General features: G+C 46.2%; 39 protein-coding genes and 1 pseudogene (2 of these 40 running past the window's edge). 36 read left to right on the forward strand and 4 right to left on the reverse strand.

Going from position 1 to position 57,671, the window contains the following annotated elements; all coding sequences use genetic code 11:
- A protein-coding gene (locus BN8899_RS00760) for an HRDC domain-containing protein (protein WP_065217907.1) crosses the window boundary here: on the forward strand, positions 1-1,586 show its 3' portion. The gene continues 535 nt to the left of window position 1, outside the view; the window shows 1,586 of its 2,121 coding nt (coding positions 536-2,121); its start codon lies off the left edge, out of view; its stop codon occupies positions 1,584-1,586.
- Between the two features lie 62 nt (positions 1,587-1,648).
- On the opposite strand, the gene BN8899_RS00765 is transcribed toward BN8899_RS00760, so the two are convergent.
- Positions 1,649-4,468 (reverse strand): M16 family metallopeptidase, encoded by a 2,820-nt coding sequence (locus BN8899_RS00765; RefSeq protein WP_065217908.1) that lies wholly within the window; start codon positions 4,466-4,468, stop codon positions 1,649-1,651.
- A gap of 265 nt (positions 4,469-4,733) precedes the next feature.
- On the opposite strand from BN8899_RS00765, the gene BN8899_RS00770 reads away from it, so the two are divergent.
- The 28 genes and pseudogenes from BN8899_RS00770 (at position 4,734) to BN8899_RS00905 (ending at position 43,384) form a co-directional block, all read left to right on the forward strand.
- Positions 4,734-5,957, forward strand: a complete 1,224-nt coding sequence (locus BN8899_RS00770; RefSeq protein WP_082986845.1) for a mechanosensitive ion channel family protein — start codon at positions 4,734-4,736, stop codon at positions 5,955-5,957.
- A 549-nt stretch (positions 5,958-6,506) separates the two neighbouring features.
- Positions 6,507-10,367: a UBA domain-containing protein gene (locus BN8899_RS00775; RefSeq protein ID WP_065217909.1), complete on the forward strand. Its 3,861-nt coding sequence runs from the start codon at positions 6,507-6,509 to the stop codon at positions 10,365-10,367.
- Positions 10,368-10,387: 20 nt separating this feature from the next.
- A complete protein-coding gene (locus BN8899_RS00780) occupies positions 10,388-15,094 on the forward strand; it encodes a DUF6443 domain-containing protein (RefSeq protein ID WP_231932225.1) in 4,707 nt (1,568 codons plus the stop codon).
- Position 15,095: 1 nt separating this feature from the next.
- Positions 15,096-15,614: a hypothetical protein gene (locus BN8899_RS00785; RefSeq protein ID WP_065217910.1), complete on the forward strand. Its 519-nt coding sequence runs from the start codon at positions 15,096-15,098 to the stop codon at positions 15,612-15,614.
- Positions 15,615-15,634: 20 nt separating this feature from the next.
- On the forward strand, positions 15,635-16,219 hold the full coding sequence (locus tag BN8899_RS21015; RefSeq protein ID WP_065217911.1) for a DUF6443 domain-containing protein: 585 nt from the start codon (positions 15,635-15,637) through the stop codon (positions 16,217-16,219).
- Positions 16,220-16,225: 6 nt separating this feature from the next.
- Positions 16,226-17,869 (forward strand): RHS repeat domain-containing protein, encoded by a 1,644-nt coding sequence (locus BN8899_RS00795; RefSeq protein ID WP_065217912.1) that lies wholly within the window; start codon positions 16,226-16,228, stop codon positions 17,867-17,869.
- On the forward strand, positions 17,817-18,761 hold the full coding sequence (locus BN8899_RS21020; RefSeq protein WP_065217913.1) for an RHS repeat domain-containing protein: 945 nt from the start codon (positions 17,817-17,819) through the stop codon (positions 18,759-18,761). The genes BN8899_RS00795 and BN8899_RS21020 overlap by 53 nt, the downstream gene beginning before the upstream one ends.
- Before the next feature lie 639 nt (positions 18,762-19,400).
- Positions 19,401-19,712: a hypothetical protein gene (locus BN8899_RS21025; RefSeq protein ID WP_065217915.1), complete on the forward strand. Its 312-nt coding sequence runs from the start codon at positions 19,401-19,403 to the stop codon at positions 19,710-19,712.
- Positions 19,681-20,634, forward strand: coding sequence for an RHS repeat-associated core domain-containing protein (locus tag BN8899_RS21030; protein WP_065217916.1), 954 nt, complete (start codon positions 19,681-19,683; stop codon positions 20,632-20,634). Before BN8899_RS21025 ends, BN8899_RS21030 begins: the two co-directional genes overlap by 32 nt.
- 6 nt (positions 20,635-20,640) lie before the next feature.
- The gene (locus tag BN8899_RS00820; RefSeq protein WP_065217917.1) at positions 20,641-20,931 is read left to right on the forward strand and encodes a hypothetical protein; all 291 of its coding nucleotides are present in this window, start codon (positions 20,641-20,643) and stop codon (positions 20,929-20,931) included.
- Positions 20,932-21,031: 100 nt separating this feature from the next.
- Positions 21,032-23,122: an RHS repeat domain-containing protein gene (locus BN8899_RS21035; RefSeq protein WP_065217918.1), complete on the forward strand. Its 2,091-nt coding sequence runs from the start codon at positions 21,032-21,034 to the stop codon at positions 23,120-23,122.
- Entirely contained in the window at positions 23,106-23,798 is a 693-nt protein-coding gene (locus tag BN8899_RS00830; RefSeq protein ID WP_065217919.1) for a hypothetical protein, read from the forward strand. The genes BN8899_RS21035 and BN8899_RS00830 overlap by 17 nt, the downstream gene beginning before the upstream one ends.
- 230 nt (positions 23,799-24,028) lie before the next feature.
- Positions 24,029-25,210: an RHS repeat-associated core domain-containing protein gene (locus BN8899_RS21040; protein ID WP_231932226.1), complete on the forward strand. Its 1,182-nt coding sequence runs from the start codon at positions 24,029-24,031 to the stop codon at positions 25,208-25,210.
- Complete coding sequence (locus BN8899_RS00840; RefSeq protein ID WP_231932227.1) at positions 25,167-25,649, forward strand: hypothetical protein; 483 nt, start codon at positions 25,167-25,169, stop codon at positions 25,647-25,649. The genes BN8899_RS21040 and BN8899_RS00840 overlap by 44 nt, the downstream gene beginning before the upstream one ends.
- A gap of 291 nt (positions 25,650-25,940) precedes the next feature.
- Positions 25,941-26,807, forward strand: a complete 867-nt coding sequence (locus BN8899_RS00845) for a M23 family metallopeptidase (protein ID WP_018338731.1) — start codon at positions 25,941-25,943, stop codon at positions 26,805-26,807.
- Between the two features lie 26 nt (positions 26,808-26,833).
- Complete coding sequence (locus BN8899_RS00850) at positions 26,834-27,985, forward strand: 1-deoxy-D-xylulose-5-phosphate reductoisomerase (RefSeq protein ID WP_065217921.1); 1,152 nt, start codon at positions 26,834-26,836, stop codon at positions 27,983-27,985.
- Positions 27,986-28,017: 32 nt separating this feature from the next.
- Positions 28,018-29,358, forward strand: a complete 1,341-nt coding sequence (gene rseP, locus BN8899_RS00855) for an RIP metalloprotease RseP (RefSeq protein ID WP_018338733.1) — start codon at positions 28,018-28,020, stop codon at positions 29,356-29,358.
- 7 nt (positions 29,359-29,365) lie between these two features.
- Positions 29,366-29,710, forward strand: a complete 345-nt coding sequence (locus tag BN8899_RS00860; protein ID WP_018338734.1) for a carboxymuconolactone decarboxylase family protein — start codon at positions 29,366-29,368, stop codon at positions 29,708-29,710.
- 50 nt (positions 29,711-29,760) lie between these two features.
- The gene (locus tag BN8899_RS00865) at positions 29,761-32,865 is read left to right on the forward strand and encodes an ATP-binding protein (RefSeq protein ID WP_065217922.1); all 3,105 of its coding nucleotides are present in this window, start codon (positions 29,761-29,763) and stop codon (positions 32,863-32,865) included.
- A 1-nt stretch (position 32,866) separates the two neighbouring features.
- On the forward strand, positions 32,867-33,889 hold the full coding sequence (locus tag BN8899_RS00870; RefSeq protein WP_018338736.1) for an endonuclease/exonuclease/phosphatase family protein: 1,023 nt from the start codon (positions 32,867-32,869) through the stop codon (positions 33,887-33,889).
- A 149-nt stretch (positions 33,890-34,038) separates the two neighbouring features.
- Positions 34,039-34,965: a magnesium transporter CorA family protein gene (locus BN8899_RS00875; protein WP_018338737.1), complete on the forward strand. Its 927-nt coding sequence runs from the start codon at positions 34,039-34,041 to the stop codon at positions 34,963-34,965.
- 145 nt (positions 34,966-35,110) lie between these two features.
- Positions 35,111-36,190, forward strand: coding sequence for an efflux RND transporter periplasmic adaptor subunit (locus BN8899_RS00880; protein ID WP_065217923.1), 1,080 nt, complete (start codon positions 35,111-35,113; stop codon positions 36,188-36,190).
- Between the two features lie 21 nt (positions 36,191-36,211).
- A complete protein-coding gene (locus BN8899_RS00885; protein ID WP_065217924.1) occupies positions 36,212-39,265 on the forward strand; it encodes an efflux RND transporter permease subunit in 3,054 nt (1,017 codons plus the stop codon).
- Positions 39,266-39,304: 39 nt separating this feature from the next.
- Positions 39,305-40,669, forward strand: coding sequence for a TolC family protein (locus BN8899_RS00890; RefSeq protein ID WP_065217925.1), 1,365 nt, complete (start codon positions 39,305-39,307; stop codon positions 40,667-40,669).
- Between the two features lie 120 nt (positions 40,670-40,789).
- Positions 40,790-41,911 carry an ATP-binding protein gene (locus BN8899_RS00895; protein WP_018338741.1) on the forward strand — a complete coding sequence of 374 codons (1,122 nt, stop codon included), beginning with the start codon at positions 40,790-40,792 and terminating at the stop codon, positions 41,909-41,911.
- 5 nt (positions 41,912-41,916) lie between these two features.
- A complete protein-coding gene (locus BN8899_RS00900) occupies positions 41,917-42,255 on the forward strand; it encodes a hypothetical protein (RefSeq protein ID WP_065217926.1) in 339 nt (112 codons plus the stop codon).
- Between the two features lie 95 nt (positions 42,256-42,350).
- Positions 42,351-42,455, forward strand: a pseudogene (locus BN8899_RS20575) (5-amino-6-(5-phosphoribosylamino)uracil reductase); the annotation flags it as partial.
- 113 nt (positions 42,456-42,568) lie between these two features.
- A complete protein-coding gene (locus BN8899_RS00905) occupies positions 42,569-43,384 on the forward strand; it encodes a carboxymuconolactone decarboxylase family protein (protein WP_082986847.1) in 816 nt (271 codons plus the stop codon).
- Positions 43,385-43,463: 79 nt separating this feature from the next.
- Here BN8899_RS00905 and BN8899_RS00910 read toward each other — a convergent pair whose 3' ends face one another.
- The 3 genes from BN8899_RS00910 to BN8899_RS21320 all read right to left on the reverse strand — a co-directional run bounded on the left by BN8899_RS00910 (position 43,464) and on the right by BN8899_RS21320 (position 48,071).
- Positions 43,464-46,787 (reverse strand): golvesin C-terminal-like domain-containing protein, encoded by a 3,324-nt coding sequence (locus BN8899_RS00910; RefSeq protein ID WP_065217927.1) that lies wholly within the window; start codon positions 46,785-46,787, stop codon positions 43,464-43,466.
- A 22-nt stretch (positions 46,788-46,809) separates the two neighbouring features.
- Positions 46,810-47,148, reverse strand: coding sequence for a peptidase associated/transthyretin-like domain-containing protein (locus BN8899_RS00915; protein ID WP_065217928.1), 339 nt, complete (start codon positions 47,146-47,148; stop codon positions 46,810-46,812).
- 200 nt (positions 47,149-47,348) lie between these two features.
- The gene (locus BN8899_RS21320) at positions 47,349-48,071 is read right to left on the reverse strand and encodes a CPBP family glutamic-type intramembrane protease (RefSeq protein WP_065217929.1); all 723 of its coding nucleotides are present in this window, start codon (positions 48,069-48,071) and stop codon (positions 47,349-47,351) included.
- A gap of 379 nt (positions 48,072-48,450) precedes the next feature.
- Between BN8899_RS21320 and BN8899_RS00925 the strand changes: the two genes are divergently transcribed.
- The 7 genes from BN8899_RS00925 to BN8899_RS00955 form a co-directional block, all read left to right on the forward strand.
- Entirely contained in the window at positions 48,451-49,092 is a 642-nt protein-coding gene (locus BN8899_RS00925) for a DUF6266 family protein (protein ID WP_065217930.1), read from the forward strand.
- A gap of 12 nt (positions 49,093-49,104) precedes the next feature.
- A complete protein-coding gene (locus tag BN8899_RS00930) occupies positions 49,105-49,734 on the forward strand; it encodes a DUF6266 family protein (protein WP_018338766.1) in 630 nt (209 codons plus the stop codon).
- Positions 49,735-49,767: 33 nt separating this feature from the next.
- Complete coding sequence (locus tag BN8899_RS00935) at positions 49,768-50,352, forward strand: RNA polymerase sigma-70 factor (protein ID WP_082986848.1); 585 nt, start codon at positions 49,768-49,770, stop codon at positions 50,350-50,352.
- 57 nt (positions 50,353-50,409) lie between these two features.
- On the forward strand, positions 50,410-51,582 hold the full coding sequence (locus tag BN8899_RS00940) for a FecR family protein (protein WP_065217931.1): 1,173 nt from the start codon (positions 50,410-50,412) through the stop codon (positions 51,580-51,582).
- A gap of 85 nt (positions 51,583-51,667) precedes the next feature.
- Complete coding sequence (locus BN8899_RS00945; protein WP_065217932.1) at positions 51,668-55,351, forward strand: SusC/RagA family TonB-linked outer membrane protein; 3,684 nt, start codon at positions 51,668-51,670, stop codon at positions 55,349-55,351.
- Positions 55,352-55,363: 12 nt separating this feature from the next.
- Positions 55,364-56,833 carry a RagB/SusD family nutrient uptake outer membrane protein gene (locus BN8899_RS00950; protein ID WP_082986849.1) on the forward strand — a complete coding sequence of 490 codons (1,470 nt, stop codon included), beginning with the start codon at positions 55,364-55,366 and terminating at the stop codon, positions 56,831-56,833.
- A gap of 11 nt (positions 56,834-56,844) precedes the next feature.
- Positions 56,845-57,671: the 5' portion of a single stranded DNA-binding domain-containing protein gene (locus BN8899_RS00955; RefSeq protein ID WP_065217934.1), read on the forward strand. Its footprint extends 85 nt past the window's final position; the window shows 827 of its 912 coding nt (coding positions 1-827); it begins with the start codon at positions 56,845-56,847; its stop codon lies off the right edge, out of view.

Below are 57,671 nucleotides of genomic sequence, written 5' to 3' on the forward strand. Positions count from 1 at the left end.
CGTTGGCGGCAACCCGTTACGTGCCAATCGAATTGAAACGGGTGTACCGTCAGCAGGATGGCGTGTTTTTAGATTTGTTGAACCGGGTGAGAGAGAATAGAGTGGACGCCTCGGTATTGGATATGTTGAATCAGCGATATATACCGGGATTCGCCCCGTCAGATGAGGAAGGCTATATCACGCTGACAACGCACAATCATCAGGCGCAGCGGATTAATGATTTGAAAATGGCGGCTTTGGACACGAAGGCATACACGTTTAAGGCGGAGATCAAGGATAATTTTCCGGCTTATTCATATCCCACGGATGATTTGCTCGTGTTGAAGAAAGGGGCGCAGGTCATGTTCGTGAAGAATGATTCATCCCCGGAAAAGCGTTATTACAACGGGAAAATCGGTAAGATTACCGCGATAAACAATAACACGATTGAAGTCGTGGGGAAGGAAGACGGGATGCGGATTCTGGTTAACCGGGAGGAATGGACGAATACGAAATACACGCTGGACGAGGAATCGAAAGAGATTGTCGAGATGGTGGAAGGACGATTCAGCCAATATCCATTGAAGACGGCGTGGGCGATTACGATACACAAAAGCCAGGGATTGACCTTCGAACGGGCAATTGTGGATGCCAATGCGGCTTTTGCCCACGGGCAGGTGTACGTGGCATTGAGTCGTTGTAAGACGTTCGAGGGATTAGTGTTGAGTTCCCCGGTATCTTCCCGATCCTTGATAAATGACGATGCGATCAATCATTTCGTGGACGAGGTGGAACAGCGGGAACCGGGGCCGGAGGAATTGCATCAGGCGAGGCAGTCTTATTTCCGGGAATTGTTGCTCGAGCAATTTGATTACGAGGCTATCCGTTGGCGCTTGCATTATTTATATCGCATATTAGATGAGCAATTACGCCGCCTGTATCCCGAGTGGGTGGAGCGTTACCGGTTAGCGGGAGCCCGTTGTGCAGAGGAATTGTTAATGGTGGCGGAGCGGTTTCAGAATCAATTGGAACGGTTGATGCCGGAGGAAGGAATTTACGAATCCGACCCGACGATTGCGGAACGGGTGCGAAAAGGTGCTGTTTATTTCCGGGAGCACACGAAGGCAATATTCACCGATTTTTTGGAAGAGGATATACCGGAGATTGATAATAAAGAAGTACGCAAATCCGTGGAACAAGCCATGGAGCGTTTCCGGGGAGAGGTGACGTTGAAGATGGAAACCTTGAAAACGATCGAGAATGGTTTCTCTGTAACCGCTTATTTACGGGCGAAAGCGAAAGCATTGATTGATGCCCCAAAAGTGAAAATCAAGGCAAAGAAAGCGGGTACGATAAAAGCGGAAGTATCTTCCGATATATTGCATCCCAAATTGTACACCATACTTCGTACTTGGCGGAACAAGGAAGCAGAGCGATTGAAACTCCCCGTGTACACGGTGCTGCAACAGAAAGCTCTGCTAGGTATCAGTAATCTGCTGCCGACAAATACGAAGGAGCTGTTAGCCGTGCCGGGAATCGGCAAGCGGATTGTGGAACGCTACGGAGCTGTCATTCTGGATATGGTAGATGAGTACAGGGGATTTTAAATTTTCATATTATAAAAAAAAGACCGCTTTTCAGCGGTCTTTTTTACAAACAAGTAATTATCTTATTTTTTCTCCGGAACGAACATCAAATCAACAACGTCAGCTCCCTTGAATAATTTCTTGGTGAATTTCTGTACATCCTTCGTGGTGATCTTGTCGATGATATTATCGAAGTTTTTCGGATCGGTAATATCGATACCGCGGAGGTAGTAAGTTTGAATAGCACTCATCCAATAGTTATTGTGAGGCTTAGCTTGTTCACGGTTTTTCTTTATGGTCGTGATTACTTTGTCGATCTCTTCCTGGGTGGGAGCTTCTTGCATTAACTTGTCGATTTCGGCATAGATTAATGATTTCAAGTGTTCAGCTTTGTCCGGGTCGCAATCGAAAATCATGCTCATGCTATAACTTTGGTACGGTTCTCTGGATGATCCGGCTTGAACGCTAACGCCATAAGTGCCGCCTTCTTTTTCACGGATATTTGTCAAATATCTTTGATCGAGTACGCCTTTCAAGATATTTTGGCAGATATTGTCGTGAGTATTGACTTTCATGTCTTTAGAGAAGCTCGTGATAACGGTAGCTTTCGGGTCTTGCAGCGGAAGTTCGATTACTTTCACCGTTTTGCCCTTCGGACCTCTCACCTTGTTGTCAACCCAATTTTCTTTGCGGTTGTAAGATTTTACGGAACCCAAGTATTTTTCAACCAGAGGTTTCACGGTTTCTGCATCGATGTTACCCACGATGAAGAAGGTGAAGTCGCTGATGTCTTTGATACGGTCGCGATAGATCTCTTCAATTTGCTCGATGCTTATTTGATCCAGGAATTCCTTACCAAATAAAAGGGTCCTCGGGCTGTAATTACTCATGATTCTGCTGATAGAATCCTGCATGATTTTCTTCGGGTTATTGTTCATGTTGGCAATAGCCGCGTAATTACGTTCCATGATGGAGTTGTGTACTTCCTTGTCAAAACGGGGTTTTTCGAAAGTCAAATAGATCAATTGCATCAAAGTTTCGAAATCTCCGGGAGTAGAACCTCCACCAACAGATTCGGACAATCCGCTGATACCGATACCCACGCTGGCTTGTTTACCCGTTAACAATTTCTTCAAGGTAATCGCGTCGTAGTCACCCAATCCATAGGCTCCCATGAAATCAGCCACAACTTGTGCGGAAGCTAATTTGTCCACGCCATACAAGGAAGTTCCTCCCTTGCTATAAGAAGCCACGGATACTTGGTCTTTCTCGAAATCGGCTTTGCGGAATACTACTTTCGCACCGTTCTCCAGTGTCCATTCTTCAGCTTCGAATTGCGGTAATTTTTTGGTAGCGATGATCTTTGAGCCTTTTAAATCTTCGTTGATCAACTCTGCTTCTGAGTCTTGATCCTTGTACGGTTCGAGCTGAGAGTTTTCCACGTTGTTCAAGGCAGCAATGGCTTCGGCTTCCGTGATGTGTTTTACACCTTCAGCCGGACCTTGTACAATGATTACCATGTTGTCTTTCTTGATGTATTGTTTAGCCAGTGCGGATACTTCCTCAACGGTAATCGTCGGGATAACGGCTTTGGCAAACTCGTAGTAATAATCAAAGTCAACGATAGGATCACCTTCCAAGAAGTTTTCTTTTATTTCATTGATGTAAGCTTCGGAAGTAGTTTTGTCTTTTTGCTTGTTAGCTGATTCCAAGCCTACCAACATATTTGTTTTTGCTCTTTCGAGTTCTCCTTTCGTGAAACCGAATCTCTTCACTCTTTCGTTTTCACGATAGATGGCTTCCAGAGCTTCTGCTTCTTCGTTCGGCTTTGCCGTGGCACCGAAGTAGTAAGCGGATACGCCTCTCACGATATCGCCGGCGAAACCTGCGCTTCCGTTGATGAAGGGAGGATTGCCTTTTTGAAGCAGTTCAGAGATACGTTGAGCCAACATCGTGTTGTAGAAGGATTGAATGAGTCCTTTTTTCAAGGCTTCGTTTTTCCCTTTTTCTTCTTTTGTGGTTGATGGGTATTTGATGTACACGGCGATAGAAGAGTTGGTTACTTCTTTGTCTGTAGCGCATACAAACTTGATACCCTCGTGGGGAAGAACTTCGAAAGATTCCCTCACGGCAGGATTCACGGGAGTCGGAATCTTGGAAAATAATTCTTTTACTTTTTTCTCCATTTGATCCGCGTCGAAATCACCTACAACGGCAATCGCTTGTAAATCGGGACGATACCATTTGTGATAGTAGTCACGGAGGGTCTGGTATTTGAAGTTCTTGATGATGTTCAAATCTCCGATTACATCTCTTTTGGCATATTTTGAACCGTTCAAAAGAACCGGCATGGTTACGGCTCTCATGCGGAAACCAGCATCTCTTCTGGTTCTCCACTCTTCGGAAATAACACCTCTTTCGCCGTCGATCTCCTCGTCAACCAGCAAAAGATAGTGTGACCAGTCGTGAAGCACGAGCAGGCAAGTATCCAGTAAGCCCGGGTTTGTCGTGGGAACGTCACTGATATTGTATACGGTTTCGTCCTGTGCCGTGTAAGCGTTCACGTTTCTACCGAATTCAACGCCATGTTTTTCCAACATATTGGTGATACCTTTTCTCCCGGGGAAGTGTTTGGTTCCGTTGAATGCCATATGTTCCAGGAAGTGTGCCAAACCGTTTTGGTCGTCATTTTCAAGGATAGCCCCCACGTTCTGGATGATGTAAAAACTTGCTCTCTCTTTGGGTTCTGCGTTGTGGCGGATGTAGTAAGTCAATCCGTTAGCTAATTTTCCCGTCCTGACATTCGGGTCTTTGGGAAGTGGTGCGTTCATGTCATATTGGGCGAACAGGCTCGTGCTGAGCAGCGCCAATAAAGCACACACGGTTAATAGTTTCTTTGTCATACGAATTATTTTAATGTTTTAATGTTTGTGGATGCAAATATAGTAAAGTGTAAGTAAATATATTCGACTCCTTAAAATCTTTAACGTTAATTTATGGCGGAATTGTGAAAATAGAGAAAAATAAGAGGTTACGAGAGTTGTTGGGGAGGTATCTATGTTAATATGATTTTAACTTATCAGGTGTTTTAGAAGCAGAAAAATATATAATTCTCATCTTTTCCTTGTCGAATCTCGTATAGGGCATATAAAAAAGGAGGAAAATAGGATGATGTTGAAAATGGATTTAAGCAAGTGGTTTTCTTGGCTCAATTTAGGAATAGAAAATCCCGAAACGGCATCTGTCGTGGAAGTGATGTTGCAGATTGTTGTGATTTGTCTGGTCGCTTTTATATTTGCTTTTCTGGTTCGGAAGGGTACAATCCGGTTGATTACCGGGTTGGTTCGCCGAACGAAGACCAAATGGGATGATATTTTCTTGGAGGAACATGTTTTTCAGAAGATTTTCAATTTGGTTCCCCCTGTGTTTATTGATTTCGCTTTTAAAATTGTTTACGGGAAATGGGAGCATATCGAACTTTTCCATCGTTTTATCGTGGCATGGATTCTCGTCGTGGCAGGGTATGTGATTGTTTCGGTGCTCGACGCTATTAACCGGATTTACGAGTCCTACCCGGTATCACGTGACAGACCTATCAAGGTGTTCGTGCAGGTGATTAAGATATTCGTGGTATCGGCAGTCGTTATCACGATCGTGAGTGTATTTATAGGGGAGTCGCCCCGGAACTTGCTCGTGGGATTGGGTGCGTTTGCAGCCGTGTTGATGTTGATTTTCAAGGATGCCATTTTGGGATTTGTTGCGGGGGTGCAGTTGCTGTCGAACCAGATGGTGCGTATCGGCGATTGGATCGTGATGCCGAGTAATAACGCTAATGGTACTGTGTTGGAAATCAATTTATACACGGTGAAGGTACAAAACTGGGACATGACGATCACGACCGTCCCGACGTATCAACTGGTGTCCAATTCCTTCACGAACTGGCGGGGTATGGAGGAATCGGCGGGGAGGCGTATCATGCGTTACATCAGCATTGATATGCTCTCGGTGCATTTCCTGTCGGACGAGGAAATTGATATGTTGAGGAAGTCCGAAGTGTTGAAAGAGTATATCGAGGATATCCTTCCCGTGTTGACAGAGCAGAACAAAGGGAAAGAGGACGTGTTGGATGAACGGCGGTTAACGAATTTGGGCGTGTTTCGCCAGTATGCTGTGCGGAAGTTACAGGCGAACCCGAACCTGAATATGGATATGACTTATATGGTGCGGCAGTTGCAACCCACCGCCACGGGTATTCCGTTGGAAATATATTGTTTCTCCCGTATTCAAGAATGGGTAGCATACGAGAAAGTTCAATCCGATATTTTTGACCATTTGCTTGCCGTGATGCCTTACTTCCATTTGCGGGTGTTCCAGTACCCGTCAAAATTGTAAACGAGAGGGAAGAATGTGAAAAGGAATATTTTACATGTTTGAAACGAGGTATATTTGTTGATGGTTTATATTTGTTATAGGAATTCATCATAACTAGGGTAGTTCGAAGCGAGAAATTATGAGGTCGAGGATGGTGTGGGCGGTAAATTTTTCTTTTTCAGTTTCAATATTCGTATATTTTTTTGTATATTTACATATTGATTTTAAAAACGTAAATTAATAGGTAGGTACTTTTTGAATTGTATATGTTTCGTTATGGTTCTGGTTACAAGTATACAAGCAATTCGGAAATTATCGAGAAGAGGACGGCATAATCAGGGGAATAAGTTTCTTGCGTTTTTTCCTTTGTCAGGTACGAGAAGGTGCCTGGTGGCAATGGGTATGCCAATAAAAAAATACAGCTTTTCCCGTTACTGGCGATAGCTCCTGTTGTAAAAGCAGGAGCGGTGCCGATAACTTATTTTTCTTCTAAACCGAGGGGAAAAAATTAACCTTACTACACGTGTCGAAGTTTAAAATTTGAAAGCTAATTACTAATAACAAAAGATTATGAAACGGACGATGTTATTGTTTTGTTGTATCCTTTTCATGGAAGGAACAGCGGGAGCACAGGACTTTGAACCGAGCAAGCAGGCACAAAGTTACCTGGATTCCAAGAATGTCACGGTGGATCACTCGACCGGAATTTTTCATTACAAGGTTCCATTATTCACTCTCGGGGTGGGTGATTTCCAGTTGCCTATCAGCCTTGATTACGCGGCTCGAGGGGTAAGGGAAGAGGACGAGAGCGGGCTCGTGGGCTATAACTGGTTGCTGAACACGGGAGGTGTTGTAACCCGAACGATACGGGGAGGGATTGCCGACGAGAGTTCGCCTTATGGGTATTTATGGGCAGACAGAGCTCGAGACGCGCTTCCTTTGTCCGATGATATTACCGGGGTGAACAAGCGGGAGCGTGACGGGGAATGTGATATTTTCACCGCAGTTTTTAACGGGCGATCGGTGAGTTTTATTATTAAAGTGGACGAGAATAACCGAGTGTACGCGGACCCTTTGGAGCGGACGAATGTCCGTATCGAGTGTGAATCGGAGTACGGGCGTGAAATTAACGGTTGGATTGTCACGGATGAAAGCGGGAATCGATATATTTACAGGCAAAAAGAATATTCTGTTGACATCATAAAGGAAGATGCCATCAGTTTTAACGGGGTCCGCAATAAAACTTACGTTTCGTCGTGGTACTTGAACCGGATAGAGCCATGCAATCAAAAGCCTATCGAGTTTACTTACCTGGCGGAAGTGCAACTTTACAAGGATTCGCAGGAAGATATTAACACGACAAGGTTTTATTCCTCTTATAAATCTCGGTATTCTTACGGGAGGAAAATGCGGGAACGGGTGTTCGATTTCTCGAAATACAAAGCCGAATTTGATCAAGATATTAGTATGGCTAAAAGTTACTTGAATAGTTTTTCTCTTGAAATGCAATTGAATAACGAGATGTACAAGTACTTGGGAAGCGGGCAATGGGTACGCAACCCGTTTTTTGAATCCGGGCAAGCGGCCATTAACGCTAATTTCAGAATCATGGGACAAGTGGCGAACTTCACTAGCATAACGAATGCCTCCAACGAGTTGATTCAAACGCTGAACCAATTAATCAGCACGTACGAGAATTCGTCGTCCCATAACGCTAGAATGGCAGCTTCATTTTTTAGGTCGGCTAAAAGTTGCGTTACGCGCAGCTTGGACGAGGTGGATTATAATGTTTCTTCGCGGGAGTGCTCGAGCGGTACGGCGTTCACCGTTAAATCCCCTGTTTTAACCCGCATCTCGAGTGACGGGCAATTTATCGAGTTCAAGTACTCGAGCGGGTGGGGAAAGTACCGCCTAGAACAAATTTTGTCGAGAAACGTGCTGGGGGAAGTGATCTCGAGCGTTAAACTAGATGGTTATAACACGTTAAACCGGTTGCGTGTTTTGGATAAGAGCGAGCGGGAAGTCCAGCGGATTAAATTTGATTATTACACGAGACCCTCGTCCGGCGGAGAGATTGTAGACGCGTGGGGATATTACAGGCGCAGGTTGGGGGACAATGATGACGAGTACAGCCTTGCCGTGGATGCGGATTACGCTAAAATAGGGTCTCTTGAGAGAATCACGACAACGACGGGGGGAAAAATGATTATCGATTATGAAAGTAACACGCTGATCGTTTTCGGTTCCAATCTTTTCGGGGGAATTCGAATAAAATCATTGCAAGTGGATGATGACAAGAGCAACGCGCATGACACGATTCATTACCGGTATCCCACGCCAGGTGTTCCCGTTTTCTCGCATGTATCAAATCATGATATCATCGAGTATGCCGGTTTTTATGATCACGTTACACACTCGAGAGTGAAATACACGAATATGTCTTGCGTGAACACGGGCAATAACGGGATTTATTACCCGTACGTGCTGGAATCTACCCGGGGAAAGGGGACAAAAGCTTACTTGTTCTATGAGCCTCCTGTTGTCTACTCGTTGCTTCCACACGCTTTCTGGTTGGCTGGTTTGCCACTTGGCGAAGCGACTTACGATAGTGCCGGTCGGCTCAAGGAACTCGTGAAATTCAAGTATGCCACCGATTCGTACTGCGTGTCCGGGGACGAGTATTTCGTGTTTGCGGACACGGCAATTTGGTACAATCGAACGATCGTGCAAGTGAAAGCTTACGAGTACTACATGGACGAAGAATTCCTGGAAAATTATTATCGCAACCAAGGTAAGATTGTATTATACCAGGATGGTTATTCATGGTATTATATTGACCCGTATGAAGAGTACTACGTGTATAATATCAAGCCTCGCGTGAGCGTGCGATTGCCAGGGCAAATCTATTGTATCAAATACGGGGGAAAAACACGGTTGAAAGAGAAGTCCGTGTTCCGGTTTGAATCTCAAGTCACGAGCGGTCCATCGAAGTCGGATTTTTCCAGTAAAGCAACCGGAATGCCTTATCAAAAAGTAGAATATTTTTATGATAATACCGTGAACTCGAGTTATCCCACGCGTGTTTTGACGACAGATGCCAAGGGAAACACGTACACCACGGTCACGAAACGAGTGACAGAGATGGCGGATGCATCCAATCCGGTTTTCGAGAGGATGAAACAAAAGAATATCCTGACCCCGGTAGTCAAGGAGATTCGGTTGAAAGGCGACACGATAGAAAAGGAACGGGTTTTCGTGCACGAGATGCCGCAAGAGGATAGTTGTTGTTACTGGGGAGTGGCACAGGCATACGCTTTTTACCCGAGCTCGACTAACACGCTGGCATTCTCTTCGCTCGCGTCGCCCGATGTAAATTTGTTCACGCTGGGGCAAGCCAACTATTTGCTGGAACAGGATGTGGTTTACCGGCAAAGCAATCAACGGTACTTGCCGGTAGCCATTAAAAAGAACACGGGAGAAGTTGCCCTATGTTACGATTCCAACTTCGGGCACACGATATTGAAAGCGGAACACGTGCCAGCGGGAGGCGTGGCGGCGATAGATTTGAAAAAATACGGAGACACATCGCAGGAGATGGGTGAAATGCAAGTGTTACAGATGGTTTATTCTGTTTTCTCGAACTTTTGGCAGATATACGAGGGAATAGATATAAACCAAGAATCGGAAGAGTTTCAACGCTATGCCTGGAGCCGAGAACATGAGATCATGAAAGAGGTGATCCTCGTGGTTGCTGCCCGGCAAACCATGGCACTTGAGAAATTTCACGCTTTACTGGATAGTGTCAGCGCCAATAATTACCGGTATCTTCATACGTTCCAGGATCGATATTGGCAATTGGCTGGCGATCATCCCGAGCTGACTGATTTGCCACACTTGATCTATAGTATTTGTAATTTTATATACGCGGATATAGTCCGGGAATTTAATGTTTTAAAGTATAATTATTTACCGGGGATGGAGAGGTACTGGTACTGTAACGACCTTCTTGAAATAACGGTATTCCCGGAAATCAAGCGCGTGAGGTTGTTAGCGGTCGCGAAAGATTGTGGCGGTGATATAAACTACACGATCGAGCATTCCGGGGGAAGTGTATCGGGAACTTTCAAATTATTGAATTTATCGGGGTATTCTTTGCAAAGTTTTGATCTGGAGCTCGGCAATCACGAGAACGTGACATCAGTGAGAATAAGCGCTCCCGCTTCCGGGGTGGCGTATTGCGCTTTGGTTCCCGCGGACGTGGCATTCGAGGCTACCTCGTACAATTGGGACGGCACGGTATTTTGCCGTTTCAACCAGAACGGCGAGATGGAGGTGAACGAGTACGACGCGGCGGGACGCTTGACGCGGGTGAAGGACCGGCACGGGAACGTGATAAAAGAGTACCAGTATAACGTGGTGGAATTGAATTGATAACCTCAAACCTGAAAGATATGAAACGATTACAATTGTTAACCTGCATGTTGTTCTTGTCCCTGTTGACGTTGGGGCAAGGCTATCCCAGCTTGGATTTGTCGGCAAACCCGGACACGATCAAGATAGACGGGGCGGAAGGTTATTTCGCGCTGCGATACAGCGCGAGGGAAACCCTGGATAAACAAACCACGATCAAGCAGATAAATGATTTTTTACAGCAGCAATCTTGGACGTGGCTGCATGTCGTTGACGTGATACCGGATGGTTCCTCTTTGACGGGAGTGCTCGTGGCGCAAGTACAGGCGAACGACACGGGAGAGCCCCGGTGGTGCGTGTTCCTCTCGCTCCTGACGAGCAGGCCGTATTTTGTTTATCAATACGGTCCGGGAGTGGTTCCTAAAATGTTCACGGTTGGCGGCAACGCCACGATATATCCCGGTAAAAGGACCCCGGTGACCTTGACGGGTTCGGAACAAGGCACCACGTATAAATTGTACCGGGGCACGACCTTGAAAGCTTCCTTGCCGGGCACGGGGTCCCCGTTGTGTTTTTGGGTGATGGAAGCGGGTAATTACACGATAAAGGCCACTCGCGGTGACATGACACGAGAGATGAACGGGAGCGCAAGCGTGGCTTGTTACGGCGTGTTGCAAGGGAAAATAACCGTGTCTGCCTCACCCCGGGTAACCCTGTCCAAGGATGGTGAAGGGCAGCTAATCCCTTTCACCATAGACCCGGGCTATTCGCGAGGGAGGGAAGAGCTTGAAGAGATCTCGCTTTCGCTCTGGCGGGGAGAGTCCGCCGCGTGGGACTCGACGTTCGTGTTGAGGTTCGTTTTTTCCACGTCGACAACCGGTCAGATTGCGATAGGCCGGGGACCCAATTGCGGCGACACGACAAAATACGCTTTTTTCATGTTGAACCCGGTGGATAACCTGTTCCTGGAAGTCTCCCAGCCTCCCGGTGGAACTTTGCAAGTGTACGATTTGAGCGGCGGCGGGGAAATCGGGGAAGGCGAGTACGGCACGGTAAAGATGAGCGGTCAGCAGATACTGGTCAATTACAAGTTATATCGTGACGGCGAGTTGGTCGCGGGTCAAACCCTGTCGGCACAACAATTCTCACGCTTGCAGGCGTACGGGCGATACCGGGTGAAAGCGGAGCAGGACGGGCAGGAAGTTTGGATGAACGGTAGCGTGGGCATCTGGCCGAAGATCACGCGGGAGCGTGTCGGCGGCGGGGGAACCATTTACAATAACAACCCTGTTGAAATAACCTTACCCGGCTCGCAAACCATACTTACTTATCGTTTACTGAAAGATGGGAACGTGGTGGCGTCTCGACAAGGGACCGGGGCAGCACTCTCTTTCAGCGCGAGGGAAGCGGGAAATTACACGATAGAGGCTGGGCTGCAAGATTATTTCGTACCGATGACGGGTAGCGTGACCGTTGACCGTGATAACGGTGTCCATTACACGTCAACGGAGAATTACGTGGTGGAAACCGTTTATCTTGACCCGACCACGACAAGCACGACGGCTCGAACGGTCAGCGACGTGACTTACCTTGACGGTTTCGGTCGCCCTTTGCAAGAGATCCGGGTGAACGGGAGTCCCGGGGGTACAGGTGATATCGTGAATGTCCACGAGTACGGTGTGCTGGGACGGGTGGAGCGGGAGCACGCTCCCTACGCCCTGGAGGGTAATCACGGCGGTTTCGTGGCGGGAGCTTTGTCGCCGTCGAGGTGGGCGATGTATGGCACTGGCGAGGCGGGTTACACGTGCACTTTAACCGGGTATGACGGTAGTCCCCTCGACCGGGTTGTGAAGCGGACAGGACCGGGGAAGAGTTGGCACGAGGCGGGGAAGGGCGTGACGACGGGCTATCACCTGAACGAGGCGAACGAGGTGCGCCTGTACCGGGTGAGGGATAACGGCGAGCTAGTGCAGGCGGGTTACTATCGTGCCGGTAGCCTGGAGAAGGTGGTGACGACGGACGAGGACGGCAACCGGGTGGAAACGTACACGGACAACCAGGGGCGTACGGTGCTGGAGGTGACGGTGGAGAGTGACAATAACCGGTTGGAAACTTACAGCGTTCACGATGACCTGGGTCTGTTGAGGTACGTGTTGTCGCCGGAGGCTAGCGCCCGGGTGGGGACGACGGCTAACCGGGCGACGGCGGCGATACGTCAGTTCGGGTATTACTATGAACATGACCGTTTCGGGAGGTTAATCCTGAAACAGTTGCCGGGGTGTGACCCGGTGTACCTGGTTTACGACAAGCGTGACCGGCTGGTGTTGAGCCAGGACGGGAAACAGCGGGCGGAGAACGCCGACAAGTGGAGCTACTCGCTGTATGACGGGCGGAACCGAGTGGTAGAAACGGGCGAGGTCGTGATAACGGGGACGGTGAAGAGTCATGCCGCGTTACAAGGGGCGGCGACGACGAGTGATAATTACATCCCCGCGGGGAGCCGCGTTCCCTTGCAACACACGTTGTATGACAGTTACACGGGCACGGCGGATGTGCCCGTCCTTCCCTTCGAGTCGACGGGAGGGTACGCCACGGGGTACCATAACCTGGTGACGGGACTGGTGACGAGCGTGAGGACGAGGGTACTGGGAGTTACCCCGGTGAAATGGTTGACGGTAACGACGTATTACGACGACCGTTGCCGTGTAATCCAGACGGTGAGCGATAACCTGGAGGGCGGTTTGAGCCGGGTGGACATGAAGTACGATTTCACGGGTAATGTTATCAAGCAGCGGGAGAGCCATGTTGTCGGGGGGCGTACAGACGTGCTGGAAACGGAAAACACGTATGACGACCGTGGTCGGTTGTTGTCCTCGACGGTGAAGTTGAACAACGGGAGCCCGGCAACGACGAGCTACACGTACGACGCGGTGGGTCGGCTGGTGAAAAAGAAACACGGTACGGTGGAGGAAACGCTCTCTTACAACACCCGTGGTTGGTTGACAAGCAAGGAGAGTGTCCCGTTCAAGATGAAGTTGCGTTACGAGAACCCGTCGGGTGGCAGTGTTGCCCGCTGGAACGGCAACATCAGCGAGTGGGAGTGGCAACACGGGACGGGTGCCGCCTTGATGTACGGTTTCTCGTATGACGGTGTGAACCGGTTGACGGGCACGGTGCAGAAGCAGAAGAGCGGCACGACGTGGTCGGCGCTGTCGGGCAGTTACCTGGAAAAAGGGATCACTTATGACCGTAACGGGAACATCAAGACGTTGCAGCGGACGGCTAACGGTACCACGGTGGATGACCAGGTTTACAGTTACACGGGGAACCAGTTGACGGGTTTGACGGAAAGCGTTCGGACGGCTCCTGTCGGTGATGTTTACGCCCCGGGGAGTTCAGTCTCCGGTAGTTACGGTTACGACAAGAACGGAAACATGATAAATGATAGCCGTCGTGTTTTGAATTTGTCTTATAATGTCTTAAATTTGTTGAGTGAAGTCAAGACCGGCAGCACGGTGAAGGCGAGATACGGTTACCTTGCCGACGGTACGAAGTTGCGTGTACGTGACGCGGGGAGCAACGGTTTTGACTACGTGGGTTCTTTGACATACAAGAGTGGCGGTGGCGGGTTGCAACTGGAGTCGGCGAGTTTCGGTGATGGCGTGATCCTGACGGGCACGGGCGGACAGGAGGTGAATTACTTCCTGACAGATCACCTGGGTAGTGTTCGGGTGATCGTGGATGGTAGTGGCGTGGTGAAAGAGCGGAACGATTACTATCCTTTCGGGGCTAGGCACGTGAAAGCGGACTACCCGCGACAGGCAGTGAATCGTTTCAAGTACAACGGTAAGGAGGAGCAGGTGACGGGAGATTTGGGTTACCTTGATTACGGGGCGAGGATGTACGATGGTGCAATTGGAAGGTGGTTCGGTGTAGATCCCCTGCAAGAGAGTTTTCTCTCTCTTTCACCTTACAATTATTGTTCTAGTAACCCGGTCATCTTTATTGATCCCAACGGGGCGCTCAGGACTCATTACGTTGACGAGAATTACAACACGATATTGCAAACAAATGATGGTAGTGATGATGTCGTCATGGTTCCCAACGAGCACGTGGGAACTTTTAGAAGTTTCGCGACTTTTTATCAAGACCCGAGTGTTCGGTCTTATTATGATGACGAGAGATGGAATCGTTACTGGAAAAATCAATTTGGATTAGCCGAGCGCCAATTAACGGAGGTAGAGCTGGCGATTAGTAACTGGTACAAGAGTGAAAATGGTAAAAATGAAGCGATAAAGCTCTTCTTGAGTCACAAGGGAAGTCACATGCTGAAGGCCGCTTGGAGCGAAGCTAGTTATCACTTGTTTAGTGTAGAGTCGTGGGCGGATGGGCTTTCTATGACTTTTTGGGTAAAGGGATTGTTCAAGAATTTCTTCAAAAAACAAGCATATATAGGAAATAAATTAAATTATGCTTTTGGTAAAGCGACAGGTAGTATGCATAATATAAATCGCTCTAGAGGAATGTTAAAACAGTTGGAAAGTATCGGTATTTTTGATAATAAACGAGGTCGAGAGTATTTACAAACACATTTAATGGATGTATATAATAATACAAAAGGAATACTTCAATCAGGAGGACGTTACTCTCGAGAGTCTCTTTTGATGGGACCTACAGGAGCTCTGAAAGTTGTAAGTATTTGGGAAGAAAACAAATTAATAACACTTATGTTATTGGGAGGGCAATGATATGAAATGTATAATAGAAAATTTATATTTTAAAAGTTACCATTTTACGACAAAGCAAGAGGCGTTGTTTTTTTTGAACCAACAAAAGATAAACAAATATTTATTTTTAGATGAAACAGATGGGGAATATTTGTATTGTTATGCTTGTTTTGATTCATTAACAAGCGAAGTGCTATTATTGATATTTTTTTATTCTTATCAATTAGAAGAAACTCTAAATTTTTTATATTGGCCGAGAGAAGATACTCTAGTATTGGATACGGGTGAGTGTATTTATTTAATTGATATAAATTTGAATATAAAAACATCAATCAATATAGGCTCTTCTTTAATAGGGATGTATTTAATAACACACAAAAAATTATTAATACTAGAAGAAATATCAATGAAAATTATAGATATCAATGGAACTATTTTAAAAGAAGAATTTTTTGATGTGATTGAAAATTTTTCAATTAGTGATAATGTTTTGTCTATTCAAACAGAACATGAGATCAAACATGTCAACTTGATTTTATAGCTAGTAGAAAAGGGCCCTTGTTGACAAAGGTATTATGTATTACATTTTACCTTGACGGTTTCGGTCGCCCTTTGCAAGAGATCCGGGTGAACGGGAGTCCCGGAGGGGCGGGTGATATCGTGAAAGTCCACGAGTACGGTGTGCTGGGACGGGTGGAGCGGGAGCACGTTCCCTACGCCCTGGAGGGTAATCACGGCGGTTTCGTGGCGGGCGGCTTGTCGCCGTCGAGGTGGTCGATGTATGGCACTGGCGAGGCGGGTTACACGTGCACTTTAACCGTGTATGACGGTAGTCCCCTTGACCGGGTTGTGAAGCGGACAGGACCGGGGAAGAGCTGGCACGAGGCGGGAAAGGGCGTGACGACGGGCTATCACCTGAACGGGGCGAACGAGGTGCGCCTGTACCGGGTGAGGGATAACGGCGAGCTGTTGCAGTCGGGTTACTATCGTGCCGGTAGCCTGGAGAAGGTGGTGACGACGGACGAGGACGGCAACCGGGTGGAAATGTACACGGACAACCAGGGGCGTACGGTGCTGGAGGTGACGGTGGAGAGTGATAATAACCGGTTGGAAACTTACAGCGTTCACGATGACCTGGGTCTGTAGAGGTACGTGTTGTCGCCGGAGGCTAGCGCCCGGGTGGGGACGACGGCTAACCGGGCGACGGCGGCGATACGTCAGTTCGGGTATTACTATGAACATGACCGTTTCGGGAGGTTAATCCTGAAACAGTTGCCGGGGTGTGACCCGGTGTACCTGGTTTACGACAAGCGTGACCGGCTGGTGTTGAGCCAGGACGGGAAGCAGCGGGCGGAGAGCGCCGACAAGTGGAGCTATTCCCTTTATGACGGGCGGAACCGAGTGGTGGAAACGGGCGAGGTCGTGATAACGGGGACGGTGAAGAGCCATGCCGCGTTACAAGGGGCGGCGACGGCGAGTGATAATTACATCCCCGCGGGGAGCCGCGCTCCCTTGCAACACACGTTGTATGACAGTTACACGGGTACGGTGGATGTGCCCGTCCTTCCCTTCGAGTCGACGGGAGGGTACGCCACGGGGTACCATAACTTGGTGACCGGGCTGGTGACGAGCGTGAGGACGAGGGTACTGGGAGTTACCCCGGTGAAATGGTTGACGGTGACGACGTATTACGACGACCGTTGCCGTGTAATCCAGACGGTGAGCGATAACCTGGAGGGCGGTTTGAGCCGGGTGGACATGAAGTACGATTTCACGGGTAACGTGGTGAAGCAGCGGGAGAGCCATGTTGTCGGGGGGCGGACTGACGTGCTGGAAACGGAGAACACGTACGACGACCGTGGTCGGTTGTTGTCCTCGACGGTGAAGTTGAACAACGGGAGCCCGGCGACAACGAGTTACACGTACGACGCGGTGGGTCGGCTGGTGAAAAAGAAACACGGGACGGTGGAGGAAACGCTGGCTTACAACACCCGGGGGTGGTTGACAAGCAAGGAGAGCGCGCCTTTCAAGATGAAGTTGCGTTACGAGAACCCGGCGGGAGGTGCGGACGCTTGCTGGAACGGTAACATCAGCGAGTGGGAGTGGCAGCACGGGACGGGTGCCGCCTTGATGTACGGTTTCTCGTATGACGGCGTGAACCGTTTGACGGGCACGGTGCAGAAGCAGAAGAGCGGCACGACGTGGTCGGCGTTGACAGGGAGTTATCTTGAAAAGGGGATCACTTACGACCGTAACGGAAACATCAAGACGTTGCAGCGTACGGCTAACGGTACCACGGTGGATGACCTGGTTTACAGTTACACGGGGAATCAATTGACGGGTTTGACGGAGAATGTTCGAACCTCTCCTACCGGTGATGTTTACTCGCCGGGAAGTGCCGCCGCGGGTAGTTACGTCTATGACAAGAACGGTAACATGATAAATGATAGCCGTCGTGCTTTGAATTTATCTTATAATGTTTTAAATTTGTTGAGTGAAGTCAAGACCGGCAGCACGGTGAAGGCGAGTTACGGTTACCTCGCTGACGGTACGAAGTTGCGTGTACGTGACGCGGGGAACAACGGTTTTGACTACTTGGGCTCTTTGACATACAAGAGTGGCGGTGGCGGTTTGCAACTGGAGTCGGCGAGTTTCGGAGATGGCGTGATCCTGGCGGGCACAGGCGGTCAAGAGGTGAATTATTTCCTGACGGATCACCTGGGTAGTGTTCGGGTGATCGTGGATGGTAGCGGGGGGGGTGAAGGAGCGGAACGATTACTATCCTTTCGGGGCTAGGCACGTGAAAGCGGACTACCCGCGACAGGCCGTGAATCGTTTCAAGTACAACGGTAAGGAGGAGCAGGTGACGGGTGATCTGGGTTACCTTGATTACGGGGCGAGGATGTACGATGGTGCAATTGGAAGGTGGTTCGTGAACGATCCCCTTCTAGAGAAGTATTTATCTCTATCTTCTTATTCTTATTGCGGGAATCACGTGGTTGGTGCGATCGATTTAGGTGGGCGATTGTTCGTGTTCGTGAACGGTTTCAATCTCGTGGAATATGCGGCTCACGAGGGACGAAACATGTCAAGGGATTTGCACGGTTTACCGGCAGAAAGGTATAATCCTAATCGCGACTTTCAAAGGCATGATTTTTACGGGTGGGCGAATATAGACAAGTTGTACATGGCAACGTGTAAAGATGATAACGCTTTATACGTTAATGGAAGTTTCGAGCCATTTTCGCGAGCTACCGAACGGTATCAAGCGGGGGTACAAAAAGGAATGGAGCTTTTGACGCGATTACGGTCCGGTTCGTTATCTTTAGCTGAAAATGAAACTATCAAAATTGTCGGGTATAGCATGGGAGGAGCGTACGCGGCGGGCATGGCAAGTGTGTTAATGAAAGATGAAGAATATAGAAAAAAATTAGAATTTGTTGATTATCTAGCCCCGTATCAACCGACACAGTTCGAGCATCCGGAAGGGGTGTTAGGAAGACAATATCAAATGAAAGGAGATTGGTTGGTTGATGCTAAAAAGATAAAAAGAATAGACGAATTGAATTTCTTTTTGAATGATAATAAATGGTACGATGATATTTTAGGAGGGCATATGCTAAACAAATCATTTATGAATTTTCTTCAAGCATGCTTTAATTCAGGAATCCCGATATATATAAAATGAAACAAATGAAAAAATCTTTATTATATTTTATATTAGTAATTATCTTGGATACAAGAATTGTTTGTTCGGATTTTTTTGAACAATATCATATTATTTTAAGTGATTGTTTTCAAAAGAAAATACTAGGTGTAATTGTATTTTTCTTTGTATTTATATACATATTATACAAGTGTTATATTATTTTTATTTTAAACAAGACGTTACATATTTTTGACCAAGTGATATTAATGTTTTTCACGCCATTAGTGAACGCGTACATTTTATTAGCAATCGTGTTTGCTATACGAAATGTTGGTTATGGTATGTTGAATTTATTTGTGGCTCCATTGGCAATATTATTTTATTTTGTTTTTAGTTTTTTTATGTGGTTTTTGTTGTTTCGTAAATTGAAGTAAGGAAAGATTGTATTACCCTAAAAAAGTTTACTTATATCGGTAACTTTGGGTTGTATGTCGAAAGTTTTGAAATATCGAGGAGGAAAAGAGTGTACACTCCTCGATATTTATTTTATTTGGTTTAGAATTATTTTGGCAAAGGTGTCACGATAACTTATATACTTAACGCTTCGAGGGAGGATGGTAAAAGCGTGGAAAAGTACACGGATAACACGGGGAAGGTGTTGTTTATTGGGTGGGTAACATGCTAAATGATAGCCGTCGTGTTTTGAATTTATCTTATATTGTTTTAAATTTGTTGAGTGAAGCCAAAACCGGTAGCACCGACGGGACGAAGTTGCGTGTACGTGATGCGGGGAGCAACGGTTTTGATTACTTGGGTTCTTTGACATACAAGAGTGGCGGTGGCGGTTTGCAACTGGAGTCGGCAAGTTTCGGGAATGGCGTGATCCTGACGGGCACGGGCGGACAGGAGGTGAATTACTTCCTGACGGATCACCTGGGTAGTGTTCGTGTAATCGTGGATGGTAGCGGTGTGGTGGAAGGAGCGGAATGATTACTATCCTTTCGGGGCTAGGCACGTGAAAGCGGACTACCCGCGACAGGCAGTGAATCGTTTCAAGTACAACGGTAAGGAGGAGCAGGTGACGGGAGATTTGGGTTACCTTGATTACGGGGCGAGGATGTACGATGGTGCAATTGGAAGGTGGTTCGGTGTAGATCCCCTGCAAGAGAGTTTTCTCTCTCTTTCACCTTACAATTATTGTTCTAGTAACCCGGTCATCTTTATTGATCCCAACGGGGCGCTCAGGACTCATTACGTTGACGAGAATTACAACACGATATTGCAAACAAATGATGGTAGTGATGATGTCGTCATGGTTCTCAACGAGCACGTGGGAACTTTTAGAAGTTTCGCGACTTTTTATCAAGACCCGAGTGTTCGGTCTTATTATGATGACGAGAGATGGAATCGTTACTGGAAAAATCAATTTGGATTAGCCGAGCGCCAATTAACGGAGGTAGAGCTGGCGATTAGTAACTGGTACAAGAGTGAAAATGGCAAAAATGAAGCGATAAAGCTCTTCTTGAGTCATAAGGGAAGTCACATGCTGAAGGCCGCTTGGAGCGAAGCTAGTTATCACTTGTTTAGTGTAGAGTCGTGGGCGGATGGGCTTTCTATGACCTTTGGGGTAAAAGGATTGTTCAAGAATTTCTTCAAAAAACAAACGAGTGTATATAAACATGAATATAAGTATGCAGCTCGAGTACGAGCTCGTGCGATACAAGATCCTGTTAGCCATAACTTTCCTTATAGCTTTGATGATGCAATACTATCAACAAAGCCTATAGTTAAAAGAGATGGATATAAAATATACCAAATGGAGGGAACAATGAATGGGATAAAAGGTATATATGAAATAGGTATTACAAAAGATGGAATAATAGATCATAGGTTTTTTAGAGCTTTAAAATAATTGGTAATGAAATATTTGGTGATAGACGCTTTGTTGGACAGTACGGGAATTCGAGATAAATATAATGGAGGATATATTAATCCTTATGAAATAGGTTTGAGTTTTATAACGATTACTCGACTAAACGAGTGGTTGTCTAAATACTGGAATGAGCATTTTAATGGATATGTTAATGAAAACCTAATAGATAGACTCGACGAAGAAGGTCGAGAAATTGCAATAGCGATAAAAAAAGAATTACCAGAAGTGAAAGTTGAATATTTTTCAGATGCTCGAATGGTTAATGTGATTATATGATATCTACCAGTTTTTACCTTGGCCCTCAATTTGAGATAAGGTATGTATTATTCTGAAAAATGTTTCTAGTACTGATAGCTTTAAGTTATATATTGAAAGTTTGAAATATCGAGGAGGAAAAAACAGAAACTTCCTCGATATTTATATTGTTAGGTTTGGCATTAACCGGGCGACGGGACTGGTGACGAGCGTGAGGACGAGGGTGCTGGGAGTTACCCCGGTGAAATGGTTGACGGTGACGACGTATTACGATGACCGTTGCCGTGTAATCCAGACGGTGAGTGATAACCTGGAGGGAGGTCTGAGCCGGGTGGACATGAAGTACGATTTCACGGGTAACGTGGTGAGGCAGCGGGAGAGCCATGTTGTCGGGGGGCGGACTGACGTGCTGGAAACGGAGAACACGTACGACGACCGTGGTCGGTTGTTGTCCTCGACGGTGAAGTTGAACAACGGCAGCCCGGCAACGACGAGCTACACGTACGACGCGGTGGGTCGGCTGGTGAAAAAGAAACACGGGAGGGTGGAGGAAACGATGGCTTACAACACCCGGGGATGGTTGACAAGCAAGGAGAGTGTCCCGTTCAAGATGAAGTTGCGTTACGAGAACCCGTCGGGTGGCAGTGTTGCCCGCTGGAACGGCAACATCAGCGAGTGGGAGTGGCAGCACGGGACGGGTGCCGCCTTGATGTACGGTTTCGTGTATGACGGCGTGAACCGGTTGACGGGCACGGTGCAGAAGCAGAAGAGCGGCATGACGTGGTCGGCATTGACAGGGAGTTACCTTGAAAAGGGAATCACTTACGACCGTAACGGGAATATCAAGACGTTGCAGCGGACGGCTAACGGTACCACGGTGGATAACCTGGTTTACAGTTACACGGGGAACCAGTTGACCGGGTTGACGGAGAATGTTCGAACCTCTCCCACCGGTGATGTTTACTCGCCGAGAAGTGCCGCCGCGGGTAGTTACTCTTACGATAGCAATGGAAACATGACAAATGATAGTCGTCGTGCTTTGAATTTATCTTATAATGTTTTAAATTTGTTGAGTGAAGTCAAGACCGGCAGCACTGTGAAGGCGAGTTACGGTTACCTTGCCGATGGAACGAAGTTGAGGGTACGTGATGCGGGGAGCAACGGTTTTGACTACGTGGGTTCTTTGACATACAAGAGTGGCGGTGGCGGTTTGCAACTGGAGTCGGCAAGTTTCGGGGATGGCGTGATCTTGACGGGGACGGGCGGACAGGAGGTGAATTACTTCCTGACGGACCACCTGGGTAGTGTTCGGGTGATCGTTGACGGTAGCGGCGTGGTGAAGGAGCGGAATGATTACTATCCGTTTGGGGCTAGGCACGTGAAAGCGGACTACCCGCGACAGGCTGTGAACCGTTTCAAGTACAACGGGAAGGAGGAGCAGGTGACGGGAGGCTTGGAGTACCTTGATTACGGGGCGAGGATGTATGATAGCGGGTTGGGAAGGTGGTTCGTGAACGATCCTTTACAAGAAAATTATTTGCCACAAAGTCCTTATCATTTTAGTGGTAATAATCCTATTATTTTACGGGATAAGGATGGACAGCTATATGATTGGTATTTTAACGAAAAAAATGAGCTTACTTATGATGCATCTATTCATTCTCAAAAAGATTTAGATAGAAAGAAAATTAAAGGGAAGTATGTAGGGCAGACCTATATACAAGGTAATGTTTATTATGGTTTGTTTGGTGATATTATGGATCTTGCAACATGGGAAGGAAAATTGTTTAAAAAAATAGATGAATTATTTATCAATTATTTTAAGTATAGACAAGCAATAGATAAATTTGACACTTGGATGCAAGATGAACCTATAGAAAAATCCGTCAATTTTGATATCGGATTAAAATTTAAGAGAGATAATTTTGGATTGGCTGATGGTAATATGTATCCATTCAAATTTCAAGGTAGTAATGCTTTCTATTTTGTTAGTGAAGATCGAACTAAAATGAATGGAATCTTTGAGTTAGGAGATAATAAAAGGAAATTGAATGCTACAATTAGTTCGACAAGCATAGGTGCTGGATATAACATGTATATTAATACAAAAGGTTCATCAAGATCTAAAATAATAATATTTGTATTTCCGACTTTGGAAAGCAAAAATAAATTTCATAAAAAAATGCGGGCTGAATATGAAAAATATCAATAAATTACATGGAATATTAATATGCTTGATTATGTTATTGATAAGTTGTAAAGTTAATATACCATCAAAAACTGAAGAATTAAAATATCCATTTTTGGAATTGTTATTAATGGGATATCAGAATACATATTTTCAAGATCCTGAAAATATTCTTGATATGTTAAGATATTTTCAATTTGAAAGTGCAGAAGATATTTATCAAGAACAGACAATACGAGAAATCACAATGGAGCAATCGGATATGAGTATTAGGTTTAGGAAAGGTTACGTGGAATTATTATCAGGAAAATTAGTACTTGCAGCTATACCATCTTACTCCTTTAAACAAGCATCGATACTTTCTATATCCCCTTATCTTATTGGAGTTCATGCTTTTGGTATCGATAGAAATCCAGTTCAAGAAGAGACTAATCGTATGATCTCTAGTAAGTTGAGTGAGATTCAGCAACATTACTCGAAATCTAAACTTCTTTTTACATCCAAAAAAGATGAAGGAGATCTTGTTATTATAGAATATATTGTGAAGGCGGATAAACTTGTTGTAAAAAATGAAGGTAAGTGTGAGCAATTACTAGAGTATCCCTACTTTAAAGAGGTGTTAGATTATTTCAGAATTACTTGTAAGAGATTGAATCTTTCTAGAATCATATTCACAACTCGCTTATATTTTAATAATTAATAATAATGATATAGATTTATAGATAAATACTTGTCAAAATAATAGAGGGGAACATTTATTGTTCTCCTCGATATCGATTTCGTGGAATAAATGAGCATATTGTAAATTAAGCCCTGGAGTGTGTTTACGCGCGGGGAAGTGCCGCCACTGGTACTTGCTTCTATGACAAGAACGGTAGCCTGGTAAATGATAGTCGTCGTGCTTTGAATTTATCTTATAATGTATTAAATTTGTTGAGAGAAGTTAAGACCGGCAGCACGGTGAAGGCGAGTTACGGTTACCTCGCTGACGGTACGAAGTTGCGGGTACGTGACGCGGGGAGCAACGGTTTTGACTACGTGGGTTCTTTGACATACAAGAGCGGGAGTGGCGGTTTGCAACTGGAGTCGGCGAGTTTCGGTGATGGCGTGATCCTGGCGGGCACGGGCGGACAGGAGGTGAATTACTTCCTGACGGATCACCTGGGTAGTGTCCGGGTGATCGTGGACGGTAGCGGGGTGGTGAAGGAGCGAAATGATTACTATCCTTTCGGGGCTAGGCACACGAGGGCGGATTACCCTCAACTAGCTACTAACAGGTTCAAGTTTAACGGCAAGGAGGAGCAGGTAACAGGAGACTTGGGTTACCTGGATCATGGGGCGAGGATGTATGATAGTGGGTTGGGAAGATGGTTTGGAATGGATATATTATCAGAGTATTACCTAGAGAGTAGTCCTTATCATTTTAGTGGTAATAATTCTATTCTGTTCATAGATGATTCTGGTATGGATTATTGGAGTACCAATGACCCTTCGCGAATTGCAAGTTTTTTATGGTCGTTAATGAATGGGGCCAATTATTTTGATTTTTGCGGGTGGAATCACGCTACAGACGCTGAATTTACAGGAAATCTAACTTATAATGATGAAACAGGTAAATTTTACACGTGTTACGGAACCGAGAGAGATGGAGAAACTGTTATTTTCGGATTATCATTTGATGCTAATATATTACCAGTAGTGGAATCAGCACCGTATCAAGGTGCTTTTGTTCGAGAGCCATTATCAGGTTTTTGGCAAAATCTAGGTTATTATACCGGTATCGGGGGATATGATACATATCCCGGGTTTATGTATGATTGGAAGGTTAGTAGAGAGGGAAGATTAACTGGAATAAAACCAATTGAATTAGTTGCTCCTGATATTGGAATAGGAAAAGGCGGGTTGTTAAAATCTGTCAAAATAGCTTCAAAAGGATTACCTCACGGGGATGCAGGACGTGCTTTTAGCAAGGCGGAAAAACAGATCAAAGAGTTGGAAAAGCAATTAAAAACGGCAACCGGACGTGTAAAAATAAAGTTGAAAGAGAAAATAAAAAATATAAAGAAAGATGCGCAAAAAAAGCAAAAAGGAGAAACACATTGGAGAAGGTAAAACTTTTGCAACTAAAAGTATAGGGTTAGTTCCTAATATTTCGTATAATAATTTTTTTATATGGGATGATATCACGAAATATATGCATTTACCTCATGAATTGATTCATTCAAGAGAAAATGAGAATGAATATGATGATTATTATTTTCCAGAGGAGAAAGTGAATTTATTGGTAAACGAGGAGAACAAAATAGAAACAATATTATGTACTGAAGAATGTTATTGGGCTGGAATAAATTTGATAAAATTACCTTATGAGCATTTTTTGGCCATGGTGAATTATCGAAAACCCAATGAAGAAGATTTGTTATATGTCCTAGTGTCTAGTAAGCGAGGTCAAAATCAAAAAGTATACACTTTTGATGAGTTTGGATTAATGTTATGGGCATGGCGTGGAAAAATTGTAACAGTATACATTAATGACTTTAGGGAAAAGTAATTTGGAAAAAAGTTGATTGTATTACCCTGAAAAAAGTTTACTTGTACCGATAACTTTAGGCGGTATATTGAAAGTTTGAAATATCGAGGAGGAAAAAACAGAAACTTCCTCGATATTTATTTTGTTAAGTTTGACATTATTCTGATAAAGATGTCATGATAATTGTACTCGGATAACACGGGGAAAGTGTTGCTTGTTAGAACGGTAACATGATAAATCTGAAACTTTCTAAACCTTCGGGGTGGGAAAATAGGATTTTTGTACTATTTTTGAAGGCTTAAAAATAGTCGGATGAAGAGTAAGAAACGGAAATACTGGAATAAATTAAAAAATCGCTACAAGTTGACCATTTTTAATGAGTCTACTTACGAGGAGGTTATGCATCTTCGACTGTCTCCTTTGCAGGTGTTGACGGCGCTGAGTTCGTTGGCGGTAATATTGATTATTTTGACGATCATGTTGATCGCTTTCACGAACCTGAAAGAGTTTATTCCCGGTTACCCGAGCCAGCAATTGAGGCGGCAACTTACCCAAAATGCTTTGCGGGTAGATTCATTACTCAATGAAGTGCAGAAAAAAGATCGTTTCCTGCATTCAATACAGATGATTTTAAGGGATGAAGAGTTAGACACCACGCGTTACGTGGTATCTGCCGAGGATATAAAAGCGAATTATGATACGACGATGCTGGGCGTGTCCCCGGAAGAAGCGGGTTTCCGCGAGACGATGGAGAGGGAGGAACGGTATAATTTGTCGTTGGGACAGGTCAGTTCTTCGGATGATGATTTCTATCATTTCTTTTCACCGTTAAGTGGCATCGTGACGAATCATTTTGACGAGGGAACACGCCACTATGGCGTCGATCTTGTTGCCAAACAGAATTCCAATGTCTTGTCCGTTTTGGATGGAGTGGTGATTTTCACGGATTGGACGATTAAGACGGGATACGTGATACAAGTACAGCATAATGGAAATTTGGTTTCAATGTATAAACACAATTCGGTATTGTTGAAGAAGCAGGGGGATTTCGTGCGTGCGGGAGAGGCTATTGCGGTGGTTGGAAACACGGGGGAGGAAACAACGGGTCCGCACTTGCATTTCGAGTTGTGGCAGGCTGGAAAGCCTTTGAATCCGGAGACGTTTATTAAGTTTAAGTAAGTAGGTGTTTTTACGAGTAGAATTTGATGAAAAATATAGCAATATTAGGATCAACCGGGTCTATTGGGACACAAACGTTGCAAGTGATCGAGGCAAATCCGGAACGGTTTCGCGTGGAAGTGCTCACGGCAAATAATCAGGTGGAGTTGTTGGCGCGGCAGGCGAAACAATTTAAACCGAATATGGTGGTGATTGGGAATGAGGAGAAGTTGGGTGAGTTGCGGGATTTGTTGCAGGATGAAGATATAAAAGTGTACGCGGGAAGCGATGCAATAGCACAGGTCGTGCAGACCTCCACGATTGACGTGGTGGTGACTGCCATGGTGGGATATAGCGGTTTGCTTCCGACGATAAATGCGATAAAGGCGGGGAAGACGATCGCTTTGGCAAACAAGGAAACGTTGGTGGTGGCGGGAGATCTGATTAACCGCCTCGTGGAGGAGTATAAAGTTGCCATATTGCCCGTGGATTCAGAACATTCTGCTATCTTCCAGTGTTTAGTGGGAGAACACAATAATCCGATTGAAAAAATATTGTTGACTGCTTCCGGGGGACCTTTTCGGGGGAAAGATTACAACTACCTGAAGACGGTAACGGCGGCACAGGCTTTGAAACACCCAAATTGGCACATGGGGGCGAAGGTGACTATCGATTCGGCTTCCATGATGAATAAGGGGTTTGAGGCAATTGAGGCAAAATGGCTGTTCGGGGTGCAACCTTCGCAGATTGAAGTGTTGGTGCACCCGCAATCTCTGGTACATTCCATGGTGCAGTTTCAGGACGGTAACGTGAAAGCACAACTTGGGGTTCCCGATATGCGCTTGCCGATACAATATGCTTTGACTTATCCGGAGCGGGTACATAGCGATATTCCCCGTTTGGATTTCGGGGTTTGTTCCAGCCTGACGTTCGAGAAGCCAGACGTGAAGACATTCCGTAACCTGGGATTAGCTTACGAGGCAATGAACCGGGGTGGAAATGCCCCCTGCGTGTTGAATGCGGCGAACGAGGTAATGGTTGCGGCTTTCTTGCAAGGAGAGATTTCTTTCACGGCGATGTCTGACGTGATCGAGGCAACCTTGGATAAAGTCGATTTCATCCAGCAGCCAACGTTGGAGGATTATATCGCGACCGACCGGGAGGGAAGGAGAATAGCAGAGCAATTGAAAATGAAGTAATCACAGGATAATAATAAATCTAAAATTAGAACATGGATGTATTAGTAAAGATATTGCAGTTTTTGTTGAGCCTCTCCATTCTGGTGATGTTGCACGAGATGGGGCATTTCTTCATGGCGAAGCTTTTCAAGGTGCGGGTAGAGAAGTTTTTTATTTTCTTTAATCCCTGGTTTTCCATATTCCGTTTCAAGAAAGGGGAAACGGAGTATGGGATGGGATGGCTGCCTTTGGGCGGATACGTGAAAATTGCGGGAATGATCGACGAGTCGATGGATTTGGAACAGATGAAGGAACCGCCAAAGCCTTATGAATTTCGTTCCAAGCCGGCGTGGCAAAGGCTGTTGATTATGGTCGGGGGGGTGCTGGTCAATTTCTTACTGGCATTCTTTATATACATTATGGTGCTTTACACGTGGGGTGAGGAATATTTGCCCGCGGAGAACGTGAAGTACGGTGTCGTGTGTGATAGTATCATGCTGGATGCGGGAATGCGTAACGGGGATATTGTCTTGTCGTTCGACAACAAGAAAATCGAGCGGTTTTCCGATATCATGACCCATCTTTTGCTGGAAGAACCGAAGACCATGCAAGTGTTGCGGAATGGGCAGATGGTGAATATAAATATTCCTCCTACTCTGGTGAAGGCAATTCTGGGACATTCGTCCAATAGTATCAACCCGAAGAACTTGCTGGCACTTCGTTACAAGTACGAGGGTGCTATCGAGGCATTTCCCGAGGCTTCCCTCGCGAAGGATGCCGGGATGTTGGCGGGAGATACGATTATCGAGGTGGACGGACAGGGATTTACCTACTATGATGAGTTCCAGAGTCTCGTGCAGAATCATCGGGACAGCGTGTTAACCGCGAGAGTGTTGCGGGGGCAGGATACGTTGACCGTGTTTATCGGAATGGGTGATGCCAAGTTTATCGGGATTTACCCGAAGCTTGTTTTTGATTTTGAGTTTGCGGTGAAGAAATATTCGTTCTTTGCTTCGATTCCCGCTGGTATTGACATGGGGTTGGATAAAATCAGCTCTTACCTGAAACAGTTTAAATTGTTCAAGAATCCGGAAGCGATCAAGTCGCTCGGTGGTTTTGTTTCTATCGGGAATGTTTTCCCCAGCGTGTGGGATTGGAATGCGTTCTGGAATCTGACAGCTTTCTTGTCGTTGATTCTGGGAGTGATGAACTTGTTGCCAATTCCGGCTTTGGATGGGGGACACGTGATGTTCCTCCTGTATGAGGTGATTACCCGCCGCAAGCCCAACGAGAAGTTCATGGAGAATGCCCAGATAGGCGGGATGTTTTTCTTGATATTCCTGTTGTTGTTCGCTAATATAAATGATATTCTGAAACTGGTTGGTTTTTATTAAAAGAGTTATGAGTGAAATGGTTGAGCAATTCCGGGCGTACCGGGAGAAAATGAACGAGAAAATTCTTGCCGCTGACAATAAGGTGATAAAGCGTATCTATAATCTGGATACGAATACATACATGGACGGGGCGTTATCCGCTAAAGTGAAGGAGATGATGGGTTTGGCGACTTCTATGGTGTTGCGTTGCGATGATTGTATCAAATATCATCTGGAGAAATGTTACCAACATGGGGTGACCACGGAGGAGTTGTTCGAGATCTTCTCGGTGGCGAACCTGGTGGGTGGTACAATCGTGATTCCGCACACCCGAAGGGCTTTGGAGTACTGGGAAGAATTGCATATTCATTGAGTAGAATATTTTTGTACCTTTGTGTGGTTTATGGATAAAGGTTAGTGTGTATGTCGTGGAATAAAATACTTAAAATTATTTTATTGGGGATTTGTTTCCTCGTTTTTTTTTCGGTAAAGGGGAATGTACGTGACAGGGGATTCGTCTTGGTGATTAATTCGTACACGGACGGCACGATATGGTCGAATTATGCTATCGACAGTATCAGAAAAGACCGTACTATTAAGGAAGATATCGTGGTGGAATCTCTAAACACGCTGTTGTTTGAAGATGAAAATAGTTTACGGGAAAGAAGAGAGTATATCCTGGAAAAATACTTGGAACAACCAAGGGCAATCGTTTTACTTGGGAGTAGCGCATGGAGTTTCTTTGAGGAGGAAGTGCGTGGAAGATGGAAAGATATACCGGTGATTCTTTGCGTGCAGGCTGATTACGTGGGAACGGTAAAGTCTGTGTTGGGGAAAGGTGAAATAGTTCCGGGTGAGGTTATTCCTTTGGGAAAATCACGGCTTGGCGATAATGTCACGGTTATCGAGTGCCCGGTATATATTCGGGAAACCATAGAGGAAATGAAGGTTGTGCTCCCGAAGATGGAGAAGGTCATGTTGATTTCAGACCATCGTTATGTCAGTTCTCAAATTCGTTATAAGTTTCAGCAGGAATGCCAAGAGTATTTTCCAGAACTTAAGGTTGCGTATTTCACAGAGGGGAAGATTACTTTGGATCAGATGCTTGATTCTATAGCGTCTTATGATATAGAAAAAGTCGGTTTACTTTATTTTTCATGGATACAGCGAGAGGAGATGTCTGGTAGTAAATATTTGACATCAAATAACCACAAGACGATTTGTACGTTTGATAATCATCCGATTTTTTGTCTTGAAGATGTGGGTGTTGCCGACGGGGAGATGGCGGGTGGTTATTTTTATCTTGGAAAAGATTTCGGGCATACAGTTGCAAAGACTCTAAGGAAGGTCATGGGGGGAACAGACGTGAAGGATATTCCTTGGCAAAAGGCAGGAGAACCGGGCTACTATTTGTGTTATAATGTATTGCAGAAAGCGGGGATTTCTTCTTCTTTGTATCCTGATAATGCAATCTATTTCTTTGCCCCGGAAACGTTTTGGGCTAAATACAAGTATTTGTTATTCGTGATTATTGTATTGCTACTTTTGCTTTACGTGATGTGGATCAGGATACGTTTGCTGAAACAAGAGAGGACTTTGCATGATAAGGAAGTTTCGTTGTTAAAAAAGTACGAAACTCTTTTCAATAATATGCCTATTGCTTACATGAAGCATCAGTTGGTGTATAATGCCAAGGGCGAGTTGGAAGATTATCGGGTTCAGGATATAAACCCGATGTTCAAGAAATATTTCGTGCAGGGGGATGTATTTATCGGAAAGAAGGGAAGCGAGATACCGTCAAGTAGTTATAAGGAATATCTCGTCCTGTATAAAAGAATGCTTGCGGAAAAGAAATCTTTGACAATAGAATATTATCATAAACGAACACAAAGGTATTACGAAGTATTGTTTATGATTTCGGCAGAAAAAGATATGATGGATATTTTCTGTGTGGATATCACGGATCTTCGAAAAACGAAATCTATGCTGGAATCTGTTAATTACAAGCTGGCAATGGCTTTGGATGTGGCGAGTATAACGCCATGGCGTTGGGATTTGGAGAAAAAGACGATGTTGTGTGACGTGAATCGCCCGATTGAATTAAAGCATTTTGGAGGTGATGAAGATGCCCTGGCAGTTCCGGAAGAACAATATTTCGCGAAAATTCATAAAGACGACCGGGAGAGGGTGAAGGCTGCTTATATATCATTGATAGAGGGAAAAGTATCGAAAATAAAGGAAGAATACCGTGTCCTGGATAAAAGTGATCATCATTATTCATTCGAATGGGTTGAGGCACAAGCTACCGTGGATAAAAAAGACAAGAACGGAAAAGTGGTGTCTTTAGTCGGGTCTTCCGTGGTGATAACCAAGCGCAAGCGAATGGAGTTGGATTTGAGGGAGGCTAAGGAGCATGCGGAAGAATCGAATCGGTTGAAGTCTGCATTTTTGGCTAACATGAGCCATGAAATACGCACTCCCTTGAATGCTATCGTGGGTTTCTCGAATATTCTGGCATCGGCAGAGGAAGAGGACGAGAAAAAAGAATATATCAATATTATCGAGAATAATAACACGTTGCTTTTGCAATTGATTAGTGATATTCTTGATCTTTCCAAGATAGAATCCGGTTCGATGGAATTCAATTATTCCGAATTTGACTTGAATGCTTTGATGCGCGAGCTGGAACAGACTTCACGGTTAAGATTGACAACCTCGGCGGTGGAAATTATTTTCGAGGAGAGTCTGCCGGAATGTTGTATCCGGTCGGAAAAGATCCGGTTGACACAAGTCGTGTCTAATTTGATTAATAATGCGATTAAATTTACCAAGCAAGGGAGTATCCGTTTCGGGTATCACCCGTTGGAGAGAAATTCGCTTTATTTTTATGTTTCGGACACCGGGTGCGGGATTGAGTCGGCGAAGAAGGATTCCGTGTTTGAGCGTTTCGTGAAATTGAATTCATTTGTTCAAGGTACGGGGTTGGGATTGCCTATATGCAAGACCATTATTGAACGCCTGGGAGGGAAGATCGGTGTCGAGTCCGAGATCGGGCAAGGTTCCACGTTCTGGTTTACCATCCCTTACGTGGCGGTGAAGATACATAGGGAAGAAATCCAAGAGGAAGAATTTGTTCCGCAAGTTGTAGAGAAAAACAAATTGAAGATACTGATCGCCGAGGACAACTCGAGTAACTATATGCTTTTCGAGTCTATACTGAAGAAGGATTACCATTTGATTCACGCTTGGGATGGGATGGAAGCCGTACGGTTGTTCAAGGAGCATGAGCCTCATTTGGTGCTGATGGATATTAATATGCCCCAGTTGAACGGGTATGAAGCAGTACAAGAGATTCGGAAAATATCTTCTTCGGTCCCGGTAATTGCCGTGACGGCTTATGCTTACGCTTCTGACGAGGAAAAGATCATGGCAAGCGGTTTTGACGGGTTCACGTCGAAACCGATTAACGCTAATGTGTTGAGGAGTAAGATTATCTCTTTGTTGGAGAAGAGGCTTATTCTGTTATAGTATGCTTTCGAGAAGTTTCGCTGGGGCGTTTATTATCGTGTCCTGTCTTATTTGTGGAATAGCCGGGGGACAGGGACGTGTCTGTTTTCGGGTCGTGTTCTATAATGTCGAGAATCTATTCGATACCCGAAAGGATTCGGTAAAAGCGGACGGGGATTTCACTCCGCGGGGCAGGCTATATTGGACAAAGGAACGGTATAGTCGGAAATTATTGCATATCTCGAGAGCTTTAATTGAGGCGGGAGGCGCAGTGTTGCCGTCTGTTATCGGGTTGGCAGAAGTTGAGAACAGGCACGTGTTGGCGGAGTTAGCCGGGAAGACCGGGCTGGCGGATGGTGATTACGGGATTGTACACGCGGATTCGCCGGACGTGAGAGGAATTGATGTTGCGTTATTGTACCGGAAAGCGGATTTTAAGGAATTGCGTAGTCGTTTCTTTCCGGTAGAGTTGGAAAAAGGGGAAAGGACACGGGATATCCTGTATTGCGAGGGGGTATTGGGTGGAAGTGATACTTTACATTTTTTTGTTTGCCATTTTCCTTCCATGCGAGGGGGTGAAGCCCGGAGCGAGTGGAAAAGGATAAAGGCGGCTTCCGTGGTAAAAGCGAAGATCGATTCAATACGGTTGTGTCATCCCGAAGCGAAGATCGTGGTCATGGGCGATTTGAACGGCAAGGCAAATACTCGTGCCCAGCAAGTGCTGAATACGGAAAATGCCGAAAAACGGGCGATTGTTTCCAGTCAGCTTTATAATACGGGATATTATTTGTTAGGGAAGCCCTGCGGGAGTTATCGTTACCGGGGGGAGTGGCAGACGTTGGATCACCTGATTGTTTCCGGAACCTTATTGGATGGCTCGCGTGGTCTGCAATCATCGGTACGAATGAAGGTCGTGGCATCCGATTTTTTGTTGGAGGAAGAGAAAGGGAGTTATGGCAAACGACCGAAACCGACCTATCGGGGACAAAGGTATATCGGGGGATATAGCGATCATCTACCCGTGTTCATTGATCTGCAAAAATAAAATTCGACAAAAAAGATTTTCCTGAAAATAAAAGACTATTTTTGTGCAAAATTCATAGAAAAAGATATGGACGATTATCATCAACGGTATTAATCTGGATAGGGGTTCTCGATAACGACCTCTATTCATAAAATGAAGGAGGATTTATTATGAGAACTTTCCTAAGGGGTAAAGTAGGGTTTGTGGAGAAAAAAGTGTGGGAACCTAATTGCTGGATTAATGTTATTTCACCTACTCAAGAAGACATTCGGTATTTGCTTGACGAGAAAGGTGTTCCGGAAGCTTTTATTGACGACATCGAGGACGTGGACGAGCGTTCCCGTCTGGAAGTGGAAGAGGGATGGACCTTGATGATTATGCGTATTCCTTTTAAATCAATTGATAACAGTATCCCTTTTATCACGGTGCCGCTGGGTATTATCGTGAAGGGGGATGTGTTCGTGACCGTGTGTTTCCATCAGACGGAGATGGTGCCGGATTTTATCAATTACGTGATTCGGAAGAATCTGGAAATCGAGAATAATTGGGATCTGGTATTTCGCCTTTTCCTGTCTTCGTCAGTTTGGTATCTGAAATACCTGAAACAGATCAATGCCCAGATGCACATGGCGGAGGTGGAGTTGGAAAAATCTATCCGTAACGAGGAACTGCAACGATTGTTGAAAATTGAAAAGTCTTTGGTGTTCTTCATTACTTCCTTGCGGGGGAATGACAATCTGTTGATCAAGATGAAGACGTTGAAGACGCAACGGCAATTCTTTGATGAGGATTTGGTGGAAGACGTGGAGATCGAGTTGCGCCAGGCACAGGATTCCGCTCGTATATACAGCGATATATTGAGCGGGACTATGGATGCTTATGCTTCCGTGATTTCCAATAATTTGAATATCGTGATGAAGCGAATGACAAGCATTTCTATCATATTGATGTTGCCGACGTTGATTGCCAGCTTGTACGGGATGAACGTGCCGAATTCCCTAGAGGAGAATCCTTATGGATTTTTGATTGTAATTATAATATCTATCTTGTTTTCCTTGTTCGGGTATGCCTTTTTCAAGTGGAAGCATTGGTTCTAAAGTTAATTATAAAATTGCCGTTATTTTAACAAACTCTTAACGGTTTGACAATAAACTTTTGAAGATATTTGATGTCTTAACTTTAGTGTCGTGAACGCCTGTGTACAAACGACACAATGGATAATTGTATGTAATAATTTTTAATATGAACAAAGGGTTAAAAAGAGTTTTACAGATAGGAATACCCGTTGTGGTAGTGGGTGTTATCTTAATCCCTCGTTTAGATTTTTCTTCAAAAGACGATTCCGGTGATCTTCCCCCGGTGACGGCATCGAAAGGGGCAGCATCAAGAGGAGCATTGCCGGTGACGGGCATCGTGGCTTCCTTGTCAACTTCTTCAAACGGTATTCCCGTGACGGGAACTTTGGTCGCCAACGAAGAAGTCGAACTGGTTTCGGAAACAGCGGGAAAGGTGGTCGAAATTGCCTTCGAGGAAGGGGCTTCGGTGAAAAAAGGCGCCTTGCTGGTGAAAGTGGATGATTCGGATTTAAAAGCCCAGCTGGAGCGGTTGGAGTATCAGCAAAAATTGTTGGAAGCGAAGTTGGAGCGTCTGCGGGTGTTATTGGAACGGGAGTCTGTTAGTGTGGAGGAATTTCAGCAGTTGGAAACGGAATACAATATGAATTTGGCGGATATTGAGCTTCTGAAAGTAAAGATCAACCGTACTGAAATCCGTGCTCCTTTTGACGGGCGGATGGGATTCCGCTACGTGAGTGTGGGAAGTTACCTGCAACCCAGCACGAAAGTATCGACTATTGTGGATAATTCTTTTTTAAAGGTTGAATTCGTTATACCCGAGAAATATACCGTGGGAGTCCCGTTGATCGGCAGAAAGATTACCTTTGAGGTCGCTGGGTTGGAGCATGATATTAACGCGGAAGTTTACGCTATTGACCCGCAGATAAATGACCGGCATGCGGCTACTTTGCGTGCCCGTTACCGTAACACGGACAATTTGATGGCGGGAATGTTTGTCAAGGGACAATGGAGTACGGCGGAAGGATTGAAATTTATTCTAATCCCGACAGAAGCCGTGGTGCCCGAGATGGATGGCAAGCGCTTGTGGGTGATGAAAAACGGGAAGGCAACCAGCGTGGCAGTGCAAACCGAGAGTCGGGACAACAAATTTGTTGAGATAACGTCTGGTATCCAGATTGGGGATACCGTGCTGACCGGTGGTTTGATGCAGTTGAGAGAAGGAATGCCCGTGAAGCTAAACAATTGAAAATTTAAAATCTAAAATTAGATGAGTTTATCTTCGACTTGTATAAAACGTCCCGTGTTGGCTACCGTGTTAAACCTGCTTCTGGTGATTGTCGGTTCCATCGGGCTGTTGTATTTGGGAGTACGCGATTATCCGAGTGTCGACCCTCCGGTGATTTCGGTGTCCACGTCGTTCGTGGGGGCGAATGCCGACGTGATCGAAACGCAGATTACCGAGCCGTTGGAGTCGGCGATTAACGGTATCCAGGGAATCCGTTCGCTGAGTAGTACCAGTCGTGACGGGCAGAGTCGGATCACGATAGAATTCGAGTTGGACGTGGATTTGGAAACTGCCGCCAATGACGTGCGTGATAAGGTTTCCGGTACTTTACGTCGTTTGCCTAGTGATATAGATCCACCCACGGTGTACAAGGCTGACGCGGATGCCCAGCCTATTTTTGCCATTTCATTACGAAGCGGACAACGTTCTTTGATTGACTTGAGCCGTTATGCCGAACGTTATTATAAAGAACGGTTGCAGACGATACCCGGAGTCAGCAGCGTGGAAATCTGGGGAGAGAAACGCTATTCGGTGCGTTTGCGAATGGACCCGGCATTGTTGGCGGCTTACAAGTTGACTCCGATGGACGTGCAAAATGCCGTGGAGAAAGAGAATATCGAATTGCCTTCCGGGCGTATCGAGGGGGATAACACAGAATTGACCATTCGTACGCTGGGGCGTTTGATGTCGATAGAGGATTTCAATAATCTGGTGATCGCCCGAAACGGGCAACAAATCATCCGATTCAGCGATATCGGAACGGCAGAGGTCGATGCCGAGAATACACGGACGATTGCCAAACGGAATGGCGTGCCGATGGTGATGTGTGCCTTGATCCCGCAGCCGGGAGCGAACTATATTGATATTGCCGACAGGGCATACGTGGTGATGGAGGATTTGGAGAAGGATTTGCCGGATGATATCGATGCGGCGATCGCTTTTGATAACACGGTGTTTATCCGTAGTTCTATCAACGAGGTGCAGGATACGATTTTCGAGGCATTCATCATGGTGGTGCTGATCATATTCCTGTTTCTGAGAAGTTGGCGCACGACGTTGATTCCCGTGCTGGCAATCCCGATTTCCTTGGTGGCGTCTTTCTTTATCATGTATATAGCCGGTTTCACGATCAATATTCTGACATTGCTCGCGGTGGTGTTGTCCATCGGTCTGGTGGTGGACGATGCGATCGTGGTGATGGAGAATATATTTACCAAGATCGAACAAGGGATGAGTCCCTTGCAGGCAGGGTTTAAAGGAGCGAACGAGATATTCTTTGCCGTTATCGCTACTACCGTGGTGCTGGTGGCGGTGTTCTTCCCGATCGTGTTCCTGGAAGGTACTACCGGGCGCTTGTTCCGGGAGTTCAGTATGGTAATTGCCGGGGCAGTCTGCGTGTCTTCGTTTGTGGCATTGACGTTTACGCCTATGATTTCCACGAAGCTATTGACCCGGGATGCCGCGAATAATTGGTTTTACAGGAAAACCGAACCTTTCTTCGAGGGAATGACGAACCTGTACAGGCGGTGGTTACAGCGGTTTTTGAAAATACGTTACGTGTCTATTATCATACTCGTTGCTTCCGGGGGTGGGATTTATTGCCTTTGGTTGTTGATCCCGTCGGAGATGGCGCCTTTGGAAGACCGTTCCAACATCCGTTTAAATTCCGTGGCACCGGAAGGGGCTACTTTCGAGTACATGAGCCGATACGCGGATGAGATTTCGACTTTCGTGGAGGATTTTGTCCCGGAGCAGGAGAAAGTGATCGAGTTTATCGGGGGTGGACAGACCAATCGGGCGAGCTTGCAATTGTGGTTGGTGGATGCGGACGACCGGGATCGTACACAACAAGAGATTGCGGATGAACTAGCCCTGAGAGTAAGGCAGTTTACCGGTGCACGTACTTTGGTTTCTCAACAACAGACCTTCGGCGGACGCCGTGGCGGTCTGCCCGTCGAGTATGTAATACAAGCAAAGAATCTGGAAGATTTGAAAGAGATGTTGCCCGTGTTCATGGATGAGGTGAACAAAAGCCCGTTGTTCTCGGCTTCCGATTTGAACCTGAAGTTCACGAAGCCGGAGTTGACCGTGAATATAGACCGGGATAAGGCGGCGGCAATGGGGGTTTCCGTGCAGGATATAGCACAGACCTTACAATTGACGATGAGCGAGCAACGCGTGGGATACTATATCATGGACGGGAAACAGTACCAGATATTGAGCCAGTTGGAACGTAAGGATCGGAATAAACCGAGTGACCTGCAAGGTATATACGTGAGAAATGCCGATAAGGAGTTAGTACATCTGGATAACTTGATATCGATCAGCGAGAGTTCTACGCCTCCGCAGTTGTACCGTTATGACCGTTTCGTGTCGGCAACCGTGTCAGCGGGGTTGGCAAAGGGCGTGACGCTTTCCCAAGGGTTGGATGAGATGGACCGGATTGCGGATCAAGTGTTGAATGATGACTTTAAGACTACCTTGTCCGGAACGTCGAAGGACTTCGTGGAGAGTTCTTCCAGTTTGATGTTTGCCTTCATGCTGGCGCTGGTGTTTATTTACCTGGTGTTGGCGGCACAGTTCGAGAGTTTCCGCGACCCGTTGATTATCATGTTCACGGTGCCTTTGGCATTGATCGGGGCGATGGTTGCCCTGTGGTATTTCGGGCAGACAATGAATATTTTCAGTCAGATCGGTATTATCATGTTGGTCGGGTTAGTATCCAAAAATGGTATTCTGATCGTGGAATTTGCCAACCAGCGTAAAGCGGCAGGCTTGTCCATGCGGGAAGCTATCGAGGATTCGGCAGTGGCTCGTTTGCGCCCGATTCTGATGACGAGTTTGTCGACCGTGCTGGGTATATTGCCGATGGCAATGGCTACGGGTGCCGGGGCGGAAAGCCGTATAGCCATGGGTATTGCGGTTGTAGGTGGTATGGTATGTTCCACGTTATTAACGCTTTTCGTGATTCCCGCTATTTACACGTACTTGTCTGCAAAGAAAGTCCGGATAATAGAAGAAGAAATTGAAAATTAATATATCAATGAGTTTTGGAAAGAAATAAAACGAGTGAATATGGTAAAGCAAGGATTACGATATAAAAAAATGATGATGAGATTAGCACTTTTATTGCTCATTTTCAATTTTCAATTTTCAATTTTCAATTGTTCCGCCCAAGAGCGAAAGACTTTGCCGGAATGTATAGCGCAAGCGTTGGAATCGAATTATTCCATCAAAATTATTCGGAACGAGGTGCGTATGGCGAAGAATGATTTGAATTATTCTACTTTTCTGCCTACACTGGATGCAACGGCAAAGCAAAATCAAACTCGGAATGACTCGAAGACAGAGGATAATACGGGTGTCGTGAATAAAATGTCCGACGTGAAGACGGATAATTATTCCGCCGGGGTAGCATTGAATTGGCGATTGTTCGACGGTTTGGAAATGTTTACCACGCACGAGAAACAAAAGGAATTGTTGGCAATGGGAGAACTCGCTGTGCAACAAGCGGTCGAGAATTTGATCGTGAACGTGAGTGCTGCTTACTATAACGTGTTGGTACAACATCATAAGTTGCAGGCAACTTTACATTCATTGGAGGTATCTACCGAACGCTACGAGGAGGCGCAGGCGCGTTACGAGATCGGTAATCGTTCCGGTTTGGAGGCTCAACAAGCAAAAATCGATTTGAATGCCGATAGTTCAACTTACATGAAACAGAGAGAGGCGTTGAAAAGTGCCTATATCTCGTTGAACAAGTTGATGAATACTGATTTGCAATCGGTGGAGTACGTGCGGGACACGATATTGCTGGGACCTCTTTTGTCATTGGGTGTACTGGAGCAAAAGACTTTGCAGGGTAACACGATGTTATTAATGGCGAAAAAAGACCAGAGAATATCTGCCTTGGATTTGAAAAATTCTCGTGCCGTGTTGTTCCCGACATTGGATTTTAATTCCGGGTATAATTATAATAAAACGGAAGCCCCGTCCTCCAATATTACTTTGAACCGAACGAACGGTTTTTATTGGGGATTTTCGTTAAATGTTCCCATATTTAGCCGTTTGCAGAATCGCACGAAGATCAAAAATGCAAAAATAGAGTTGGAGAATACCGAACTTTCTTATCTGGAGGCGGAGAAAGAGACCCTCGGTGATTTGGCGTTATTGTATAATACTTACGAGAATAACCTGTTGATGGTGAATTTCGAGAACGAAAGTGCCGATGTCGCTGCCGCCAATCTGGATGCAGCTTTGGTAAAATACAAGATCGGTTCTCTGTCCGGGATTGAATTTCGAGAATTTCAACGTAGTTATATCGATGCGGTCGACCGGAAATTATCGGCTATATACCAGGCAAAGGTATCAGAATTGTCTTTATTGCTGCTGAGCGGGGAGATACGTGATTCTATGATCGTAGAATACGTGGAGGAATAAGCGTCGTATTCCGAAAAAGTTGAAGAATTTTTGGAATTGATTCCGAAAAAGTTGAAGAATTTTTGGAATTGATTCCAAAAAAGCTGTATTTTTGAGGAATACATTGAAAATGAAATGGTCATGATTAAGCGAAGATTAGAAAATATTATTAGTGAAAAATTGTATGACGGTAAAGCAATTTTGTTGATGGGACCGCGCCAAGTTGGGAAAACTACCTTATTGAAGATGCTTTTTACCGGACGGGATGATGTTTTGTGGTTGAACGGGGATGAATTGGATGTTCAACGATTGTTCGATAATGTTTCGGCAACCCGTTTGAAAGCCATATTCGGAAACAAAAAAGTGATCGTTATTGATGAAGCCCAACGTATCGCGGATATAGGCTTGCGAGTGAAGTTAGTAACCGATCAAATACCGGATGTACAGTTGGTCGCCACGGGAAGTTCTTCGTTTGATTTGGCAAATAAGATGAACGAACCTTTAACTGGACGGAAATGGGAATACAAAATGTATCCGTTATCTTTCGGTGAAATGGTGGATGAGCATGGTTTGTTGGAAGAAAAGCGTATGATTCCTCATCGTCTGGTGTATGGTTATTATCCGGAAGTGGTAATGCATCCCGGGGAGGAACAAGAGATATTGCGGTTGTTATCAGATAGTTATTTATACAAGGACATTCTAGCTTTAGACCAGATTAGTAAACCCGATAGTCTGGTGAAGTTATTACAAGCGTTAGCTTTTCAAATCGGATCGCAAGTTTCTTATAATGAATTGGCTCAATTATGTGGGTTGGATTCCAAAACGGTCGAGAAATATGTGATTTTACTGGAGCAATCTTATGTAATCTTTCGGTTAAATTCTTTTAGCCGGAATCTGAGAAATGAATTAAAGTCAAGTAAGAAGATATATTTTTATGATAACGGAATACGAAATGCCCTCGTGGCTAATTTCAGCCAGGTGGAGAACCGGACAGATGTCGGTGCCCTGTGGGAGAATTTCTTGATTTCCGAGAGAAAAAAGTTTTTACATTACACGAAACAGTGGAACAATAGTTGGTTTTGGAGAACGAAAGAGAAGACGGAAATCGATTTGATTGAAGAACGGGATGGGCAGATTATGGGATATGAATTTAAATGGAATCCGGGAACAAAAGTAAAATTGCCCCGATTGTTTTTGGATACTTATGCCGGGAGTGATTTTGAAGTGATTCATCGGGATAATTTTGAGGATTTTTTAATCTAATTGTTATGGAATATACAGATGAAGATATAGAATTTGCCAGACAGATATTAACTCACAGGGAGGAGTTGGAAGATGCGCTTGTAGAAAAGTGGATGGAGGATGAGGAACACATGCGATTGTTGGATGAGTTGGCGGCAGATCGAAAGAGTCGGCGAATGACATTGTATTGGTCTGTGGCAATCTCAATTATCCTAATCTTGGTTTTATATATCGGGCGAGGTGTGGAGGGATGGAAAAATTTGAAAGAGGAAAAGTCAGGAGTGCGCGACTGTTTGTTTGATACTGTCATACCTGTCATGGACGACTGCTACACAGCTGAACCGCAACGGCAGGTCGGAAATTGAAAATCTGTAAATAAGGTAGTTCTATCAGTAATCTGTCTATCGTCCGAAAGGTAAAAACATTTTATCTTTGCCTTCATCTTATAAAAATGAAGAATATGAAACCATACATTATTACCCACATGATGACGTCCGTTGATGGGCGAATCGACTGCCCAATGGTAGGGCAACTCAGTACCGACGAGTATTCCTATAAACTGAAATTGGAAAGCGTGGAACAATGGGACACGGGTATTGTCTGGTTGCGTTACAAGGTGAAAAAGTAAAGTGTATGATAATGAAAACATTCTTTGAAAACTTCATTTAATAAAGTATTATGAACAGAATTATTTTAATTTCATTATTCAGTATTCTAACACTCAATGTTATGGCACAGGAAAAGATAGTACAGACAGCCGGACGCAACCAGCTTGGCGAATTCGCACCCAAATTTGCGGAATTGAATGATCTTGTTTTATTTGGTGATGCCGTCTGGAACGATTCGACACTGAATCTCCACGACCGCAGTATGGTCACGATTTCTATCTTGCTCGGCAAAGGATTGATAGACATCTCGTTTCGTTCTCATTTGGAAATGGGCAAAAAACATGGCATTACCCGAAAAGAGATTGCGGCATTGCTGACACAGGCAGCTTTCTATGCCGGATGGCCTAATGCATGGGCAGGATTTCGTGTCGCTAAAGAAGTCTGGGCGGAAGAGGTAACCGGTGATGATGCGAAAGCAGCCTTCCAACGGGAAATGATTTTCCCCATCGGTGACCCCAACACGGCTTATGCCAAATATTTCATCGGGAACAGTTACCTTGCCCGTATCTCATCAGAACAAGTTTCCATAGCCAATGTTACATTCGAACCTCGCTGCCGTAACAACTGGCACATTCATAAGGCAACGAAGGGTGGTGGACAGATGCTTATCGGTGTAGCCGGGCGTGGGTGGTATCAGGAAGAGGGGAAACCAGCGGTTGAAATTCTGCCCGGCACGGTTATCCACATTCCTGCGAATGTGAAACACTGGCACGGCGCAGCTGCTGACAGCTGGTTCGCACACCTTGCATTTGATGTACTCGGAGAAAAAGCATCGAATGTTTGGCTTGAACCTGTGACCGACGAAGAGTACGACAAGTTACAATAATTTTGAACTTATGAACAAAGTAAAGTGAACCCTAAAGTTTATTGTCCAAACTTTAGGGTTTACTTTAGTAGGGGAAACCTTATTTTTTAACCCATTTCACGGCATCGGCCACGATAAAGTGTTTCGGGCTGTTTCCCCGGTCGTCTAGGATCACTCTCGCTTTGCCTTGCGGGAAATTGAATTTCCCTATCGAGAACCATCCCCGGTGTTCCCTGGAGATGTCAATCTTGATTTCTTCGCTCTTGCCCTCGCTGTCTTCTATCGTGTAATGGTAGCACGTCCCTTCCGCATGAGTGTCTATGTCCGTACGCTCCTCCCAGTGTTGTATCACGTAAACCTGCACCTCGCGCGTCCCGGCTTCCGGCAATTCCGCTTCCCAGACCGCCTTGAACTTCCCTCGCCCGCGTTGCCTGTAATACGCGCTTCGCACCACGTCCCCGTGTAAATGTGGAGAGATCCATTTTGTCCATCCCTCGCGTCGTTGGACAAAATTGTCTTCCGGGATAACCTCTTCCCTGCCGAGGATCCGTTGCAGCCAACCGGTGGAATTTCCTTCCAGGTGGAACCCGGGATCCTCGTTGTCCACGATAATCTCCCCGGGGGAGGCGAGAAACTCTCCCGGGGAAATATCATGAACCCCCACCGTCGTGTCGGAAGTGTGTAAAGATGGCGGTTGCAACGTTGAAGAGTAAGAGGGGGGGGTGTATCCCCCCGGTTTATTCTGGGACAGGCCGAAATACACGTCAGCGCCATTTCCCAGCACGCTGATCTCTTTACATTCCCCGGGCTGGATGTAAAAAATATCAGTAAAATAAATGTCAGCCAGTAACAAAAATCCTCCCTGCCCGGACGGGTTATACACCTTTAACGAGGTTTTGGTCCGGCGGGGGAAAGGTTCTCTCACCACCTCGTACTTGATGTCTTTTATCAAGAAACAGGGTAACTCCCGGGACGTGTACCATCCCGGTAAAAACGGCATCAGATCCACCCCGAGATCCGATTTGATATCCGCCACCAGTTCTTCCAGTGGAATCTCCCGGGGACGTTCCCGGTAATAATCCCTCAAGTAACGATAAAAGTCATCGAACTTCATCCCGTGCCAGCAGACGTAATTTCCCAGTACCACGCCTTTCTGCTCGATGATGGAGTTCAATAAATGGGGATCCATGCCCGGTTCGTTTAACGCATCTTCCAGGCTCTTGTCTTTTAAGTAATCTCGCACCCCGTTCGGGATGTTGAAATTCATTCCCCCCTTTCGTCTGAGAATTTGCTGCATGGTTCGTTTCAACGCGAGGTCTAGCACGGGGTAATCCGTGGAAATCACCCTCCCTGCCGGGACCTTCATCAAGGGATAACAAGACACCTCGTTGCCCCGGGACGAGGGGATGGAGGAACAGAACAAGTCGTTAACGAACGTGTCGTTATCCCGGCAATAAATATCTAGATCCAGCAAATTACCCACCGCGATTTGTACTGTATTACCCTCGAACCTTTTCACCGATATCTGTTCAGGTCTTCTCGTGGCCGCAAACCGGTTTACGCTGTATCGAAAATCGTACAACCATGCCAGGCTAGCCCCGAGCTCCGGGTAGAACACCATCCCCGGTTGCGATAGCTCGCTCTTTCCCTTGACCGCCCGGAAATAGGAGGTGAAAGCCAGGGGGGTTTCTATCAATCTTAACTTGCCAGACGGGTATTCGAAGTCACCCCTGTCCCCGATCTCTTCCTCTATCAAGTACTCGATCTCGTCATGGCGCAACCTGGTGAAGGCTCCCGAGAAGAAGTCATGCCCCTTGAAGTGATACACCTCTATCGTGAAAGGATTTGACACGTGTTTCTTTTTTCCTCTATTATACGGGTCTATACTCACGTTAAAATCCTTCACCCGTGCGCTCTTCCGTGCGTAATACCCCGTGCACAAGCTGATACCCTCCAGCGGAGTTCTCGTGTCGAAACACCAGTCGCCGCCTTCCCGTCTTGAAACGCCTTGCGAGAGTACGGCGCGATCGCCCGCGTCTTTCACCCGCAAGTGAAAGCGGGTGAAATTCACTCCCGGTACCGGTTTCGATAAAGCCACGGGAGGGACGGTTACCGGGTACCAGATACATTCCGGCAACAACAAGGTGAACTCCTTCCCCGTGTAAGCGTAACGGCGTCCCCAGTGGAACGCGGCGTTAAAACGGCTCGTGTTGTAATACTCCTTGTCGGGGATATCCAGGTAACAAACCCGCTCGTCTATCTTCCCCGAGTAATCCATCTCGAGCACCACGCTGTCCCCCTCCGGCAGGGGAATATCCACGACCAGGGCTTGTTCCTCACGTTTGAAGGTCACTGCCTTATTTCCGGATTCCACCCGGTTTACCTTCAAAAAGGGATTCAGGTACAGCACCACCCGTGATAAATTCTTTCCCGTCGGGTTCCACACCACCAGTCGGCTGGAAAGGTTTAGCTCGTCCCCGGAGTTGGAGAAAACGATTTCGTGTTCCTTCACCCGGGGCGTGTGTTCCCTCTCGTGCTCGAGGTAAACCGCCCGGTATCTCTCCCTTGCCCGCTGTTCTTCCCGGAAAGATTTGTCCCGCGCCCACCCGAAACAAAACCCGACCAACAACAAGATGCCCCCGAGCCGTGACAAGAAACGAGGACTTGACAACCGGTTGAATAAACGTCGCGAGAAACAAACTGCCAGCATGAATAACCCGGCACCGCCAAACAGGAAACACGCCCGGTGCAACAGGTAAGCCTTCAAATCCACGTGTCCCATCACGGGAGAGAACAGGTTAGACTGGTGTGTCGCCAGGAAATTGAAGGCGTCCCAGCGCTTTCCCGGCAACACGGTTGCCGTCAAGAAAAAGAGAATCATCAATGACAATAGCGACAGCCAGCGGTTGTTTAACGAGAAAACGATAAAGAAAGAGAGCGCCAGCATGAATACCGTGGAAGGTAGGGTCAAGGTGAACCAGTAAAACATGTAAACGGGAAAACTGAACGGGGCGTTGCTGGCAATGCCGTTTACCGCCATGCCCGCTGCCATCACCACGAGGCTCAATAGCGCGAATCCCGAGCCCATGCCGGCAAACTTCCCGGCGATATACTCGAGGTTGCTTTCCGGGTGTACCCGGATCGCGTCGAGCGTGGCAGTACCCCGCTCCCTCGTCCAGAGGTCTAGCACGGCAAAGGGTATAAAAAAGGACTGGAACAGGCAAAGAAGAAAAGCGTTCACGTAAGGGATGGAAGAAGGCAAAGCCACCATGCTCCAGCTGTAAACACCGTAAGTACTTTGACAAACGACGTGGAACGAGAATATTCCCGCCACGAGCAGTAAAGCGTAAACCCGAAACGCCCAATTACGTCCCAGCAACAATAACTCGCTTTTCGCGACTTGATACACTAACGCCCTGTTCATTTTCCCTTGGTATTAAATGTAATTAGTCATCTAGCGGAATCTCATTAAGCCTGATGTCTCCATAAATAATAAGAGCAGGATCATCTTCCTGTATAGTAAAGGTACGTTCAAATGGTTCATAACCTGTCTTTTGGAATGTTACTTTGTATACTCCAGACGATTCACACGTGAACGAAAATCGATTGCCTGATAATTCATATTCAAAATTTCCATTATCTGGTTGAGTTATTTTACTAACTTCAACGCCTTCTGGATACACGTCACAAGCACCATAATAAATGCCTTTACTTGGGGCACTTATCATTGCACTCCCCATAAAAAATACTAGAGCTAAAAAAGATTTTAAAACAAGTGATTTCATAGTTTTTCATGTTTAAAGTTTTTGTAATAAAAGTAATCTCATGCACATTTTAAAACTAAAATGACACGTGAAGCACAGCACATTTCGGGTTTTAGACTAATATTGTACAAAATTAAGGAAAAATGTATTTCGTGTATTTTGGAAAAACAAGAAATTATAATTATTTAATATTTTGACTACTAGAAACAACTTTTGCGAAATTAGCTTATCCAAAGGCGAAGGGAAGTTAGCAGGTTCCATAACACGTGTAGAGCGATAACATAACCGAAGCCCAACCGGATTCTTGTGTATCCGAAGATCAAGGCCCCGGCGAAGATGGATAAGAAGAACGTTATTGGCATGTTATAGATATGATATATCGTGAAAAGAATTGCCGATAGGTAAAAAATAACGGTCGGGTGGGTATTCCATGTATTTTCAAGCCTTGTGAGCTGTTTGTTAAATAAACTCGTGATCAGAAAGAGTATTGCCGCGATGAAAAAGAGCGTCCCGTATAAAAAGAGAATATGAAAGCCAAGGTCCGTTCCACAAAACAGCCGAAATTTGTAAACGTATAAGAGGTAAGAGATGTGAAACGACAGAATGAGGCTGAATGAAATTTTAACCTTCGTGGTGTTGAATGAACAGAGTGCATAGCGGTAACTAAATTCTTCAAGAACGGGGGATAATAGAATGACATGAAATATGTTCCATGCTTTCCATTCGTTAGTTAGATGTGTTAATCGGCTTATCGGGTTGGGCATGATTGGTTTGCTGGCAATAATGGTTTGCAATATCATTGATAATATGTTGCATCCCATTACAATCAAGAGCAGCCACATAAATATAGTGAAGAATTTCTTTATATTGTTGCCGGGATAATCTTTAAAAGATTCGAATTTCGGCTTTGCCAGAAATTGAAAGATGTCTGTTATGGTATTCATGGCTTATAAAGTATATACGATTTCCCAAATATAGAAATAAATTTGAAAATAATCGTGAAAGAAAAATATTTATTACCGGGAGTAGTTCTCCTGTTATTATGGTTTATTGTATAAAATAATATAAAAGACATATCTCAATAAGTTATATTTTAGGGATATTACAGGTATTTTCTAGGTACCTGCTCCCATTCAAGTCCTATTCTGTTCCTATTTAAAGCCTATTTTAATAAAACATTTATTGTATTTTATTTGTATTTGAATGAATTTTGTTATATATTTGCTCTATCAGATATTTGTTAAAGATACAGGGGGGAGATAAGATTTCACCCTGACTTCTTTAGGATAACGGTCGGTGTTACACGAGTAAAACAGAGAAGGTATGGCTACATTAAATGATTCTTTATTGAGTGGGGCGTCTGGGAAGCTTGATGGTTACGTGATTTACCAGGTAGGTAAGAAGACGTATATTCGGAAATTGGCGGAGAAGGTGTCTAACCCTCGGACGGACGGGCAGACGATGCAACGTGCGAAGTTGCCGGGAGCGCAGACGATGTATCGTGCCATGCGGGATGGCGTGTTGAAAGACGTGCTTGATGTTGCGGCTCGCGAGGAAGAGCGGCGTTCCGGTTACCATTGGTTCTTGCACGCGAATATGAACGTGTTCGGGAAAGACCACTATATTGATTATTCGAGATTGGAATTGACGGCAGGGAGTTTGCAATTGCCTTTTGAGATGAAAATGGTCGAGGGGAACGAAACGTATGCGTTGTTTAGCTGGATAGACAATTCCGGTTCGGTGACGGCACAGGCGACAGACCGGTTGCTGGTGGCAGCGATATTTGACGATGAACCGTATAGTCCCGTTGTTTTGGAAATGGATACGGCTTGTAGGGCTGACGGGGCGGGAGTCGTGAATTTGCCGGAGGGCACGTGGAAAACGGTGCATTTGTATTGTTTTTTCGCTTCGGAAACGGAGAGGCGTTATTCCCCGTGCCGGTATTTTTGTATTAGTAAATCTTAAAAAGGAACGGTTATGGCTATATTCGATTCGACTATTTTTCGGGATTTGTCGGGGTCCGTGGGAAACGTGACCGCGTATAAATTGGGTGACAAGCAGGTGGTGCGGGCAAAGACTTTTATCGTGCGGGACCCGAAGTCTTTGGCACAATTGAAGCAGCGTTTGCGGATGAAGGTGGTAGTTAAACTCAGGTGGGGATTTGTCGGGGTATTGCCCTTGGGGTTTTGTACTTCGTCGAATAAGGCATGTTTGAATGGTTTCTTGAGAGAGAATATCAAAAAAGTGGAGGTGGATGATGATTTGAACGTGACGTGCGATTTGTTGTCCCTTTCGCTTTCAGCCGGGGAGTTGGCGTTGCCATCGATACGGGCGGAGGTGCGTGTGGAGGAGCGGCAGGTGGTGTTTCGTTGGGAACGGCAGCCGTTGATGCCTTATATGTTCAAGGATGACCGTTTGTACGGGGTGGTGTACGAGAGCGATTTGCGGAAGTGTAGGGGGGTGGAGTTGGGGACGAGGGGAATAAGCGGGGAACTGGCGTGGAAGTTGCCGGAGAAGTGGGATGCGGGAAAGTTGGTGGTGTATGGCTTTGCCGTGAGTGCCGACGGGAAGAAGGCATCGGGGACGTTGGGCGTGTGTAGGAGTTGAACGAGAGGTGGTGGTTTGTAAAGATGTTGTAAGATGGATGATTTTCAGGATAGTGATATGTTGGTGAAGTCCTTGCGGAGCGGTGAGGAAAGGGCATTCGTGTATCTTTTTGATAATTATTATGACGGTTTGGTGAATTATGCCGGGCGTATCGTGAGAGAGGCGGAGTTGGCAAACGATTTGGTGCAGAGCACGTTTTGTAAGCTTTACGAGGAGAGAATGGGGTTGGATGTACGGCTGTCGATCAAGTCGTATTTGTATAAGTCGGTGTATAATAGTTGCCTGAATGCGATCAAGCATCAAAAGGTGGTGCGTAATTATATCGACCGGGAGATGCTGGATTTTTATTTCGAGGAGGTGGTGCAGCGGCCGGAGGTGGAGGTGGAATTGCTGGAGCAGGATCTGAGAAAGGCGCTTGACGAGGCGGTGGATCGGTTGCCGGAGCGTTGCCGGGAGGTGTTCGTCTTGAGTAAAATGGAGGAGTTGTCGAACAAGGAGATTGCGGATAGGTTGAATATTTCCGTGAAAACGGTTGAAGCACAAATGACTAAGGCTTTATCCCGTTTGCGGAAGGATTTGGAATGGTTACTTTGTGTTATTTTTATTACAAATTTTTGATTCGGGCGTAGGGGTTATCCTTTTCTGGGTTGTCATATAGGTATAAAGGAAAGTACTATGGCAAACGAAATGGATAAACTGATATGGCGAGTGCTTGACGGGAAGGCTTCTCCCGGGGAAGTTCGCCGTGTGGCAGAGTGGGTGAGGGAGCCGGGCAACAGAAAGTATTTCAGGCAGTTGCGGAAGGTGTGGAATCTGGTGAACGGTCCGCATGTTACCCCGGAGCGGAAACGGGTGGAGTTGGAACGGTTCCGGAATTTCATGCGGCAACAGCCCGGGGGGAAAGAAAGGCGTTTCGCCCGGAGAATGGGATGGTACAAGTACGCCGCCGTGGTGTTTATCCCTGTTTTGATTGCTGTTTATTTGTCGTGGCACGAGTTTGCCCGTGAGGATACGCGGGTGCTTTTGAGCGAGGAACCGGTGTACCCGGGTACCCGTCAGGTGATATTGACTATCGCGGGCGGGGATACGATTGCCTTGCAACCGAATCGGGATGTGGATATACAACTGGCAGGGCAGTTGCGTGTTGTTGGTTCGGGAGAGAGCATCGCTTACGAGTTGGGCGAGGGTGAGAACGAGGGCGAGGAGCGGTATAACACGTTGGCGACGCCGGTCGGGGGCGAGTATCAGGTGGTGTTGTCCGACGGATCCCGGGTGTGGTTGAATGCCTTGACGGAGTTGCGTTACCCGGAGATATTCAAGGAGGATTGCCGGGAGGTGTATTTGAGTGGGGAGGCTTATTTCGAGGTGGAGCACGATCCGGGACGTCCGTTCGTGGTGGTGGCGAACGGGGTGGAAGTGACGGTTTACGGTACGCGGTTTAACGTGAATAATTACGGGGCGGATGTGGTGCGGACCGTGCTTGTCGACGGTAAGGTGGGAATACGGGGTGCGGGCTCTGGCAAGGAGGTTGTGTTGAGCCCGAGTGATATGGCGGAGTGTTTCGAGGGTACGCGGGAGGTGAAGGTGAGGAAGGTGGACCCCTATGTGTACACGGCGTGGAAGGAGGGTAAGTTCGTGTTCGAGGATGAACCTATCGAGGAGATTATGTCGCGGTTGAGTAACTGGTATGGTATAAAAGTTTTTTATACTGACGAACGGGTGAAGAAACAAACTTTCACGGGTGTGATTACCCGTTACACGGAGGTGGGTAACGTGTTGCATTTGATCGGGGAAACGGCTGTCGTGCGATTCCAGTTGAACGGGAATGTCGTGACCGTGGGCACGTGATAAAGATAAAACCGGCAGTTATTGGGCTAACTACCGGTTGTAAATTGATGTGTTTGCATCAAATTGTCAAATCAATTACAAAGTTATGAAAAAAATTGAAGAATCGGGAATTTATGTCGCGAGAGGGTGTGTTTTGCTGTTGTTTTTGTTGTTTTCGGCGGGAATTATGGCGCAACACCAGAAGGTGACGATCGACGTGAAAGATGTCGGTGTTCAGGACGTGTTTAAATCTATTAACAGGCAGACGGGGTTGGATTTCGTGTACGGGGCGTTGCAGTTGAAGGAGCTTGGTACGGTGACGCTTCAGATGAGGGATGTGGCGGTGGAGGAGGTGATGGCGAAGTTGTTTGCCGGAACGCGGTTCGAGTACAAGTTTGAGATGAAGTCTATTATTATCAAGGAGAAGGGAAAGAGGAATGAACCGGGGAACTTGAGTTTGAGCGGGAGCGTGAGGGACGAGCGTGGGAACCCGTTGCCGGGGGTGACGGTGGCAGTGAAGGGTATTCGTTTGGGTACTGCCACGGATAAGGACGGGAAGTATAAGTTGGTTTTCCCTCGGGTGGAGAAGCCGGTTATCGTGTTTTCTTTTATCGGGATGGAAACGGTGGAGGTGAAGTACGCGGGCAAGGACACGATCGACGTGGTGATGCGGGAGAATGTCGCTGAACTGGAGGAGGTGTTGGTGCAAACGGGTTACCAGTCGATAGACCCGAGAAAGAATACCAGCGCTGTCACCACGATCAAGGCAGCGGATATTATGGCTCCGGGGTTGCAGACGATAGACCAGATGCTGGAGGGGTACGTGCCGGGGATGGTTTTCATGCAGAACACGGGACAGATTGGTGCCGCGCCGCGTTTGCGGGTGAGGGGGACTTCCACCGTGTTGGGGTCGCAGGAGCCATTGTGGGTGATTGACGGGATCGTGCAGGAGAATCCGGTGAACGTGGATCCCTCGCAAATTAATGATTTGGATTTCGTGAATTTGCTGGGGAATGCCATATCCGGCTTGAACCCGGAGGATATCGAGCAGATTGATGTGTTGAAAGATGCCTCGGCAACGGCTATATACGGTGCCCGGGCGGGGAATGGCGTGATCGTGATCACGACGAAGAAGGGAAAGGCGGGGCCGCCCTCGGTGTCGTATTCGTTTTCCGGCACGTATACCCGTCGCCCTTATTACACGGACCGTGCGGTGAACGTGATGAATAGCGAGGAGCGGATTGATTTCTCGCGGGAGTTGATTGCCAAGCAGACGGTTTACCCGACAATTAAGACTTGGATCGGGTACGAGGAAGCGATTAGGAAGTATTACCGGGGAGAGATTTCTTTCGAGAAGTTCCAGCAGGACGTGGGGTATTACGAGCGAGTGAACACGGATTGGTTCGATTTGTTGATGCAAAATTCATTCTCGCATAAGCACACGCTGAGTTTGTCGGGCGGAACGGACAAGACGAAGTATTACGCTTCCGTGGGGTATAGCGATATGAAGGGTGCCGAGCGAAGGGAGAAAAATAAGTTGTATTCGGTCAGCCTGAAGGTGGATGTGAATTACAACCGTTTCGATTTGCATTTTGATATGAAGGGAAACGTGGGCGAGAAGAGGTACACGCCTTCGGACGTGGGCGTGACGGAGTACGCTTACAACACGACGCGGGCTCTTCCCGCTTACACGGAGTCGGGCGATTACTGGTATTACGCGCGGGAAGGAAACGATAATACGGGTTACGAGCAGTTGTTTAATATCCTGAAGGAGGTGGAGAACAGCACGCAGGATATTGATTCTCACGGGATGACTTTTACCGGGACGCTGGGTTACCGTATCATGGACCCGTTGAAGCTTGCCTTGACGCTTTCTTATTCGGTGAATAACACGGAGCAGGATATCTGGCACGGGGAGGATACTTATTATTGCAGGAGGTTGAGGTCGAATATGCCGGACGGTTCGGAGAATCTTAATTATAATAGATTGCCCGTGGGTGGGGAATTGCAGGAGAAAAACACGAGAAGGAACGCCTATACTTTGAGGGGACAGTTGAATTTCAACAAGTATTTGGATGGTGCACAGGATCACATGATCGTGGCGGCTTTGGGAGGGGAGATGTCTTCTAACAAATACAAGGGGCTGGAGCAGACTTACCGCGGTTTTTTGAAGGAGCGCGGGTTGCAGATGGCGGAAGTTGATTTGAAGAAGTACGTGAAGTACGCGGAGTGGTTGCAGACGCCGGAAGCGAAGGGGATTCGCTCGGATCAATTGACGAATATGATTTCGGGGTATTTCACGTTGTCGTACAGTTACAAGGATTATTACACGTTGAATTTTAATACCCGCGTGGATGCCTCGAACAAGTTCGGTTCCCGGGCGAATGACAAATTTTTGCCGATTTGGTCGGTTTCCGGGAGGCTTAATTTGAAGGAGGCGTTCATGGAGCGAGCCAATTGGGTGAACACGTTGGCTTTGCGGGCTTCATTCGGTTACCAGGGGAATATGCTGGATTCGGAAACGGTGGAAACCGTGATAAAGCGGGGAACGCATGATAAGTATTTTGAAGAGTATGCTTCCAGTATTTACAAATATCCCAATCCTTTGTTGAAGTGGGAGAAAATTTCCAGCGTGAACACGACTTTGGATTTCTCGTTTTTAAAGAATAAGATCCGAGGCTCCGTTTCTTACTATTACAAGAAGACGAGGGATGCATTCTTGAGCAAGAAGGTTTCGGAGGTGAACGGGATAAACGCTTACGTGGTGAACAAGGGTACGCTGACGAACCGTGGCGTAGAACTTGCGTTGAATTTCATCCCGGTGAACACGTTGGGCGGCGGTTCGAAAAACGGTTTCCGCTGGAGTTTTGATCCCCAGTTCGGGCAGGTGATTAACAAGTTGCTTAACAAAGCTATAAATAACGGCAAGAAGCAGAGTTTGCGCGACGAGGATAATATTACTTACACGGATTATTTGAATGGAAGGGTGGAGGTTGCCGGTCGGCCGTTGAACAGTTTCTTCTCTTACCGTTTCGCGGGTTTGGATCCGGCGGACGGGCGCCCGATGTTCAGCGGCACAGAGGTTAATTACACGGTGAATGGCGAGGAAGTGCTGGGAGAAGATGGTGAGGTGATCACGAACAAGAGCCGTTACGAGGAGATGACGAAGGAGCAGGTGTTCCTGGAAGTGATGGATTATTCCGGTTGCCGCGTGCCGAAGTTGCAAGGAGGTGTCCGCAATACATTCTCTTATAGAGGATTCACGCTTGCCGTGAATTTGAGTTACAGTATCGGTTCCAAGGTGCGATTGTTGAGGATGTACCCGAATATTGCCAAGGAGAACGGAACGTTGGCACCCCAGCCGATGGAGAATGTCCGCCGGGAGTTTTTAAGGCGTTGGAAGAGCCCGGGGGACGAGGCGTACACGAATGTGCCGGGGATTATATCGGATGATGAGTTCGTGAAGTCTTTGACGAACAATTGGTGGCGTAATGCGACCTATTCGTTCGGGTCGAATATCTGGCAAATGTATGATTACTCGGATATCCGTGTCGTGAGCGGGAATTACCTGAAAATACAATCGATGTCATTGCGCTATAATGTGCCGGCGAAGTTGTGTAACCGGTTGTTCATGAAAAGTGCTTACGTGAGTTTGTCGGGGACAAATTTGTACACCTGGGGGGCGAAGGCGTTGAAGGGGCAGGATCCTTCCACGCAAACGGGTAGTTCGACGAAAATCGCACAGTCCGTGCGTCCCACGTATTCGTTTAGTTTGAATGTAACTTTTTAATCGTGTAAGGTTATGAGAAAGATGATTTATGTTTTGTGGTGGTGTTTCTTGGGTAGCTTCTTCCCCGCTTGCAGCGGTTTTTTGGAGGAGTACTCGCAGGATTTGACTTATATACAGACAGTGGATGATTTGAACGAGCTTTTGGTGGGAAGTTGTTATTTTTCAAACACGTCGGATTTGTTACCCATGTTGCACGTGATGGATGACGACACGGAGTACGTGAGAAAGTCCACGACGCCGGGGTATTGGGGGTTCCATTACTGGTTGGCTAATCCTTTCGTGTCGGGCGCAGGGGTGGAACAGAAGGACGGGGTATGGTCGACATTTTATAAAAATTTAGCGGCGATTAATGTGGTGATGACGAAGGCGGAGGATTTCGCATCGGAAGGCGAAGCATATAGAAAAGCGAGAGGAGAGGCTTATTTCTTGCGGGGGATGGATTATTTTTATCTGGTGAATTTGTACGCGAAACCGTATGACATCAAGACGGCGGCGAGTGAGCCAGGTGTGCCGTTGAAGTTGACGGAGTACGTGGAGGACAAGCATTATGAGCGGACTCCCGTGGCAGAAGTGTACGCTTCGATTATTTCCGATTTGAAGACTGCGGCTACTTATCTGGATGGGACGACGCGAACGACGAAGAGAAGGGCGAATGTGGATGCGGCACGTGCCATGTTGAGCCGGGTGTACTTGTACATGGCGGGTGAGGAGAACTGGAAGAATTGTGTCGCGATGTGCGATTCTGTGTTGAAGAGTAAACGTTACAGTTTGTTGGATATTAATGACCATGAGCCTAAAAAAGATTTTATTTTTCTGGATTCCCCGGAAACGATATTCACGCAGGGAAAGTGTAGTGCACGAAACCCGATATTCATGGGACAAACTCAAGTGGCTACTTATATGCTGACACAGGATTTGCTGGGGAAGTATGATGCGGATGTCGATTTGAGGTATTCCCATTGGTTTAATAACGTGAGGAATGTCGGGTGGATTTGGTTGAAATATTCGTCTTTGACGCCGGTGGTTTCGACAATGGTTTCGAGCGAGTTTTTGCTTCGGTTGCCGGAGGTGTACTTGAATAAGGCGGAGGCTTTGGTGATGTTGGGACGCACGGAGGAGGCGGTAGAGGTGTTGAGGGCGTTGAGGGAAAAGCGTTTGGTGGAGGGAACGACGGATGTGATTCCCACGAGCCAGAAGGAGTTGGTTGATTTTGTCCGTCTGGAACGCCGTTTGGAGTTGTGCGGTGAGGGGCATCGTTGGTTTGATTTGCGGCGTTACGCTGTTCACCCGACTTTCCCGGAAGAGAAAGAGATTATACACGAGTACGTGAATAACTCGACACGGGTCGGTTATTACAGGTTGGCTCCTTATTCTGAAAATAGCGGGAATTGGGTATGGCCGATACCGGAGTACGCAATTACTTTTAATGACGGTACGTTGGTCGCAAACGAGAGGGAGGGTGCGCCTTTGGTTGAATATTAAAAAAGAGAGAGATGAAAAAGATTTTATTTGTATGGATGCTGTGTTGCGGGCTGGCGGCTTGTAACCGGGATGATCAGGATACTCATGTTTCTTACAAGGATATGGAGTGGTACGTGGTGGAGGATAGCGATGACGAGTTGGACCATTTGATTTATGAGGTTTATAAGTCCACGGGGATTCCTCTTTTTTACAAGGATACGATTCGGAGCCGTACGGAGGTGAATGAATGGGGTGGGGAGTACACGCTTTACTCTATATTGAACCCGAATTACATGATAGAGAGTATGTCTAAGTTGTGGACATTCACGAAGTCGACGGACCGGGAAAAATTGAAGAAGGGGGTAGAGTTGTTCCGGGATAAGGTGTATCCCAAGCTCCCGAAGGGGTATCGCTCGGCGTGTTATCTTTTGGTGGACCAGTTGCGTCAAAAGGAGTTTTATACGGATGTCGTGGGAGCTCGCAAAGGGATGAATACGACGGTTATCGGCCGGGTGGCAGAAATGGATGCGATGTCCGAGGAGGAGCAGGAGCGTTTGGCTTGGGAGGTGGTTGCCGAGGAGGTGTATGATAGTATCCAAGCGTATTATCCCAAGGATTTGGATGCATTTTTCAACGTGAGTTTCGTGTTGTGTAAAAAGAAAGACGTGTATTCGGATCTTATCACGAAATTTAAGACGAATATCCCGAATTATAATGCCGGATCAAATGGTGCGGCTACGGACCCGAGGGAAGCCGGTTTCTTGCGCTGGTGGCAGAGTAAGAGGTATACCCCGGAGTACAAGGATGACGTGTGCGGTTACCTGATAGAGGTGTTGCTGGGCGATGACGAGGGATTCGC

Origin of the sequence: Butyricimonas sp. Marseille-P2440 (assembly GCF_900091675.1) — a bacterium.
Lineage (GTDB): Bacteria > Bacteroidota > Bacteroidia > Bacteroidales > Marinifilaceae > Butyricimonas > Butyricimonas synergistica.

What these genes read in the sequence shown, in the direction of transcription:
- BN8899_RS00915 (WP_065217928.1), bottom strand. Translation starts at nt 47,148, where the DNA reads ATGAAATCACTTGTTTTAAAATCTTTTTTAGCTCTAGTATTTTTTATG.
- BN8899_RS00845 (WP_018338731.1), top strand. Translation starts at nt 25,941, where the DNA reads ATGAAGAGTAAGAAACGGAAATACTGGAATAAATTAAAAAATCGCTAC.
- BN8899_RS21030 (WP_065217916.1), top strand. Translation starts at nt 19,681, where the DNA reads ATGGTAGCGGTGTGGTGGAAGGAGCGGAATGATTACTATCCTTTCGGG.
- BN8899_RS21320 (WP_065217929.1), bottom strand. Translation starts at nt 48,071, where the DNA reads ATGAATACCATAACAGACATCTTTCAATTTCTGGCAAAGCCGAAATTC.
- BN8899_RS00865 (WP_065217922.1), top strand. Translation starts at nt 29,761, where the DNA reads ATGTCGTGGAATAAAATACTTAAAATTATTTTATTGGGGATTTGTTTC.
- BN8899_RS00875 (WP_018338737.1), top strand. Translation starts at nt 34,039, where the DNA reads ATGAGAACTTTCCTAAGGGGTAAAGTAGGGTTTGTGGAGAAAAAAGTG.
- BN8899_RS00780 (WP_231932225.1), top strand. Translation starts at nt 10,388, where the DNA reads ATGAAACGATTACAATTGTTAACCTGCATGTTGTTCTTGTCCCTGTTG.
- BN8899_RS00870 (WP_018338736.1), top strand. Translation starts at nt 32,867, where the DNA reads ATGCTTTCGAGAAGTTTCGCTGGGGCGTTTATTATCGTGTCCTGTCTT.
- BN8899_RS00940 (WP_065217931.1), top strand. Translation starts at nt 50,410, where the DNA reads ATGGCAAACGAAATGGATAAACTGATATGGCGAGTGCTTGACGGGAAG.
- rseP (WP_018338733.1), top strand. Translation starts at nt 28,018, where the DNA reads ATGGATGTATTAGTAAAGATATTGCAGTTTTTGTTGAGCCTCTCCATT.
- BN8899_RS00895 (WP_018338741.1), top strand. Translation starts at nt 40,790, where the DNA reads ATGATTAAGCGAAGATTAGAAAATATTATTAGTGAAAAATTGTATGAC.
- BN8899_RS00925 (WP_065217930.1), top strand. Translation starts at nt 48,451, where the DNA reads ATGGCTACATTAAATGATTCTTTATTGAGTGGGGCGTCTGGGAAGCTT.
- BN8899_RS00850 (WP_065217921.1), top strand. Translation starts at nt 26,834, where the DNA reads ATGAAAAATATAGCAATATTAGGATCAACCGGGTCTATTGGGACACAA.
- BN8899_RS00860 (WP_018338734.1), top strand. Translation starts at nt 29,366, where the DNA reads ATGAGTGAAATGGTTGAGCAATTCCGGGCGTACCGGGAGAAAATGAAC.
- BN8899_RS00910 (WP_065217927.1), bottom strand. Translation starts at nt 46,787, where the DNA reads ATGAACAGGGCGTTAGTGTATCAAGTCGCGAAAAGCGAGTTATTGTTG.
- BN8899_RS21025 (WP_065217915.1), top strand. Translation starts at nt 19,401, where the DNA reads ATGCTAAATGATAGCCGTCGTGTTTTGAATTTATCTTATATTGTTTTA.
- BN8899_RS00770 (WP_082986845.1), top strand. Translation starts at nt 4,734, where the DNA reads ATGATGTTGAAAATGGATTTAAGCAAGTGGTTTTCTTGGCTCAATTTA.
- BN8899_RS00905 (WP_082986847.1), top strand. Translation starts at nt 42,569, where the DNA reads ATGAACAGAATTATTTTAATTTCATTATTCAGTATTCTAACACTCAAT.
- BN8899_RS00765 (WP_065217908.1), bottom strand. Translation starts at nt 4,468, where the DNA reads ATGACAAAGAAACTATTAACCGTGTGTGCTTTATTGGCGCTGCTCAGC.
- BN8899_RS00785 (WP_065217910.1), top strand. Translation starts at nt 15,096, where the DNA reads ATGAAATGTATAATAGAAAATTTATATTTTAAAAGTTACCATTTTACG.
- BN8899_RS00885 (WP_065217924.1), top strand. Translation starts at nt 36,212, where the DNA reads ATGAGTTTATCTTCGACTTGTATAAAACGTCCCGTGTTGGCTACCGTG.
- BN8899_RS00945 (WP_065217932.1), top strand. Translation starts at nt 51,668, where the DNA reads ATGAAAAAAATTGAAGAATCGGGAATTTATGTCGCGAGAGGGTGTGTT.
- BN8899_RS00900 (WP_065217926.1), top strand. Translation starts at nt 41,917, where the DNA reads ATGGAATATACAGATGAAGATATAGAATTTGCCAGACAGATATTAACT.
- BN8899_RS00950 (WP_082986849.1), top strand. Translation starts at nt 55,364, where the DNA reads ATGAGAAAGATGATTTATGTTTTGTGGTGGTGTTTCTTGGGTAGCTTC.
- BN8899_RS00930 (WP_018338766.1), top strand. Translation starts at nt 49,105, where the DNA reads ATGGCTATATTCGATTCGACTATTTTTCGGGATTTGTCGGGGTCCGTG.
- BN8899_RS00840 (WP_231932227.1), top strand. Translation starts at nt 25,167, where the DNA reads ATGCGCAAAAAAAGCAAAAAGGAGAAACACATTGGAGAAGGTAAAACT.
- BN8899_RS00830 (WP_065217919.1), top strand. Translation starts at nt 23,106, where the DNA reads ATGAAAAATATCAATAAATTACATGGAATATTAATATGCTTGATTATG.
- BN8899_RS00775 (WP_065217909.1), top strand. Translation starts at nt 6,507, where the DNA reads ATGAAACGGACGATGTTATTGTTTTGTTGTATCCTTTTCATGGAAGGA.
- BN8899_RS00820 (WP_065217917.1), top strand. Translation starts at nt 20,641, where the DNA reads ATGAAATATTTGGTGATAGACGCTTTGTTGGACAGTACGGGAATTCGA.
- BN8899_RS00935 (WP_082986848.1), top strand. Translation starts at nt 49,768, where the DNA reads ATGGATGATTTTCAGGATAGTGATATGTTGGTGAAGTCCTTGCGGAGC.
- BN8899_RS21020 (WP_065217913.1), top strand. Translation starts at nt 17,817, where the DNA reads ATGGTAGCGGGGGGGGTGAAGGAGCGGAACGATTACTATCCTTTCGGG.
- BN8899_RS00880 (WP_065217923.1), top strand. Translation starts at nt 35,111, where the DNA reads ATGAACAAAGGGTTAAAAAGAGTTTTACAGATAGGAATACCCGTTGTG.
- BN8899_RS00890 (WP_065217925.1), top strand. Translation starts at nt 39,305, where the DNA reads ATGGTAAAGCAAGGATTACGATATAAAAAAATGATGATGAGATTAGCA.